Source organism: Ditibartonella apis (genome assembly GCF_001952075.1).
Lineage (GTDB): Bacteria > Pseudomonadota > Alphaproteobacteria > Rhizobiales > Rhizobiaceae > Bartonella > Bartonella apis.
In genome coordinates, this window is the sequence record NZ_LXYU01000001.1 from 691,904 (window position 1) to 749,574 (window position 57,671).

At 46.4% G+C, this 57,671-nt stretch carries 53 protein-coding genes, 3 tRNA genes and 1 pseudogene (1 of these 57 cut by a window edge); 39 read left to right on the top strand and 18 right to left on the bottom strand.

Features of this window, described 5'->3' with window-relative positions:
• Positions 1-235 precede the first annotated feature (235 nt).
• From PEB0122_RS03130 to PEB0122_RS03185, 13 genes and pseudogenes are all read left to right on the top strand, one after another.
• On the top strand, positions 236-1,237 hold the full coding sequence (locus tag PEB0122_RS03130; protein ID WP_075915721.1) for an NAD(P)H-quinone oxidoreductase: 1,002 nt from the start codon (positions 236-238) through the stop codon (positions 1,235-1,237).
• 131 nt (positions 1,238-1,368) lie between these two features.
• A complete protein-coding gene (locus tag PEB0122_RS03135) occupies positions 1,369-2,064 on the top strand; it encodes a DUF1013 domain-containing protein (protein ID WP_075915723.1) in 696 nt (231 codons plus the stop codon).
• 850 nt (positions 2,065-2,914) lie between these two features.
• Positions 2,915-3,628, top strand: a complete 714-nt coding sequence (tolQ, locus tag PEB0122_RS03140; protein WP_075913894.1) for a protein TolQ — start codon at positions 2,915-2,917, stop codon at positions 3,626-3,628.
• 14 nt (positions 3,629-3,642) lie between these two features.
• Positions 3,643-4,104 carry a protein TolR gene (tolR, locus tag PEB0122_RS03145; RefSeq protein WP_075869306.1) on the top strand — a complete coding sequence of 154 codons (462 nt, stop codon included), beginning with the start codon at positions 3,643-3,645 and terminating at the stop codon, positions 4,102-4,104.
• Between the two features lie 21 nt (positions 4,105-4,125).
• The gene (locus PEB0122_RS03150) at positions 4,126-5,178 is read left to right on the top strand and encodes a hypothetical protein (protein WP_075915449.1); all 1,053 of its coding nucleotides are present in this window, start codon (positions 4,126-4,128) and stop codon (positions 5,176-5,178) included.
• A 124-nt stretch (positions 5,179-5,302) separates the two neighbouring features.
• The gene (locus tag PEB0122_RS11940; RefSeq protein ID WP_263969859.1) at positions 5,303-5,437 is read left to right on the top strand and encodes a hypothetical protein; all 135 of its coding nucleotides are present in this window, start codon (positions 5,303-5,305) and stop codon (positions 5,435-5,437) included.
• Between the two features lie 232 nt (positions 5,438-5,669).
• Positions 5,670-6,911: pseudogene (tolB, locus tag PEB0122_RS03155) on the top strand (Tol-Pal system beta propeller repeat protein TolB); the annotation flags it as partial.
• A gap of 366 nt (positions 6,912-7,277) precedes the next feature.
• The gene (gene pal, locus PEB0122_RS03160; RefSeq protein WP_075869304.1) at positions 7,278-7,769 is read left to right on the top strand and encodes a peptidoglycan-associated lipoprotein Pal; all 492 of its coding nucleotides are present in this window, start codon (positions 7,278-7,280) and stop codon (positions 7,767-7,769) included.
• A gap of 122 nt (positions 7,770-7,891) precedes the next feature.
• On the top strand, positions 7,892-8,947 hold the full coding sequence (gene ybgF / locus PEB0122_RS03165; RefSeq protein WP_075915450.1) for a tol-pal system protein YbgF: 1,056 nt from the start codon (positions 7,892-7,894) through the stop codon (positions 8,945-8,947).
• Positions 8,938-10,287: a tRNA lysidine(34) synthetase TilS gene (gene tilS / locus PEB0122_RS03170; protein WP_075915451.1), complete on the top strand. Its 1,350-nt coding sequence runs from the start codon at positions 8,938-8,940 to the stop codon at positions 10,285-10,287. Before ybgF ends, tilS begins: the two co-directional genes overlap by 10 nt.
• A 101-nt stretch (positions 10,288-10,388) precedes the next feature.
• Positions 10,389-12,539, top strand: coding sequence for an ATP-dependent zinc metalloprotease FtsH (ftsH, locus tag PEB0122_RS03175; RefSeq protein ID WP_075869301.1), 2,151 nt, complete (start codon positions 10,389-10,391; stop codon positions 12,537-12,539).
• A 231-nt stretch (positions 12,540-12,770) separates the two neighbouring features.
• Positions 12,771-14,123, top strand: a complete 1,353-nt coding sequence (gene glmM / locus PEB0122_RS03180; protein WP_075915452.1) for a phosphoglucosamine mutase — start codon at positions 12,771-12,773, stop codon at positions 14,121-14,123.
• 219 nt (positions 14,124-14,342) lie between these two features.
• A complete protein-coding gene (locus PEB0122_RS03185; protein ID WP_075913899.1) occupies positions 14,343-15,071 on the top strand; it encodes an outer membrane protein in 729 nt (242 codons plus the stop codon).
• A 74-nt stretch (positions 15,072-15,145) separates the two neighbouring features.
• On the opposite strand, the gene PEB0122_RS03190 is transcribed toward PEB0122_RS03185, so the two are convergent.
• Together PEB0122_RS03190 and PEB0122_RS03195 are read right to left on the bottom strand one after the other, a co-directional pair.
• On the bottom strand, positions 15,146-15,583 hold the full coding sequence (locus PEB0122_RS03190) for a phage holin family protein (protein ID WP_075869298.1): 438 nt from the start codon (positions 15,581-15,583) through the stop codon (positions 15,146-15,148).
• 3 nt (positions 15,584-15,586) lie between these two features.
• Positions 15,587-15,898, bottom strand: a complete 312-nt coding sequence (locus PEB0122_RS03195; RefSeq protein WP_075869297.1) for an ElaB/YgaM/YqjD family protein — start codon at positions 15,896-15,898, stop codon at positions 15,587-15,589.
• A gap of 183 nt (positions 15,899-16,081) precedes the next feature.
• Between PEB0122_RS03195 and PEB0122_RS03200 the strand changes: the two genes are divergently transcribed.
• From PEB0122_RS03200 to PEB0122_RS11700, 7 genes are all read left to right on the top strand, one after another.
• The gene (locus PEB0122_RS03200; RefSeq protein ID WP_075915453.1) at positions 16,082-17,362 is read left to right on the top strand and encodes a glycerate kinase type-2 family protein; all 1,281 of its coding nucleotides are present in this window, start codon (positions 16,082-16,084) and stop codon (positions 17,360-17,362) included.
• A gap of 145 nt (positions 17,363-17,507) precedes the next feature.
• On the top strand, positions 17,508-18,527 hold the full coding sequence (exbB, locus tag PEB0122_RS03205) for a tonB-system energizer ExbB (protein ID WP_404801501.1): 1,020 nt from the start codon (positions 17,508-17,510) through the stop codon (positions 18,525-18,527).
• Positions 18,528-18,533: 6 nt separating this feature from the next.
• Complete coding sequence (gene exbD, locus PEB0122_RS03210) at positions 18,534-18,965, top strand: TonB system transport protein ExbD (protein ID WP_075915455.1); 432 nt, start codon at positions 18,534-18,536, stop codon at positions 18,963-18,965.
• A 285-nt stretch (positions 18,966-19,250) separates the two neighbouring features.
• The gene (gene fdhE, locus PEB0122_RS03215) at positions 19,251-20,165 is read left to right on the top strand and encodes a formate dehydrogenase accessory protein FdhE (protein WP_075913902.1); all 915 of its coding nucleotides are present in this window, start codon (positions 19,251-19,253) and stop codon (positions 20,163-20,165) included.
• A complete protein-coding gene (gene selA, locus PEB0122_RS03220; RefSeq protein ID WP_075915456.1) occupies positions 20,165-21,547 on the top strand; it encodes an L-seryl-tRNA(Sec) selenium transferase in 1,383 nt (460 codons plus the stop codon). Before fdhE ends, selA begins: the two co-directional genes overlap by 1 nt.
• A complete protein-coding gene (selB, locus tag PEB0122_RS03225) occupies positions 21,544-23,472 on the top strand; it encodes a selenocysteine-specific translation elongation factor (RefSeq protein WP_083650176.1) in 1,929 nt (642 codons plus the stop codon). The genes selA and selB overlap by 4 nt, the downstream gene beginning before the upstream one ends.
• Before the next feature lie 37 nt (positions 23,473-23,509).
• A tRNA-Sec gene (locus tag PEB0122_RS11700) sits at positions 23,510-23,605 on the top strand.
• Between the two features lie 384 nt (positions 23,606-23,989).
• Here PEB0122_RS11700 and PEB0122_RS03230 read toward each other — a convergent pair.
• On the bottom strand, positions 23,990-24,649 hold the full coding sequence (locus PEB0122_RS03230; RefSeq protein WP_083650177.1) for a DUF4167 domain-containing protein: 660 nt from the start codon (positions 24,647-24,649) through the stop codon (positions 23,990-23,992).
• A 371-nt stretch (positions 24,650-25,020) separates the two neighbouring features.
• Positions 25,021-26,064, bottom strand: coding sequence for a selenide, water dikinase SelD (selD, locus tag PEB0122_RS03240; protein ID WP_075915458.1), 1,044 nt, complete (start codon positions 26,062-26,064; stop codon positions 25,021-25,023).
• Between the two features lie 346 nt (positions 26,065-26,410).
• Between selD and fdnG the strand changes: the two genes are divergently transcribed.
• The 3 genes from fdnG to PEB0122_RS03260 are packed head-to-tail and all read left to right on the top strand — an operon-like array spanning position 26,411 to position 31,120.
• Positions 26,411-29,509, top strand: coding sequence for a formate dehydrogenase-N subunit alpha (gene fdnG, locus PEB0122_RS03250; RefSeq protein ID WP_083639780.1), 3,099 nt, complete (start codon positions 26,411-26,413; stop codon positions 29,507-29,509).
• Positions 29,506-30,450 (top strand): formate dehydrogenase subunit beta, encoded by a 945-nt coding sequence (fdxH, locus tag PEB0122_RS03255; protein ID WP_075869289.1) that lies wholly within the window; start codon positions 29,506-29,508, stop codon positions 30,448-30,450. The genes fdnG and fdxH overlap by 4 nt, the downstream gene beginning before the upstream one ends.
• Positions 30,440-31,120: a formate dehydrogenase subunit gamma gene (locus PEB0122_RS03260; protein ID WP_075915460.1), complete on the top strand. Its 681-nt coding sequence runs from the start codon at positions 30,440-30,442 to the stop codon at positions 31,118-31,120. Before fdxH ends, PEB0122_RS03260 begins: the two co-directional genes overlap by 11 nt.
• Before the next feature lie 211 nt (positions 31,121-31,331).
• On the opposite strand, the gene dut is transcribed toward PEB0122_RS03260, so the two are convergent.
• The 6 genes from dut to PEB0122_RS03290 all read right to left on the bottom strand — a co-directional run bounded on the left by dut (position 31,332) and on the right by PEB0122_RS03290 (position 36,088).
• On the bottom strand, positions 31,332-31,802 hold the full coding sequence (dut, locus tag PEB0122_RS03265; protein WP_075915461.1) for a dUTP diphosphatase: 471 nt from the start codon (positions 31,800-31,802) through the stop codon (positions 31,332-31,334).
• Positions 31,803-31,888: 86 nt separating this feature from the next.
• Positions 31,889-32,875 carry an iron exporter MbfA gene (gene mbfA, locus PEB0122_RS03270; protein ID WP_075869286.1) on the bottom strand — a complete coding sequence of 329 codons (987 nt, stop codon included), beginning with the start codon at positions 32,873-32,875 and terminating at the stop codon, positions 31,889-31,891.
• 633 nt (positions 32,876-33,508) lie between these two features.
• Positions 33,509-34,000, bottom strand: coding sequence for a GNAT family N-acetyltransferase (locus PEB0122_RS03275; protein WP_075915462.1), 492 nt, complete (start codon positions 33,998-34,000; stop codon positions 33,509-33,511).
• Positions 34,001-34,081: 81 nt separating this feature from the next.
• Positions 34,082-34,960 carry a tRNA glutamyl-Q(34) synthetase GluQRS gene (gene gluQRS / locus PEB0122_RS03280; protein WP_404801496.1) on the bottom strand — a complete coding sequence of 293 codons (879 nt, stop codon included), beginning with the start codon at positions 34,958-34,960 and terminating at the stop codon, positions 34,082-34,084.
• Positions 34,947-35,426, bottom strand: coding sequence for a disulfide bond formation protein B (locus tag PEB0122_RS03285; RefSeq protein ID WP_083650178.1), 480 nt, complete (start codon positions 35,424-35,426; stop codon positions 34,947-34,949). Before PEB0122_RS03285 ends, gluQRS begins: the two co-directional genes overlap by 14 nt.
• Before the next feature lie 74 nt (positions 35,427-35,500).
• Positions 35,501-36,088 (bottom strand): YqaA family protein, encoded by a 588-nt coding sequence (locus PEB0122_RS03290; protein WP_075915464.1) that lies wholly within the window; start codon positions 36,086-36,088, stop codon positions 35,501-35,503.
• Positions 36,089-36,256: 168 nt separating this feature from the next.
• On the opposite strand from PEB0122_RS03290, the gene PEB0122_RS03295 reads away from it, so the two are divergent.
• Positions 36,257-36,342, top strand: a tRNA-Leu gene (locus PEB0122_RS03295).
• Between the two features lie 448 nt (positions 36,343-36,790).
• A complete protein-coding gene (arsC, locus tag PEB0122_RS03300; protein ID WP_075869282.1) occupies positions 36,791-37,162 on the top strand; it encodes an arsenate reductase (glutaredoxin) in 372 nt (123 codons plus the stop codon).
• A gap of 300 nt (positions 37,163-37,462) precedes the next feature.
• Here the strand turns inward: arsC and PEB0122_RS03305 are convergent, their stop codons facing one another.
• Entirely contained in the window at positions 37,463-38,179 is a 717-nt protein-coding gene (locus PEB0122_RS03305) for an NAD-dependent deacylase (protein WP_075915465.1), read from the bottom strand.
• An 85-nt stretch (positions 38,180-38,264) separates the two neighbouring features.
• On the opposite strand from PEB0122_RS03305, the gene PEB0122_RS03310 reads away from it, so the two are divergent.
• Entirely contained in the window at positions 38,265-40,262 is a 1,998-nt protein-coding gene (locus PEB0122_RS03310; protein ID WP_075915466.1) for a hypothetical protein, read from the top strand.
• Between the two features lie 47 nt (positions 40,263-40,309).
• Here PEB0122_RS03310 and PEB0122_RS03315 read toward each other — a convergent pair whose 3' ends face one another.
• Both PEB0122_RS03315 and PEB0122_RS03320 read right to left on the bottom strand, forming a co-directional pair.
• On the bottom strand, positions 40,310-41,626 hold the full coding sequence (locus tag PEB0122_RS03315) for a L,D-transpeptidase (protein WP_075915467.1): 1,317 nt from the start codon (positions 41,624-41,626) through the stop codon (positions 40,310-40,312).
• Between the two features lie 458 nt (positions 41,627-42,084).
• A tRNA-Thr gene (locus PEB0122_RS03320) sits at positions 42,085-42,159 on the bottom strand.
• A gap of 168 nt (positions 42,160-42,327) precedes the next feature.
• Between PEB0122_RS03320 and PEB0122_RS11790 the strand changes: the two genes are divergently transcribed.
• From PEB0122_RS11790 to clpB, 11 genes are all read left to right on the top strand, one after another.
• On the top strand, positions 42,328-42,489 hold the full coding sequence (locus PEB0122_RS11790; RefSeq protein ID WP_178391761.1) for a hypothetical protein: 162 nt from the start codon (positions 42,328-42,330) through the stop codon (positions 42,487-42,489).
• A gap of 180 nt (positions 42,490-42,669) precedes the next feature.
• Complete coding sequence (gene murA / locus PEB0122_RS03325; protein ID WP_075915468.1) at positions 42,670-43,959, top strand: UDP-N-acetylglucosamine 1-carboxyvinyltransferase; 1,290 nt, start codon at positions 42,670-42,672, stop codon at positions 43,957-43,959.
• A gap of 56 nt (positions 43,960-44,015) precedes the next feature.
• Positions 44,016-44,459 carry a DUF2948 family protein gene (locus PEB0122_RS03330; RefSeq protein WP_075913918.1) on the top strand — a complete coding sequence of 148 codons (444 nt, stop codon included), beginning with the start codon at positions 44,016-44,018 and terminating at the stop codon, positions 44,457-44,459.
• A 20-nt stretch (positions 44,460-44,479) separates the two neighbouring features.
• Positions 44,480-45,772, top strand: a complete 1,293-nt coding sequence (gene hisD / locus PEB0122_RS03335; RefSeq protein ID WP_075913919.1) for a histidinol dehydrogenase — start codon at positions 44,480-44,482, stop codon at positions 45,770-45,772.
• Between the two features lie 19 nt (positions 45,773-45,791).
• Positions 45,792-46,262, top strand: a complete 471-nt coding sequence (locus PEB0122_RS03340) for a UPF0262 family protein (RefSeq protein WP_075869275.1) — start codon at positions 45,792-45,794, stop codon at positions 46,260-46,262.
• A gap of 2 nt (positions 46,263-46,264) precedes the next feature.
• Positions 46,265-46,711 carry an arsenate-mycothiol transferase ArsC gene (locus tag PEB0122_RS03345; RefSeq protein ID WP_075915469.1) on the top strand — a complete coding sequence of 149 codons (447 nt, stop codon included), beginning with the start codon at positions 46,265-46,267 and terminating at the stop codon, positions 46,709-46,711.
• Between the two features lie 157 nt (positions 46,712-46,868).
• Entirely contained in the window at positions 46,869-47,087 is a 219-nt protein-coding gene (gene infA / locus PEB0122_RS03350) for a translation initiation factor IF-1 (RefSeq protein ID WP_075869273.1), read from the top strand.
• 4 nt (positions 47,088-47,091) lie between these two features.
• Positions 47,092-47,748, top strand: a complete 657-nt coding sequence (locus PEB0122_RS03355; RefSeq protein WP_075869882.1) for a Maf family nucleotide pyrophosphatase — start codon at positions 47,092-47,094, stop codon at positions 47,746-47,748.
• A 2-nt stretch (positions 47,749-47,750) separates the two neighbouring features.
• Entirely contained in the window at positions 47,751-47,963 is a 213-nt protein-coding gene (yacG, locus tag PEB0122_RS03360; RefSeq protein ID WP_075869272.1) for a DNA gyrase inhibitor YacG, read from the top strand.
• Positions 47,960-48,763 carry a glutamate racemase gene (locus PEB0122_RS03365; protein ID WP_075915470.1) on the top strand — a complete coding sequence of 268 codons (804 nt, stop codon included), beginning with the start codon at positions 47,960-47,962 and terminating at the stop codon, positions 48,761-48,763. Before yacG ends, PEB0122_RS03365 begins: the two co-directional genes overlap by 4 nt.
• 198 nt (positions 48,764-48,961) lie before the next feature.
• Positions 48,962-51,646 carry an ATP-dependent chaperone ClpB gene (gene clpB / locus PEB0122_RS03370; RefSeq protein ID WP_083639739.1) on the top strand — a complete coding sequence of 895 codons (2,685 nt, stop codon included), beginning with the start codon at positions 48,962-48,964 and terminating at the stop codon, positions 51,644-51,646.
• Between the two features lie 70 nt (positions 51,647-51,716).
• Here clpB and PEB0122_RS03375 read toward each other — a convergent pair whose 3' ends face one another.
• From PEB0122_RS03375 to PEB0122_RS03390, 4 genes are all read right to left on the bottom strand, one after another.
• Positions 51,717-52,259, bottom strand: coding sequence for a hypothetical protein (locus PEB0122_RS03375; RefSeq protein ID WP_075869881.1), 543 nt, complete (start codon positions 52,257-52,259; stop codon positions 51,717-51,719).
• 157 nt (positions 52,260-52,416) lie between these two features.
• The gene (locus PEB0122_RS03380) at positions 52,417-52,776 is read right to left on the bottom strand and encodes a hypothetical protein (protein WP_075869270.1); all 360 of its coding nucleotides are present in this window, start codon (positions 52,774-52,776) and stop codon (positions 52,417-52,419) included.
• Positions 52,777-52,964: 188 nt separating this feature from the next.
• A complete protein-coding gene (locus tag PEB0122_RS03385; RefSeq protein WP_198935982.1) occupies positions 52,965-53,978 on the bottom strand; it encodes a PAS domain-containing sensor histidine kinase in 1,014 nt (337 codons plus the stop codon).
• Between the two features lie 48 nt (positions 53,979-54,026).
• Entirely contained in the window at positions 54,027-54,818 is a 792-nt protein-coding gene (locus PEB0122_RS03390; RefSeq protein WP_075869880.1) for a response regulator, read from the bottom strand.
• 186 nt (positions 54,819-55,004) lie between these two features.
• Here PEB0122_RS03390 and PEB0122_RS03395 point away from each other — a divergent pair, with 186 nt between their 5' ends.
• Complete coding sequence (locus PEB0122_RS03395) at positions 55,005-55,193, top strand: NepR family anti-sigma factor (RefSeq protein WP_075869268.1); 189 nt, start codon at positions 55,005-55,007, stop codon at positions 55,191-55,193.
• An 18-nt stretch (positions 55,194-55,211) separates the two neighbouring features.
• Entirely contained in the window at positions 55,212-55,772 is a 561-nt protein-coding gene (locus PEB0122_RS03400) for an RNA polymerase sigma factor (RefSeq protein ID WP_075869267.1), read from the top strand.
• Positions 55,773-56,002: 230 nt separating this feature from the next.
• Here the strand turns inward: PEB0122_RS03400 and PEB0122_RS03405 are convergent, their stop codons facing one another.
• Positions 56,003-57,671: the 3' portion of a M23 family metallopeptidase gene (locus tag PEB0122_RS03405; RefSeq protein WP_075915472.1), read on the bottom strand. It continues 320 nt past the right edge of the window; only the last 1,669 of its 1,989 coding nucleotides appear in the window; the start codon falls outside the window, past its right edge — the gene reads right to left on this strand; its stop codon occupies positions 56,003-56,005.

Consider the following 57,671-nt stretch of genomic DNA (forward strand, 5'->3'; position numbering starts at 1 on the left):
GCGTCAATAAAGGTAAAAAGCATGTTTCAACGTGCTATTTTACATTACAAAATGTGCACAGTTGAAAGTCCAACGCCGTATCGCGTCAAAGATAGGGAAGCTTTTTAAAAAAATTGGATATTCCGGTATAAATCTCACTCATCGGAAATAGATGTGATGAAGGGCATTGCCGAAAGCTAAAGCAAACGCCCGAAAATTGGCAAAAAGCGCAATCAATTCAAAGAAAGGGAACACGATGACTTTCTCTAAAAAGACAATGAGGGCTATTGAAATTGCCGGTAAGGGCGGGCCTGAAGTTCTCAAACTGGTTGAAGTCAATGTCCCCGATATCAAAGATAATGAAATTCTTGTGCGTGTTCATGCCGCCGGTGTGAACCGTCCGGATGTTTTCCAAAGGCAGGGAAGTTATCCGCCGCCGGAAGGAGCCTCGCCACTTCCGGGCTTGGAAATTGCCGGTGAAATTGTCAAACTTGGCTCTCAGGTTAAAAAGTGGAAAATTGGTGACAAAGTAACGGCTTTGCTTGCCGGTGGCGGTTATGCGGAATATGCGGCAGTTGCTTTCGACAATGCTTTGCCTGTTCCGGAAGGCTATGATTTTATCAAAGCAGCGGCATTGCCTGAAACTTTCTTTACAGTTTGGAGCAATGTGTTTGATCGCGCCCATTTAAAATCGGGCGAAGTTTTTCTTGTTCATGGTGGTACTTCCGGCATCGGAACGACTGCTATCCAATTGGCAAAAGCTTTCGGTGCCAAGGTGATTACAACAGCGGGGACCGATGATAAATGCGAAGCCTGTTTGAAACTCGGGGCCGATCTTGCAATCAATTATAAAAACGAGGACTTTGTGAGCAAGGTTCAGGAATTTACCAATAAAAAAGGTGTCAACGTAATCCTTGATATGGTCGGGGGAGACTATGCCAATAAGAATTACAAAATCGCTGCACCTGAGGGACGCATTGTCCAGATTGCCAATCTTTCCGGCTCTATGGCAACCGTCAATCTCAACTACATTTATGTAAAGCGGCTTATTCATACCGGCTCGACCCTGCGGGCACGTGACACAGCCTTCAAAGCTGCCATTGCCGCCCAATTGCAAGAAAAAGTCTGGCCGCTTCTTGAAGCACAAAAAGTTCATCCGGTTATTGATAAGGTTTTTTCGCTTGAAGAGGCAGCAAAAGCCCATGAACGCATCGAATCGAGCACCCATATTGGCAAAATAATTCTCGAAATTGATTGATCGGCTGCCGAGTTTTACCTGATGTCTTGTCGTTTTATAAAATTCGGTTTATAAGGCTTGGCGAATTCCCGGAAAATGTGGTCTATTCCACGTCCCGCCTCACCGGAGCGGGCGAACGAGAGGATAATGTTATGGCAACACAACTATTGATGCCCAAAGCCACAGCTGTTTGGCTGGTTGATAATACGGCGCTTTCTTTTGACCAGATTGCCGCTTTTTGCAAGTTGCATCCATTGGAAGTCAAAGCGATTGCCGATGGAGAATCAGCACAAGGCATCAAAGGGCTCGATCCGATTATTACCGGCCAGTTGACGCGTGATGAAATTGAGCGCGGCGAAAAGAATAACGATTACCGTCTGAAAATTTCCGAACCCAAGGTTCGCCTTCCGGAAAACAAGCGTAAAGGACCGCGCTATACCCCGCTTTCAAAGCGTCAGGATCGTCCGAATGCCATTTTGTGGCTGGTGCGCAATCATCCCGAATTGAAAGATGCGCAGATTTCCCGTCTGATTGGCACAACCAAGTCGACAATTGAACAAATCCGTAATCGTACCCATTGGAATTCCGCAAACTTGACTCCGATGGATCCGGTAACATTGGGGCTTTGCTCGCAAATCGAACTCGACATTGAAGTTGATAAAGCTGCCAAAAACCGTCCGGCTGTTACACCTGAAGACGGTACTTTGTTACCTGCATCGGCAACCGAAAATCTTGAAATCAATGAAAATAAGGATGAAGAGCTGGATGCCGACAAGGTTTTTGCCAAACTTTCATCTCTCAAAAGTAATAGTGACGACCAGACAGGTGATAACCGCGACGACAAATAGGCTCTGAAAAATTGGACAGGTTTATTTGCTGTTTAACTTGCTTGAGCAATGAATGAACGCAAAAGTCGGGCCTTGGCATGTGACACAATAAAATGATGTCGGATAAAAGGATGCCGCGTTTAAGGATGCCACGTTTAGGGATGTCCGAGTTATCAGAAGTTTGATTGTTTTGAATGACCCGCAATTTTTCAAATTGCGGGTTTTGTTTATTCTCGTACTACTGGTTTTATTTTTTTGGAAGAAATGCCTGTTTTCCTGAAAAATTTATGTCGACATGAATCGGATAATAAAAATTATCAATCTTGTTCTAGAAGGGTAATTGAAACGGGAAAGCCGAAAAAATAAGTAAAAGTCAATAAAAAAATCAGTAAAAGTCAACAATTAGCTTCGTCGGAAAGATAACAATTAAAATTCTTTGCGCTTATTAACTGTTGAGAAATACGATTAAGCAAACTAGTTGAGTTATTAATTTTCACCGGACAGTTTCATTTTTTTGCGATATTTTTACAATATTTGAATATCAGCACGAGGAACAGCTATCCGATCCCGCCAATATAACAATGCAAAAAGGTAAATCTGTATATTTATAGCGTTATCGAATTGTCATTGGATCAATAAAAAATTACCAAAAATTAACCATCTTTGTCTATCTATAGCGAGGAAGCGGAGGCACCGGAATCTTCCAGTTTTGGCCTTTGTTTCACCAAATTTAAACGTCATAGAAATGTCGTGAAGCATTATTAATAGAATTTTTTTGAATGCTTCGGGCGTTTAGACAGGAATTGAAGAGTTTTGCTAAAGGCCGCCCGGTAAAAGATGCCGGGCGTTTGGATTCAGGGATTAACACATTATGCCGGGAATAGAATTAGCAAGTCCAGCGTCAGTAGGAATCTGGAGCCTGTTCATGCAGGCCAATTGGGTTGTAAAAGCTGTCATGATCGGCTTGCTATTGGCATCTATCTGGAGCTGGGCAATTATTATTGATAAATTGATTGCTTATAGTCGCATTCGCCATGCGATGAACCGTTTCGAGCAGATTTTCTGGTCCGGACAATCGCTTGAAGATCTTTACAGAAATCTGAATGACCGACGGGTTTTCGGAATGGGAGCCATTTTTATGGCCGCCATGCGAGAATGGAAGAAGTCGCTTGAAAAGGGTGCACGTTCACCTATGGGCTTGCAAAGCCGCATTGATAAAGCGATGGATGTTGCACTCGCCCGCGAGAGTGACAGAATGGAATCGCGTTTGGGGTTTCTCGCAACAGTCGGTTCGGCAGGGCCATTTATCGGCTTGTTCGGAACGGTTGTCGGTATTATGAGTTCTTTCCAGTCCATTGCTGCATCAAAAAATACCTCTCTTGCCGTTGTTGCACCCGGTATTGCGGAAGCTTTGTTGGCAACGGCCATTGGCCTTCTTGCGGCTATTCCGGCAGTTATTGCATTCAATAAATTGTCGGGAGACGCGGGGAAAATCACCGGACGTCTTGAAGGCTTTGCCGATGAATTTTCAGCCATTCTTTCCCGTCAAATCGATGAGAAATTGACTTCTCGCCAGTCTTACTAAAAAGGAATTCTGAGATGGGTATGGCTGTAGGAAGTTCCGGTGGTTCGAGACGGCGTGGTCGCCGTGGCGGCGCACCGCGTCGTGGCTTGATGAGCGAAATCAACGTTACACCATTTGTCGATGTGATGCTGGTTCTGTTGATTATTTTCATGGTTTCGGCACCATTGCTTGTCAATGGTGTGCCGCTTGATTTGCCAAAGACGCAAGCCGGACCCGTCAATACCGAAACAAAACCTTTGACAGTTTCCATTAACGATCAGGGGCGCCTTGCCGTTAACGAAGAATATTACGATACGCCCGATGAAGTTGTCGCAAAATTGAAAGCTGTGACAGAATCAGGCGGCGACGCTTCCAAGCAACGTATTTTTGTTCGCGGGGCAAAAACAGTAGAATACCAGAAGGTTCTTGACCTTCTCGCAATCATTCAGAAAGCGGGCTTTACCAATGTTGCATTGGCAAGTCTGCCACAACAGTAAAATTGGCGATAGACTGATATTATGAAAGCAGGTCTGGCAACATCGGTAGCGGCACATGCCCTGATTCTTACCTGGGGGCTTATCAGCCTTTCCTCGCCGGCCGATTTTAATGCGGAGGTAACCGAAGCTTTGCCGGTTTCTCTGGTGCCGATTGCCGAAACAACTTCGATACAAAAAGGCGAGTTGACTGCATCCAAAGAGAATAAAGCCGCGCCGAAGCCGACCACAAAACCGGTTGAAAAGCCTGACGCCGAGCATGTCGGTGATGGCAAGGTTGATAATGAAGCACCACTAAAGCCCAAGGAAAAGGATCGCGACGTGGATGCAACACCGCCGCCTTCAGGCACACCCGACGCGGATCCGAATCCTGTTCCCCCTACAAAAACACCGGAAACAAAACCGGATAATACGCCAAAACCTGAAGAAAAACCGAAGGTAGAAGAACAAAAGCCGGAAGAAAGTGCAAAACCGGATCAGGCAGAGCCGAAGCCGGAAGAATCAGCTGATGCGACTGAACCTGCAAGTGAGCCGAAGAAGGATCCTTTCCCGAATCTGCCTGAAAAGGCACCTTTGCCGACAGCAAAACCGAAACCGGCAGAACCAAAGCCTGCTGTAAAAGCCAAAGGTGAAAGTGTCGACGATATTCTGGCAATGAATGAAAAGGCCTTGATTGATAAAACGCGCACATCCGGCGGTGGTGCTGCCCGTTCACAAGGTCCTGCGGGGTTTGGCGCCAAGAAAAATATCGGCAATGGTCAGGATGTTGGACAGACACTCGTTAATGCGGCAACAAGTTGTATCACCAAAAACTTGAAATTGGCGGCTCTTGGCGGTGGAGTTGCCGGAGAAAATCCGGTTGCAGAAGCCAAGTTTAATTTGAGCATCGAGGGTAAAGTTGTCGGTGAACCGATTATTACCGGAATGAGTGGTAACCCCAATAAAGTGGACTTGCTGATCAACCAGACACGTGCGGCCATATTTGCCTGTCAGCCGTTCGAGGATTTGCCACGTGACCAATACGACAAATGGGGTCAGGGATTTGATTTGAAAATCGACCCGTTCAATTCGTTCTGATTGTGTCGACGTATTTTGTGACGGGATTAAAGAAGGTAAAGAACTTTAGGAGAGATGACCGACTTTGCTATTCACCAATGGTGTTGATGAAATAATTTCTTCATGATGGCGGAAGACAGTTTCGATGTTCATGTTGTTTTCGGTTGCACATCCGGTTTCCGGCCTAACAAAATTATCTCATGGCAATGATGATAGTGGCAGAGGACAAGACGTTGCTCGAAAATGGTTTGAAGATATCGGGCAGTTGGTAACAATCTGATGCAAAAAGGCTTGGAACCGGTTTTTCAAAAAAGTCTTGTCATGATTGAAAAGCGGTTCATGCAATTGGAATAAACATCCGGAATTTTTACTATTCCGATACGAAAAAGACGTAACGTGGAATGCTTCAAGGCAACGGAAAGAAAATGGTTTCTTCGATGATTAAGAAAAATAAGCGCCTTTATATTTTTGTTTTTTTGTCAATGGTTTTGCCATTTTTAAGCTGGCATACCGCTTTTGCGCAATTGAAGGGAACTGTCTCGTCAGCCGATTTCAATCCAATCCCCATTGCGGTTACCGATTTTATCGCGGGTGACCAGATGGGGGTGCAAATTTCTTCAGTGGTGACCGCAGATCTTGAACGTTCAGGGCTTTTCAAGCCGATTGACAAATCGTCATTTCTGGAACGTATTTCCAATCCGGATGTACAACCGCGGTTTCCCGATTGGCAACAAATCAACGCACAGGGTCTGGTAACCGGCCGTGTGACAAAAGAAGCAGATGGACGACTGCGCGTAGAATTCCGCTTGTGGGATGTCTATGGTGGCAAACAACTTGAAGGCCGCCAGTTCTATGCAACGCCCCAAACCTGGCGCCGCGTTGCCCATATTATCGCCGATGCCATTTACACAAAGATGACCGGTGAAAAGGGGTATTTCGATACACGCATCGTATTCGTTGATGAAACAGGTGCAGCAAATGCACGTGTCAAACGTCTTGCCATTATGGATCAGGATGGAGCAAACCTCACTTATATCTCGAACGGCCGTGAACTCGTTTTAACACCGCGTTTTTCACCAAGCCGTCAGGAAATTACCTATATGGCTTATGCCGGTAACAATGTCCCGAAGGTTTATTTGCAACAGATTGAAACAGGCCAGCGTGAACTTGTCGGTACTTTCCCGAATATGACTATTGCACCACGTTTTTCACCTGATGGTCAAAAAGTGATTATGAGCCTCTTGCAGGATAATGGCAGTGCCAATCTTTACACCATGGATTTGCGCTCCCGTTCGACAACTCGCCTCACGACAACACCGGCCATTGATACATCGGCTTCCTATTCGCCCGATGGTACGCAGATTGTTTTTGAATCCGATCGCGGAGGAAAACCGCAAATCTATGTTATGAATACCGATGGCAGTAACCAGCACCGTATTTCATTCGGCGATGGTAGCTATTCGACACCAGTGTGGTCACCTCGTGGCGATTATATTGCCTTCACCAAACAGTCGCAGGGGCAGTTTTCAATCGGTGTCATGAAGCCTGACGGGCAGGGTGAACGCTTGTTGACATCGGGCTTTCATAATGAAGGACCGACATGGGCACCGAATGGTCGCGTTATCATGTTCTTCCGGCAAAATCAGGGACAGCAGCCAAAGCTCTATACAATAGATATTACGGGACGCAATGAACGTGCTTTACCAACTCCCAATGGAGCCTCCGATCCGGCCTGGTCGCCGCTTCTTGATTAGCAGGAATACCGCTATCTATCTTAAAAGGGCTTCAAGGTTTTATAATTCGGAGGTTTTCGGCTGATTGACCTTGTTAGCCTGAACAAGAAAAGAAATTGGTTTCAACGCCGCTTTGAAAGTTTTAAAGCGGCGTTTTTATTTAACGGTTTTTCCGTTTAACTTGCTATTGGACTTTTTACTCATTTCGCGCTAAGGAAAATCACATCTGCCGTCTTTCCGCCTCAATCAGCGAGCAACCGGTGGATTTGTATTTTTTATAAAAAGTGATGCGTAAGTATTCATTAACCATGCGTGTTGAGAGCTTTTTAAGCAAATCAAGCTAAAAGCCTTGAAAATCAACCGCTAACTTTTAAGGAGTCTCGGCACATGGGCCGTTTCCAAAAACTTGCTCGCAATCCGCTTGCTATAGCATTTGTCTTATCGCTAACTCTCGCTGGCTGCGCCAAACACGGCCTGAATGATCCCAATGCGCTTGGACTGAACAACGCAAAACCGGGATCAGCGCAGGACTTTACAGTCAACGTTGGTGACCGCGTATTCTTTGATCTTGATTCATCCAGCATTCGTGCCGATGCCCAGCAGACATTGACCCGTCAGGCACAATGGTTGCAGCGTTATCCGCAATACACCATTACTGTTGAAGGTCATGCCGACGAACGTGGTACACGCGAATACAATATCGCACTTGGCCAGCGCCGTGCTGTTGCCGCACGTGATTATTTGATTTCACAGGGTGTTGCCGCCAACCGTATGCGGACCATTTCTTATGGTAAGGAACGTCCGGTTGCAGTTTGCGATGCTCCGCAGTGCTGGAACCAGAACCGTCGTGCTGTTACAGTCCTGAACAACGCACGCTGATTTAAAGTTTTATTCACATTTGAAAACGGCCCTTTAAGAGGGCCGTTTTTTTGTGACAAATTTCCGCCGAAGTTGGCTGCTAACGGTTTTAATGACGCGAACATAAATAAAAGGACAGCACAATGGGTTTTCTTTCTTCCCCCCGTTTATTGACATGTTCGGTAAAACGTCTGGTTATTACAGCAGCTTTTGTACCGGCATTGTCATTTGCCGTACTCTCCCCCTGCTATAGTGCATCTGCCGATCAGGGTGGATCGTCTTTTGCAAACGGGCTTTTTCCATTCGGCAAGAAAAAAACTGTCGAAAGCCAGACAGTGCAGATGTCGCCCCAGCCGGATAGCCGTGTAACCGATCTTCAACAACAGGTGCGTGAACTTACCGGAAAGGTTGAAGAACTGAATTTCATGGTTCTGCAAATGCAGGAACAGTTGCGCCAATTGCAGCAAGGTGGCGGGGCAGCAGCGCCTTCACAGCAACCGGCACAGGAACCGAAAAAACAGTCACAGGCGGTGGAACCGCAATCGCCCGCAAGTGAAACCGGTGCCAAACAGGAAATGCCACGGGCGGCAAGCACAACTCAAAGTGCACCGGCACTTCCGGGTGTGGGAGCAGAAAAAACCGCCGAACAAAAGAATATAAATTCTGAAGAAGCGCCGAAAGATTTGGGGTCGATCGAATTTGACAAAAATGGCAATATCCTTAACGGGAGTGTCAACCAGAATGCGGTAGCAACGGGAGGCCAAGGGCAAGCTGCACAGACTGGCTCGGCTTTGCCAACTGCACCACAAACAACAAGCGCAAAAGAACTTTATGACATTGGTTATAAAAATATTCTATCCGGCGATTATCGTGCTGCGGAAGCAGATTTTCGAGCTTTTCAGGAGCGTTATCCGACCGATCCGCAAATTGCCGATGCAAGTTTCTGGCTTGGTGAATCTCTTTTTGGACAGAAGCGCTATCGCGAAGCGGCACAAGCTTATATTGATGTGCAGCGTAATCACAAAGATTCTCCGCGCGGGCCCGAAAATCTTTTAAAACTTGGAATGAGCATGGCTCATCTTGATGAACAGAAAGTGGCTTGCGCAACCTTTGCCGAAGTGACAAAACGTTACAAAACTGTAGATCCGGCAGTTCTGAAACGTGTCAAGGACGAGCAAAGTCGCAACAAGTGTCAATAATAGATTTCAAAAAACTCTTTCAGCCATCAGATTTCGAAAACTGCAAAATTGTCATTGCCGCTGTTTCAGGTGGCGGGGATTCGACGTCTCTTTTATTTCTTCTGCGCGATTATTTGAAAGAACTGGAAAATCCGCCCGAACTCATCGCTGTCACAGTTGATCACCGTCTGCGTCCCGAATCTGCGGCCGAGGCCGAAGAAGTCGGAAAACTGTGTAAGCGTCTTAACGTGAAACATGAGACCGTTTGCTGGGCAGATGCAAAGCCGCAAACCGCCTTGTCTCATGAAGCTCGGATCGCCCGTTATGGCTTACTCTTTTCTGTTGCCGAGAAAGTCGGGGCAAGCGTTATCATGACCGGCCACACTTTGAATGATCAGGCCGAGACATATGAAATGCGATTGCATCGCGGTAGTCATCGCGGTCTTGCCTGTATGCCGCGTGAATCCCTTCTTATGCGCAAAATACGCTTGATCCGGCCACTTTTGGGAGTGAAGAGACAAACATTACGGGAATATTTGCGCTCGATCAACCAGGATTGGATTGACGATCCGACGAATGAAAACCCTCATTATGAACGGGTGCGCATCCGCAAACGTTTGAAGGATGAAGATGTCGACGCTATTGCAAAAAAAGTCGAAGAGGCGGCAACTTTCAGGCGCGCTCAAAGTAAAGCTGCCGCTCGGCTTATTGATAAACTCGGCATAACAATGCAACATGCCTTATGTACGATAAGCGAAGTGTCGGACGAACAGTTGAATGATCCGCAATTTCCTTTTGTTATGGGTGTTCTTGCGTCAATCATCGGCGGCTCGCAAGTTCTTGCAAGTGATTCACAAGTCGATTTTCTGAAAAACCAGTTCTCGAAGAAACGCACATCTCTTTATCATTTCACGTTGCTTGGAACAGTCATCGAGCTCAACGGTAAAAATATCAGATTGTGGCGTGAGGCAAGAAACCAGACAGCAAGTGTTGCCGGTGCCCATTCTTCAATCATCTGGGATGGTCGCTATCGAATTGATAACCGGTCGGATAATGCTATACGGGTGAATGTTCCTTCACTTTGCGATATAAAAGCGGTGGCTCAAGAACAAAATATCAACAATCGGTCGATCCATTTTCTCTCGCTACAGACAGCGCTAGCGATTTTCAGCCGGTCGGGAATTGATATTCCAGCTCTTACCGGAAAACTTGTTCATGCAGAAAATCTCACCTGTAAAAGATTTATGCGTCCTTTCGGTTGGCTCATCTCGTCGGATGATTATCCGCTTTTTAAAATATTAAGCCGTTTTTTCGAAGTCACCTTGTCGACATCGCAAGAAAATGACCAAAAAGCTGGATGAAACATCATGAAAGCTCATCTTCAGCCTTGGCAAGGCAACTTCAAGCACATATGTTACATTAAAATTATCCAATAGAGCGTAATAGATCGAGTGGACCTAATATGAATCCAAATTATCGTTCCTTCCTGATATGGGGGATCATTGCACTCTTGCTGATTACTTTATTTTCGTTTTTTAACGGCAATAGTCAGCAAGCTGGCGCAGGAGAGATAACGTATTCAGACTTTCTGAAGCGGGTTGATAATAAAGAAATCAAAACCGTTACCATGCAGGGACAACGGTTGACCGCTGTTACAACCGATAACAGAACAGTTCTTTCTTTCGCTCCTAATGATCCCGGTCTTGTCGAACGTCTTGAAAGCAAGAACGTCAATGTCAGGGCGCAACCTGAAAGCACCGGAAACAGCACGTTTATGAATTTGCTTTTCTCGCTTTTGCCGGTTGTCATCCTGATCGGCGTATGGATTTTCTTCATGCGCCAGATGCAAGGCGGATCGCGCGGAGCGATGGGGTTCGGCAAGTCCAAGGCAAAACTGCTGACAGAGGCGCATGGCCGCGTAACATTCAAGGATGTTGCGGGCGTCGATGAAGCCAAACAGGATCTGCAGGAAATTGTCGAATTTCTGCGTGAACCGCAAAAATTCCAGCGTCTTGGTGGTCGTATCCCTAGGGGGGTCCTGCTTGTTGGCCCGCCCGGAACAGGTAAAACATTGCTTGCCCGTTCGGTCGCCGGTGAAGCCAATGTGCCGTTTTTCACAATTTCCGGTTCGGATTTTGTTGAAATGTTTGTCGGCGTTGGTGCAAGCCGTGTTCGCGACATGTTCGAACAGGCAAAAAAGAATGCGCCATGTATCATTTTCATTGATGAAATTGATGCCGTCGGCCGTCATCGCGGTGCCGGTTTTGGCGGTGGCAATGATGAACGCGAACAGACGCTGAACCAACTTCTTGTCGAAATGGACGGGTTCGAGCCGAATGAAAGCATTATTCTCATTGCCGCAACCAACCGTCCTGATGTCCTTGATCCGGCATTGTTGCGTCCGGGGCGTTTTGACCGGCAGGTGGTTGTTCCCAACCCCGATGTTGCAGGGCGCGAGGAAATTCTCAAAGTCCATGTTCGCAATGTGCCTTTGGCGCCGAATGTCGATTTGAAGATTGTGGCGCGCGGTACACCGGGATTTTCCGGTGCCGATTTGATGAATCTTGTCAACGAAGCCGCACTTATGGCAGCGCGGCGTGACAAACGTTTGGTCACCATGCAGGAATTCGAGGATGCCAAAGATAAAGTCATGATGGGAGCGGAACGCCATTCCGCCATGACACCGGCAGAAAAAGAGCTGACAGCTTTTCACGAAGCCGGACACGCCATTATCGCAATCAATATGCCGGCAGCCGATCCGGTGCACAAAGCAACGATTGTCCCGCGTGGTCGTGCACTTGGTATGGTTATGCAATTGCCGGAAGGTGACAAATATTCGATGAGTTACCGCTACATGATTTCGCGTCTGGCAATCATGATGGGTGGTCGTGTCGCCGAAGAATTGAAGTTCGGCAAGGATAACATCACTTCCGGAGCTTCTTCCGACATTGAACAGGCAACAAAGCTTGCCCGTGCGATGGTCACACGCTGGGGCTTTTCCGACGAACTCGGCAAGGTTACCTATGGCGAAAGTCAGGAAGATATGTATCTTCAGGGTGGCGGGCGTAACCAGCAGGTTTCGGAAGAAACAGCAAGGGTTATTGATTCCGAGATACGCCGTCTTATCGACGAAGCCTATCAGACAGCAAAACAAACTTTGACGTCAAAAAAGAAACAATGGGTTGCTCTTGCTGAAGGTTTGCTTGAATACGAGACCCTTACAGGTTCGGAAATTCAGGAAGTCATTAATGGCAAACCGCCTTCACGCGATATGGGCAAGGATTCACCGACACCCCATGTATCAAGTGTTCCGAAAGCCGGAAAAACACCTGAAAAACCCAAAGCCGATCATTCAAAGTCGGTTGTTGTAAGGGCAAAAGCTGTTTCCAATGCGGCCGACAAGGTTGATGAAAAGCGAGAGGCTTCCGACAAGTCCGAAACAGCAAAAACTGCGGTTGAGAAAAAGCCGACAAGGACCAGAAAGACGACGAAAACGTCAAAAACGTCAAAGTCTCTAAAGTCCGAAAAAACGGTAAAAAAAGCTGAAAAGCCATCAAACAAATCGGCTGAAACAGAAACCGACACCGACAATCCGGATGACAAAAAGGCCTGAACTTTATTTTAAAAACTTTGAAGCGGCTTGATAACCTCAAGTCGCTTTTATTTTGTTCAAGCGCTGTTATGTTAACCGTGTCTTGATAATTCCGGCCTTTATAACCTTTGTTTGGTGAAGCAATGATTGGTTTTTTTACTAAAAATTGTTAATCGGAACAAAAGAGACTGGTGTATGAGTGGCTGACAGAATTTTATCGAACTTGGAATTTTGTCGAAAAAGGAAAATATAATGGCGTTTAAATATTTCGGTACCGATGGAATAAGGGGGAAAGCCAATACATTTCCGATGACCGCGGATGTGGCTATGAAAGTCGGTATGGCGGTGGGTATTCTTTTTCGCAGCCAAGGGCGACCGGGAAGAGTGGTGATCGGGAAAGATACACGTCTTTCGGGCTATATGCTGGAAAATGCAATGGTTGCAGGCTTTACAGCAAGTGGCATGGAAGTGTTTCTTCTGGGGCCAATTCCCACACCTGCCGTTGCAATGCTTTGCCGTTCGCTGCGTGCCGATGTTGGCGTTATGATTTCGGCTTCACACAATCCTTTTTTCGATAATGGTATAAAATTATTTGGTCCCGACGGTTTCAAGCTTTCCGACGAAATCGAGTTGAAGATCGAGAAACTTATTGAAACCGATATGACCAACGAACTTGCCGGCCAATCGCAAATCGGTCGGGCAAAACGTGTTGAAGGTGACATTTATCGCTATATCGAATTTGCCAAACGTACGTTGCCGCGCGATGTCCGGCTGGACGGTATGCGGATTGTTGTCGATTGTGCCAATGGTGCGGCCTATAAAGCAGCGCCGCTTGCTTTGTGGGAACTCGGTGCGGAAGTTGTGACACTAAGCGATAAGCCGACAGGTACAAATATCAATGAAGATTGCGGTTCGACTCACCCGATTGCTTTGATGCGTAAAGTTCATGAAGTCAGGGCAGATGCGGGTATCGCACTTGATGGTGATGGCGACCGCGTGGTGATGGTTGATGAAACCGGTGCCATTATCGACGGAGACCAGTTGATGGCAGTCGTTGCCGAACGTTGGCTGGAAAATGGTCTGTTAAGAGGGGGCGGCATCGTTGCAACAGTGATGTCCAATCTCGGACTTGAAAGGTTTCTCGCCAAAAAAGGGTTGACCATGGCAAGGACCAAGGTTGGCGACCGTTACGTTGTCGAATATATGCGCCAGCACGGTTTTAATGTTGGTGGTGAACAATCGGGTCATATCGTGCTATCCGATTACGGCACAACCGGAGATGGTTTGGTGACATCGCTACAAATACTGGGATGTGCGAAAGAATCTCAAAAACCGATGAGCGAGCTTTGCCATCGCTTCGAGCCGGTTCCGCAAGTCTTGAAGAATGTTCGTGTTTCTGAAGGTAAGCCCCTTGAAGAAGCTCATGTCAAAGACGTTATTAAAAACGTCGAAAAGCGTTTGGGGAAAAACGGTCGTCTGGTTATCCGTCCGTCGGGAACCGAGCCGCTCATCCGTGTTATGGCCGAAGGTGATGATGAACGTCTGATCGGTAATGCGGTTGACGAGATTGTTGATGCGCTAAAGAAGGTGAGAGACGCCGCCTGACGGGTTTGTGAAGCGCCGAGAAAACCTTCGACATTTGCGAATTTTGAAAAAGCAGCCTTAAAATGGCTGCTTTTTTTTATGCTTTTTTGAGCCTTCATATGCATTTTATTTATGGAAAATAGATGGTTAAAAATTATGGTTAAGAACGTCTTAACCAATCATGTTTAAAAAGCCTCATGAGAAGATAAAGGCACTTGCGTCTTGTTTTGAGGCTTGAAAATGAAATTTTGCTTTGCGCTTATTGGAGCATTGTCGGTACTTGGTTCAACTCAGGTGCGGGCTGCGGATATCGACCTTGACAAGGTTCCCGAAGTTGCCATTACAGCTGAAACCATTCCCTTCTATGTGAAAGCATATGCCGGCGTAAGTATGGCTGATATCAATAAAGTCGATAAATTCGATTCGGGCGAAGCAAGCAGCAATTATCACTGGAAAAATAAAGGTGATATGGATAACGCCTTTCTTGGCGGGGTCGGTTTGGGTTATCGTCTTAACGATATTGTTCGCGTTGACGGCACAGTCGAATATCGCGCCAAAAATACAACAACTGCACGTGACCGCGATTTTGATACGACAAGAAAATATGAAGGTGATGTGGCCTCAACCGTCTTGATGGCAAATGCTTATGTCGACCTTGTAACTTATCATAATGTCACGCCTTATATCGGGGCAGGCCTTGGGGCAAGTGCCAATCGTGTGAGCAACTTCGAAGTGGATACTTCTAGGCAAAACTATCAAGCAGCATCAAATACCGAATGGGATCTTGCTTTTGCAGTTCATGCTGGCGTCGGTATCAAACTTTCCCGTCGTGTTATTTTCGATATCGGATATAGCTATAGCGATTTGGGCGACGCAAAAACTCAAGATATTTCCGGAAGCGGTTCTCTCAAGCTTGATCATCTGACATCCCACGATGTAAAAGTGGGTATAAGATATGCTTTCAATTAGGTGACCGGAGAATTGGATCAAAAAAACCGGCTGTTGTACAACCGGTTTTTTAAAAATCATTTTCTATTATAATTTTATGATTTCCGGTCTTTATCTTTATTCCGGAACATCAACGCTGCCAATCCGATAAGTGGAACTGCAAGCGCAAGCGTTTTTTTGTTTTTCAATATGGCAGGAACGGCAGCGACAAGAGATGCAGCCACAAGGTTGAAACGCTCGTCATTCATCTGCTCGTCATAGACTTTGCGTCTTTTGGCAGCGATGGAACGCCCGACTAAAAATACAACGAGCGCAACGATGAGCCAGAAGGCAAAAATAATAGTAGCCGATAAGATAGGCGAGACAACCCAACTCAGTGCAATAAATGCTATAACGCAAAGGAATGTCACTGCAAAAAACAGCGACAATCCGATCAGAAAATAGCAAATTGCCTGATTACGCGTCGATTTGACTGCTGTTTTCACGCTGCCATTTGCCAAACCGCCAATAAGCGGCGCGATAAGCCGCAACATATTTTAACGCCGCATCAAGAGAGCAAGAATAAAGCCGACACCGGCTGCTGCAGCGAGGCTTGCAATCGGTTTTTCACGTATACAATTGCACAATTGTCCTTGCACGTCGCCAATCTTTTCTTTCGCCTGCGAGATAGCTTCTTCACCATTTTCTTTGGCCGATGCGTAAAGTTTTTCGGCCTTTCCTTTGGCCGCGGTCATTTTTTCGGAACCCAAGTCATTCAATGAGGAATGGATATTGGAAACCTCTTTCTTCAATTGCTCGAATTGTTCTTGAAGACTTTTTTCGGCTGGTGTCGCATTTTCTTTAGGCATATTGTTTTCTCCTGCTTTTAAGAATGGATGATCGTGCGAGAGTTTTCGGACGATGTACTTTAATTACATAGTTATTGCGTTGGTTTTTTCCACTTTTTTTGCAAACTCGGGCAAGAATAAACTGTAAACGAAAATAAAAATCTGGGAAAAAGAGACGGAGAACTATTTTTCGGGAGGCAATAATTGACAAATACCGACGATCGCAAATTATTGCGCGAACTTTTTGATTGTGCAGTCGCTGCTGCCAATCCAGAATATTTGATGGAAAAATTTTTGCCGAAAAAGCCGAAGGGCAGGACAATTGTTGTCGGGGCCGGAAAAGGCGCGGCCCAAATGGCTTTGGCACTTGAAAAAATATGGGCCAAGGCCGGTTATGGCAAGCTCGAAGGTGCAGTTGTTACCTGCTACGGTTGTGGTGTGGAGCTTGGTTCGATTGAAGTTCTGGAAGCTTCCCACCCTTTGCCGGATGAGAACGGGCTAAAGGCTGCAAAAAAGCTGGTCAAACTTGTTCAAGGATTATCATCCGACGACGTTGTGATTGCTCTTATTTGTGGTGGTGGCTCGGCCCTGCTGCCGCTGCCGCTTGAACCTTTGACGCTTGCCGACGAAATCGGGATCAATGAGGCATTGTTGAAAAGTGGTGCTCCTATCGGTGCAATGAATACCATCAGGAAGCATTTGTCACAAATCAAGGGGGGGCGGCTTGCACTTTATGCTGCGCCCGCCCGCGTCACAAGTTTTATTGTGTCGGATATTCCCGGTGACATTGCCTCGCAAGTTGCTTCAGGACCGACAGTTGCCGATTGGTCAACACGAGAGGACGCACTCAAATTTATAAACCAGTACCATATTGCGTTGCCGCAAAAAGCTATCGAAGTTTTGAATAGCAAGTTTTCTGATGCCCCGACCCCTGATAATCCGGCTTTTGAAAGAAATGCAACCTATATTGTTGCATCGGCTGCGACATCGCTTCAAGCTGCCGCAAATTACGCGCGCAAAGCAGGATTGAATGCCGCTATTCTCTCCGATTCGATAGAAGGTGAAGCAAAAGATATCGCCCTGATGCATGCTGCAATTGCCCGTGAGGTTGCTTTGAAAAACCGGCCTTTCGAAAAACCTGTTGTCCTGCTTTCGGGCGGTGAAACGTCTGTTACAATTAAAGATGACCACGGCAAGGGCGGAAGAAACAGTGAATTTCTGCTGTCATTTGCTATGGCAATAGAAGGCAGACACGAAATTACAGCACTTGCTGCCGATACGGATGGTCGTGACGGGAGCGAATTCAATGCTGGAGCTTTTTGTGATGCTAACACAGTTGTGCGTCTCAAACAGAAAGGCGTTGACCCTGCGATTTTTCTTTCAAAACACGATGCGTGGACCGCATTCAATATTCTTGGCGATCTTCTTGAGACAGGCCCGACAGGAACCAATGTTAATGACTTTCGCGCAATTCTTGTCCGGTAGTTTTGACAAAACGGTTCGAGCTTTACATGAAAATTTTGTTCCGCGAGAAAATATGTTTGATATTTGTTTAAACATGACTTGATTTATCATATTAAATTTTGTTAATTAATCGCCATCGAATTGAAGTTCAGGAACGAGAACGATGATGAGATTTTTTAGAAGCCTCGCAATGACTGTAACATTTCTATGTTTGGTCGGCGGCTACGCATCAGCACAAACTGAAGTGACCGGGACGAATAATGGGCAGCTATTGCAAGCTGGTGACCAGGCCTTGCAAACCGGCGGAAATGTGTCGCAACCCGCGGCAAGGACCGTTCAAACCGGTGAAGATGCTTTGAAAGTAGGCGAACAAGCATTGCAATCGGCAGCTTCGCAGAGTTCGAATGCGGCTCAAGCAACGATCGAAACAGCCAAGCAGGCAGCTGACCACTTTGCAGCCTCCATTCCCCACGACCTCTCGCCCATCGGTATGTTCCTGAACGCAGACTGGGTCGTTAAAGTAGTCATGGTCGGTCTAGCACTCGCCTCGGTTGCGACCTGGGTTATTTTTATTGTCAAACTCATTGAAGTATCGGCTGTTAAAAGACGTGCAAGAAGAGCTATGCAGCAGGTCAATCGTGCGGGAAGTCTTTCCGAACTTGCCTTGGCAGTCAAAAATGACAAAGGCGTCGGCTCACGCTTGGTACAGGCTGCACAAGATGAAGTGGAAGCTTCGCTGGCAGCTGTGGATTCGGCAGGAACCGATGGCTTGAAAGAAAGACTGGGTTCGGTTCTCTCGCGCATTATTTCTGCTTCCGGTCGTCATGTCGCATTCGGAACCGGTGTTTTGGCAACAATCGGCGCCATCGGCCCGTTTGTCGGACTTTTCGGAACTGTATGGGGCATCATGAATTCCTTTATCGGTATTTCCCAAGCGCAAACAACCAATCTTGCTGTTGTGGCTCCGGGTATTGCCGAAGCACTTCTTGCAACGGCTATCGGACTTGTCGCAGCCGTACCTGCCGTCATCATCTATAATGTCTTTGCCCGTTTGATCACCGGCTATCGTCAACAACTCATCGATGTTTCTGCAGGGATTGAACGTCTGGTAAGCCGTGATCTCGACTTCCGTAAGGTCAAGCGTGAAACAGCAGCAAGACCGAATCTGTCGATTGCCGCGGAGTAGGACGAGATGGCGACAAAACTTTCAGATCTTGACAATGATGAACTTGATGTCAGCCATGAAATCAATGTGACACCGTTTATTGATGTTATTCTGGTTTTGCTCATCATTTTCATGGTTGCGGCACCTCTGGCAACAAGCGATATTCCGGTGCAACTGCCGACATCCTCAACACCTGCGCAACCAAAGCCGGATAAACCGGTCTATATAACATTGCAGCAGGACAAATCACTTTATGTGGGTGAAGAAAAAGCGTCACTGGAAAAACTTAAAGAAACGCTTGATCGGCTCACTTCAAACAATCATGAAGAAAAAATCTTCATTCGGGGTGACGCAAGTGTGGAATATAGCGGCATTGTGGCCCTTCTTAACGAATTGCGCGCGGCCGGCTATACAAAAATAGGTCTTGTCGGTTTGGAAAAAGCGCCGGCAGCACAGTAACTACGCTATCAAGAAACATCGCATTGAACGCTCGCACTTGAAGCTTGGATTGGCTTCAAGTGCGTTTTATTTTCGAGTTATCGAAATTGTATACCCGCTTTACAGCAGAAGCTTTTTGGTGAAAGGCGGCTGAATTTAATTCCTGGTTCAATTTTTGAAGGCCGTGTATTGCGACTTTTATAATTTTATAAAGAGTTGATCGCGACTTTTATAGCGAGCCCGTTGGACAAGACCCATTTTCCGGTTATAAAATTGAACAGATTAGAAAATGGAGTTCAATCAAATATGCCGCGCAATAAAAAATTCGAAGGAGATATGACCGAAGTTGGCCATATGCGCACGCCTCCTTTCGTCCGGCTTCCCGATATCAATACGTTATTCGAGGAACGGAGCAAACGTTTTGAAGAGCTTGCTCCTACAAGTCCGGTTAAAGATTATATCGATTTCATGACAGAATTTACCGGAGCACAGCAATTTGTCTGTAACGAATTTGCTGCAAGTGATATTCCGACAGCCGATCAGGATCAGGCGCAAAAATTCACAATGCCGCCGATTGACCGGCAGGCAATTATATCGGCCCCTGTTTTTGGAGAGATTGCCAATAGTTTTTTCAAGGTTCTTGGCAAAAGAAAGCTGAAAGGTTCAAGTCTTGTTGCCCTTGAGGATACACGAGCCAACGAAACAAAATGGGAAAACTGGGCGTCCGACATTATTGCGCATAAATTGCCGCAGGAAAACCTCGCCCAGCATATCTATGTGACCGGTGCTTTGCAGATTGCATTGACATTGGCTGCCGCAAAACTCGATCCTAAAAAATTACAGCCTATAGAAGGCAATCTTTGCCCCTGTTGCGGTGGTACCCATTCGGCTTCAATGATTGTCGGTTGGCCATCATCGGAAGGCATCAGGTTCTGTTCATGCCTTTATTGCGGATCCATGTGGCGCTATGTACGCATCAAATGCACGTTTTGTGAAGAAACCAAGGGAATCAGTTTCCGCGAGATTGATGAGGGGCCGGGAACGATTCTTGCCGAGACATGTGATACCTGCAAACGCTATTGCAAACAGATGAATCATCAAAAAGACAGCCATTTCGATGTATTTGCCGATGATATAGGCTCACTGGCACTTGATCTTTTGATGAAAGAGGACGGAACGTTTAAAAGAGGTGCATTCAATCCATTTCTGGCGGGTTATTGATGGTCGCGGATTTTTCCCTTCTACCTCCGGTCAACGCAATTCTTGCCGAACAAGCGGCAAAAGAAGCGGAAGCCAAATTCGGTCATAGTGCAACGGTTGATGCCATCAGGGCAACCCTTGCCGACGAGCGAATTCTCATTAAAGCAGGACGCACGCCGCGAACGAGTGCTGTGCTTGCAATGATGGCGCTTGAACGGCTGGAGGTGGATGCCCAGTCGACCATGCGTGCCGTGTTCAACCTCACCGGCACGATATTGCATACCAATTTCGGACGTGCGCAATTGCCGGAAGTTGCAATCCAGAATGCTGTTAATGCTATGCGCAACGCCGTTTCGCTGGAATATGATCTTGAAAGTGGCGAGAGGGGAGAACGTGACGACCATTTGCGCGAATTGATTTGTGAGCTTACCGGTGCGGAAGATGCAACCCTCGTCAACAATAATGCGGCCGCTGTTCTTCTGGTGTTGAATACGCTTGCTGGTAAACAGGGTGAAAGCATTATTTCGCGTGGCGAACTCATCGAAATTGGCGGTGCTTTCCGTATGCCGGACATTATGGAAAGTGCCGGTTGCAAGTTGATCGAAGTGGGAACAACCAATCGCACACACCTTGCCGATTATGAAAAAGCAATCAATGAGGAAACCGCGCTTTTATTGAAAGTGCACACATCGAACTATCGTATCGAAGGATTTTCTTCGTCAGTTACCACAAAAGAGCTTGCGGCATTGGCTGCAACGAATCATGTACCTTTCATGGAAGATCTTGGTTCGGGAACGCTCGTCAATCTCGTTGCTTTCGGTCTTCCCTATGAGCCGACCGTTCAGGACGTTATTAAAGCCGGTGCGGATATTGTCACTTTTTCCGGCGACAAATTATTGGGCGGTGTTCAGGCCGGTTTTATTATCGGCAAGCAGGAATTGATTGCGCTGGTGAATAAAAACCCCATGAAACGTTCGCTGCGTGTCGACAAGGTACGCCTCGCCGCTCTGGAAGCGGTTTTGCGCGCCTATCGGAACGAAGAAAAACGCAACACAACAATTCCGACCTTGCGTTATCTTTCGCGAAGCCAAAGTGATATTGCCCATCAGGCAGCCGATTTATGCGCCAAAATTAGCGATTTTTTTCAACCTGCTTATCGCGTGGAAATTTGTTCCTGTAACAGTCAGGTCGGCTCGGGCGCTATGCCAATGGAAACTTTGCCAAGCTATGGCATATCAATAAGCCCGGTTGATCCGGCAGTTTCGTTGACAGAATTGGCCTATCGTTTGCGCCAATTGCCAAAGCCCGTTATCGGACGCATGCATGCCAACCGGCTGGTTTTTGATTTGCGTTGTCTTGATGATACAAACGGTTTTGTTAACAATCTCGAAAAACTATCATGATTATTGGTACAGCCGGTCATATTGACCATGGAAAAACAGCTCTCGTCAGAGCACTGACGGGCATTGATACAGATCGTCTGCCACAGGAAAAACAACGTGGTATCACTATTGAATTGGGTTTTGCCTATCAGACATTGAAAAACGGCGAACGGATCGGTTTTGTTGATGTTCCGGGGCACGAAAAACTCATTCATACTATGCTGACAGGTGCCGGTAGCATTGATTATGTCATGCTGGTCGTCGCGGCCGATGACGGCATTATGCCCCAAACGCGTGAACATTTCGAAATATTGAAGCTTATGGGGTTAAAACACGGGGTTGTTGTCATTACCCGCATCGACCTTGTTGATAAAGAGCGTGTTGAAGCATTGAAAGCGGAATTACACGAATTTCTCAAAGGTTCGTTTCTGGAAAATGCACCGATATTTCCTGTGTCGTCATTGACCGGCGAGGGCATACCGGCCCTTCGGGAAGAGATAGAAAACGCCGCTTCGCATTTGAAAAAACGTGTTTCCTGTGGGCGGTTTCGCCATGCGATTGACCGGTGTTTTGTGCTTTCCGGCGCCGGCACCGTGGTGACGGGAACTGTGCTTTCTGGCGAAGCATCCACCAATGATCTTATGGTCATTGCACCTGATCATCTGACAGCACGGTTACGTTCGATCCATGTACAGGATGAGGTTTCTAATAAAGCAAGAACGGGCGACAGGGCAGCACTCAATATTGTGGGCGACGCTATCAACAAGGATACAGTCAAACGGGGAATGATGGTCATTGACCCGTTTCTTGATAAGCGGAGTCAAAGGTTCGATGTTCGTCTAACGATTCTTCCATCCGAACCAAAGCCTTTGAAACAATGGTTTCCTGTTCACTTGCACCATGGTTCTTTAGAAACCAATGCCCGCCTTGTATTTTTGTCGCAAGACACAATGAAGGCCGGTGAAACCGCTTACGTGCAGATTATTTCCGATAAAGCTGTGATTGCGGCAACTGGCGACCGCTTTGTTATTCGGGATACATCGGCAAGCCGCACAATTGGTGGTGGTATTATTCTTGATCCACTAGCACCCGAACGGCACCGCCGCGCGCCGGAGCGGTTCAAATTTCTTGCCGCTATGGAAAAGGAAGATAACCTTCAGGCATTATCGGCAATTCTGGCATTGCCGCCCTATGGCATTGACTGGCTTTATTTTTGCCGCGCGCGTAACCTGTCTGAAGTTGAGGCGGGCAAACTTCTTTCGAGCGGTCATTTTGTCGTTCTTGAACATGGTCAAGAACGGTTTGTTATGGAACAACAGCAGGAACAGCGCCTGCAAAAAGCAATTGTCGATTATCTTGTCGAATTTCATAAAAACGAGCCTGATCTCTTCGGCGTTGGTCTTGAAAAATTGCGTCGTGACGTTGCCCGCGAAATCCGTGCCCCTTATTTTCGTGATCTGTTACAAAACGAAATTGATAAAGGCCGGTTGAAAATTCGCGGCGCCTGGGTTGGTCTTGCCGGTCATGAAGCCAAACTATCCCCTGAAGATGAAGCAATCTGGCAACGTGTCTATAAAGTTTTAAAAGGTGAGGAACGTTTCCGCCCGCCGCGCACGCGCGATTTTGCGCAAGAACTTGGAATTGACGAAAATCATATGCGGCAAATCCTGAAGTCTTGCGCACGGATGGGGCGTGTTTATGAAGTGGCGCAAGATTATTTCTTCCCGCGCGAAGTGCTGGCTGAAATTATTATGATTATGCGGGATATTGCCGAAAAAAAGGAAAAGCACGAATTCGTCGCGGCCGATTTGCGTGACCGGCTGAATAATGGCCGCAAGGTTTCCATTTTTCTGCTGGAATTTTTTGACCGCCACGGTGTGACAATCAGAAAAGGCGATATCAGGCGGTTAAATCCGCATCGGCTTGACCTGTTTGCCGATAGTTAGACTTGCAGTTTTTGCCTAAAAGCAGCATAAGACAATCGGAAGGGCTTTTCATCCGGTGATGGATGCGGCCTTCAAAGCCGTAAGGGGCCGTGAGACGGTCTTTTATGGGTTCGACTCCCATGCTCTTCCGCCAATTATTTTCAATTGAATGACGTTCAGTTGAAGCACATTGCTTATCATTACTGTTTCCGGATTGTTTTTATTGCCGTGACACATCAAGCGTCAGGAAAGGCATAAGCTATTGAGCTTCGGAAAAGAAGAAAAACAACGAACGTTAGAAACGTGTTCGGCCAAGTTCGTCATCTGCAAAGCAGCATCCATCAATAGAGTATTTGAAATCGGCGGAGTGTGCGTCTGCAAAATTCTCGAAACTCGAACAGGAAAACCGGTTTGCCAGTAACAGGAAAGTAGAGAAGGTTAAGGCACGACCAAAAAGGCATGCAATAAGCAAAGAGCACGAAAAAACAAAAAAGACGGGCAAATAGCCCGTCTGATTTGATGAATATAATAGAGTGGCTCAGGCTTCCTCTTCAGCCTTTTCCACTTTCGGCTTTGTAGTGCGTCTGCGACGCGGCTTCTTTTCAACAACCTCTTCGGCTTCAACCGTCTTTTCAACCGATGCTTCAGGGGCTTTCGCCTTTTCTTTTGCTTCCTCTGCGGCTTCGTTTTCGCCAGCATCATCAGAACGATTTACCGGAGCACTGCGACGACGCGGTGCACGACGGGTTTTCTTGAGTTCAACGACTTTCCCGACTTCCCCTGTATCTTCTGAAAGAGCGACTTCGGCAGGGACCCCCTGAATTTCCGGTTGCGGGCCACTTCCCGCAGCTTCATGTTCCTCATTCAATTCCAAAGACACAACCGGGGAGTTCTCATCCTCTTCATCGTCATCAATCAGTTCTTCACGCTGGATCGGCTGAGGCATTTGTGCTTGGGCCGCCAGAATAATGCGAACATAGTGTTCGGCGTGTTGAAGGTAATTTTCTGCCATAACTCTGTCGCCGGCAGCCTGAGCATCCCGTGCCAGAGCGGTATATTTATCTGCTATATGTTGTGCATTACCACGAATTTTTACATCCGGTCCGTTGCTTTCATAATTGCGTGAAAGAGGATTTGGACCGCGACGATTATTATTATTGTTGCGTCCACGGATGCGCCTATTTTGTTGTGGCCTCATAATGATCTCTTTAAGAATATGTTTTATCTAATTTTATTCAGTTGATTTTCAGACAAGAATATTATGGCGTTCGCGCCAATATCCGTTTTGATTATGCTTGTTGACAAGCCATCAAGCTCAAATCAATTTTTTGAAAATCTCAAAAAGCCTATGGAAACGACTCCAACAGCTATGTTCCACGACGATTTATTTGATATTCGGCAAATTAGCGTTCTTCAACCGAATTGCCAAGTATTTTTTTAAAAAATCATCATCTTATTCAAATGAAAAGGGAAATTCGTTTGTGAAATTTGTTCATATCATCGAATTAACGATCATTCGGGCGGGAATTGACAATTGCCAACCCGCCCGTTTGTGAAAAACCACTCGAATCACTCTTCGATAACAACCTTTGGAGTGCCATTGCGCACTTCGCCGATAATGGTGGAAAGCGGATAGCCCTGGCTTTTGGCATAGGCGACGACCGACTGTGCTTTCTCCGGCGAGATTGACACAAGAAGGCCACCGGACGTTTGCGGATCGGTCAACAGAAAGCGTTTATAATCAGGATAATTTTCCGGCAATACAATGTGTTCGCCATAGCTATCCCAATTGCGACGTGAAGCACCGGTAAAGCAACCGTCTTTGGCAAGGGCTTCAGCCTCGGTGAGGAAGGGAATTTTCGAATAATTTATGGCAATCTCGACATTGGAGCCTTGTGCCATTTCAAGGCTATGCCCCAAAATTCCGAAGCCGGTTACATCGGTTAACGCGTGAACATCCGGATTCTTTCCGAGTTCTGTGCCGATTTTATTAAGAAGCGTCATTGACGCAATCATTTCCTGATAGGCTTTGTCAGAAAGTTTTCCGGTTTTGAATGCATGCGAATAAACGCCGACGCCGATACCTTTCATGAGTACCAGTTTGTCGCCCTCATGGGCGCGGGCATTCAGTTTGATCTCGCTTTTTTTGCAAATACCGATAACCGCCAAACCATAGACGGGTTCGGGATTGTCGATCGAATGGCCACCGGCTACAGCTATTCCGGCTTCGGCTGCTTTTTGTCGCCCGCCTTTTAAAATTTCACCGACAATTGCCGGATCGATTTTATCAACCGGCATGCCAAGGATTGCGAGCGACATGATAGGCTTTCCGCCCATAGCATAAACGTCGGAAATAGCATTGGTCGCAGCAATTTGGCCAAATGTGACGGGATCATCCACCATCGGCATGAAAAAGTCTGTGGTAGCAATAACACAAGTGCCGTCGTCAAGCTCATAAATAGCAGCGTCGTCACTTGTTTCGGTTCCTACCAATAGATGTTCAAATGGTCCATACTCCGGCTGGTTTTTCAGCATTTTCTGCAAAACGGAGGGTGCCAGTTTACAACCGCAACCCCCACCGTGAGCAAGACTTGTCAAACGGAAGGGTGTCATCGAAGTTTCCTTTTTAAATATTCAATTTTGTGTGGGTATCAAAGATATCCAACAGTTTGACAATATTAGCATTTGTCAAACATGCGTGCAATGTAGCTCATTTTTATCACGATCATTCGCCTGTGTTCACAAAAACGTCAACGCCATCGGGAAAGCAATTGCATTATCCTCTTTCAGGATCCATATGAAAAAGCTGCGAATGATCTTCCCCGATCAATAGAATCCGCTTTTGTAACAACAGGGCATCAAGCAGACTTGTTTGAAGCTTGATTGGTTGCTATGGAACGATTGTTGATCTAAAATAAACAGCGTGTGGGACGATCAAAAATACAAGAGGAATGCCCGTATGAATATAGAGATTTCGCGTCGCGCCTTTTTAAAGGGTGCTGGTGCGGGTGTCGGCGCAACAGCATTGGGTGCGCTCGGTTTTAGTGAGGCTGAAGCAACAGTTGTTTCGGCTATAAAACCTTTCAGGTTAGCTTCAACAACCCAGACCCGACAGACCTGTACTTATTGTTCGGTTGCTTGTGGCATTATCCTTTATTCGAAAGGATCAATGAAAGACGGCACTGCGAAAGTTATCCACGTTGAAGGGGATGTTGATCACCCGACCAATCATGGTACTCTGTGCCCGAAAGGTGCAGCCCTTCTTGATACAATCCATTCAAAAAACCGTTTGACGAAACCGAAGGTTCGTCGCCCCGGTTCCGATCACTTTGAAGAAATCACATGGGACGAGGCACTTGATAAAATTGCCCGCTACATGAAAGATGACCGCGATGCCAATTTTGTCCAGAAAAACGAAAAAGGCCAGACAGTCAATCGCTGGTTGACAACAGGATTTCTTGCAGCCTCTGCAGCAACAAACGAAACCGCATTTGCGACTTACAAGGTCGTACGTTCATGCGGTATGCTGGCATTCGATAACCAAGCACGCGTTTGACACGGCCCCACGGTGTCCAGTCTGGGCCCAACATTTGGTCGTGGCGCGATGACAAATCCATGGACGGATATCCGGTCAACGGATCTCGTCATTATCATGGGTGGTAATGCTGCCGAAGCACATCCTTGTGGCTTCAAGTGGGTTACTTATGCAAAAGAGCATCGCGGTGCAAAGCTGATCGTCGTTGATCCGCGCTTTACCCGTTCGGCTTCGGTTGCCGATTTTTATGCACCGATCCGTCAGGGAACCGATATTGCCTTTTTGTCTGGTGTCATCAACTACTGCATAACGCATGACAAAGTTCAGTATGAATATGTCAAACATTTCACCAATGCCGGCTTGATCGTCAATGAAGGTTTCGGTTTCAAAGATGGTCTGTTTACCGGATATGATGAAGCCAAACGTGATTATGACCGTTCGACCTGGTCCTATGAAATGGACGAGAACGGTTATGCCAAGAATGACGAGACTTTGACGCATCCGCGTTGTGTCTGGCAGCTTCTTAAAAAACATGTTTCGGTTTACACGCCTGAAATGGTTGAAAGAATTTGCGGCACTCCAAAGGATAAGTTCCTCAAAATCTGCGAGATGATTGCAGAATGTTCAAGCCCGACAAAGGCGATGACATCCATGTACGCTCTCGGTTGGACGCAACACTCCAAGGGTGCGCAGAACATTCGCACAATGTGCATGTTGCAGCTTATTCTTGGTGATATCGGTGTTCGTGGTGGCGGTGTGAATGCACTGCGTGGCCACTCCAATATTCAAGGCCTTACAGATGTCGGACTGATGTCCAACCTCATTCCGGGCTACATGAATATTCCGATGGAAAACGAGACAGATCTCAAGACCTATCTCTCGAAACGCAAGTTCACGCCTACGCGGCCGAATCAGGTCAGCTACTGGCAGAATTATGACAAGTTCTTCATCTCGTTCATGAAGGCAATGTGGGGCAAAGCCGCAACAAAAGAAAACGACTTCGCCTATGATTATCTGCCGAAGCTTGATATCGCCAATTACGATATTCTTAAAGCTGTCGACATGATGGATCATAACCAGATGAACGGCTATTTCTGCCAAGGGTTCAATCCTGTTCTTGCTTTCCCGAACCGTAAAAAGGTCGAGCGTGGCTTGAGCAAGTTGAAATTCCTTGTCGTGATGGATCCGTTGGAAACAGAGACTGCACGGTTCTGGGAAAACCACGGTGATTTCAATGATGTCAATACATCCGAAATCAAAACGGAAGTTTTCCAATTGCCGACAAGCTGCTTTGCAGAAGATGAAGGAGCTGTTGTCAATTCGGGTCGCTGGTTGCAGTGGCACTGGGCAGGGCAAAATCCGCCGGGTGACGCAAAGCACGACACATGGATCATGGCGCAACTTTGGTTAAGGCTGAAGAAGCTTTATGAAAAAGAAGGTGGTGTGTTCCCCGATCCTATCGTCAATCTTCATTGGCCATATAAGGATGCAAGCGAACCTCAGCCGGCAGAACTCGCCAAGGAAATGAACGGTTATGCTGTTGAAGATCTTTATGATCCGAAAGACCCGACCAAGAAAATCCTTGAAAAGGGCAAACAGGTTCCAGGCTTTGCTTCGTTGAAGGCCGACGGAAGTACCGCTTCGGGCTGCTGGATTTATTCAGGTAGCTTTACTGAAGACGGAAACATGATGGCACGGCGTGATAACACCGACTATGATGGTGCCGGACTTTATCCGAAGTGGACATTCGCATGGCCTGCAAACCGTCGTATTCTTTATAATCGTGCATCTGCCGATTTTGACGGTAAGGCTTGGGATCCGGAGCGTAAAGTTATCGAATGGAATGGCGAGAAATGGACGGGATTTGATGTTCCGGATATTCCGCCGGCATCCGATCCGCACGCTGTTGGTCCGTTTATCATGAATGCGGAAGGCACTGGCCGGCTCTTTACACTTGCCGGACTTCGTGATGGACCGTTCCCGGTTCACTACGAACCGTTCGAATCGCCGATCGTCAACCCGATTGCTCCGAATGTTCGCGGTAATCCGGCTGCTCGTATCTTTGATGAAGATCTTGCACAATTGGGAACAAGTGATGAATTCCCTTATGCTGCAACCTCTTATCGCTTGACCGAGCACTTCCACTATTGGACGAAGAACAACCGGATCAACGCTGCTTTGCAGCCGCAATTCTTTGTCGAGATTTCGGAAGAACTGGCTGCTGAAAAAGGCGTTGTAAAAGGTGATTGGGTCAGAGTCTGGAACAAACGCGGGCAGGTTTTTGCCAAAGCGCTGGTTACCAAACGTATCCGTCCGATCATTTGCGATGGAAAGCCTGTCCATGTCATTGGTATTCCACTGCATTGGGGCTTTATCGGTGAGGCGAAGAAAGGTTTCGGGCCTAACTCGCTTACACCATTTGTTGGTGATGCCAATTCCCAGACGCCTGAATTCAAGGCATTTCTGGTGAATATGGAAAAATCGAAGGCACCGGTCGATGAGAATGGAAAGGCGGAACAATGATTAATATCAATCCTCCAACCCAGGACAAAATCGAACCGCAGATTGGTCCGGATGACTACATCCGGATTTCTGCCTCGCCAGCGCCGAAGCCGAAGCGCAAATTGGAAGAAATCGCCAAGCTCATAGATGTTTCACGCTGCATCGGTTGTAAAGCTTGCCAATCGGCCTGTTCGGAATGGAACGAATTGAACCCTGAAATTGGTGACAATGTCGGTGTTTATGATAATCCGCGGGATCTTTCTCCGGATGCGTTCACAATCATGCGGTTTACGGAATGGGTTAATCCCGAGACCGATACACTTGAATGGCTTATCCGCAAGGATGGCTGCATGCATTGTTCGGAGCCGGGATGTCTTGCTGCTTGCCCGTCACCCGGTGCGATTGTGCAATATTCAAACGGTATTGTGGATTTTATCCATGATAAATGCATCGGTTGCGGTTATTGCATAAAAGGCTGTCCGTTCAATATTCCTCGGGTTTCGCAAGTTACCCACAGAGCCTATAAATGCACTTTGTGCTCTGACCGTGTTGCTGTCGGGCAAAAACCTGCTTGTGCAAAAACCTGCCCGACCGAAGCGATTATGTTCGGAACAAAGGCCGAGCTTAAAGAGCACGCCAAGGAACGCATTGCCGATCTGAAAAACCGCGGTTACAAGAATGCCGGCCTTTATGACCCGCAAGGCGTTGGTGGAACGCACGTCATGTATGTTCTTCACCATGCCGATCAGCCGAGCATTTATGCAAACCTGCCGGAAGACCCGCATATTTCACCGATTGTCAAAACGTGGAAGGGCATTTCCAAATATTTCGGACTTGGTGCTATTGCTGCTGCTATCCTCGGAGCAGCTGCACATGGTATCTTTATCGGACGTACAAGAGTAACCAAGCACGATGAAGAACGTGCCGAGAAAACCTTGAAGGATATCGACCATGACGCATAAGCTTTATGAAAAATACGATTATGTCCATAAAGGTGACCCGGTTATTGTCGACCGCTATACAAAAGGCGCACGTATCAACCACTGGATTGGTGCCATTTCGATGATTCTTTTGGCGTTTACCGGTCTGATGATGTATTGGCCACCGCTTTTCCCGCTTGCAAATCTCATTGGAGGCGGGCAGGTGGTGCGTACCATTCATCCTTATATCGGTGTTGTCATGGTTATCAGTTTTGCCGGACTTTTCTTCCGCTTCTGGCGCCTCAATATCTGGGAAAATTCCGATTTGAAATGGATTGTCGATATCAAGGATGTTCTTGAAGGCGATGAAGAAAGACTGCCTATGATCGGAAAATATAATTTTGGTCAAAAATGTATTTTCTGGTCGATGTCTATAGGGCTCATCATATTGATTGTGAGCGGCTTTATGGTTTGGCAGGCTTATTTTGCACCTTTTGTTCCTATTGAGTGGCAGCGTTATGCACTGCTCACCCATTCACTGGTTGCCGCATGCATTATCGCTGTATGGATTTTCCATGTTTATGCAGGCTATTGGGTTGCCGGTTCGATCGGAGCAATGATTAAGGGCAAAATTTCAGGCGGCTTTGCATGGGCTCACCATCGCAAATGGTATATTGCGCTTTTGCGCGCAAACCGTATTAAAGACCGCTAAGCTTTATTTTAAAGCTTCAATAAATTTAACCGCAATGTTTGGAAAAACATTGCGGTTTTATTTTTCTGCGTTGTTTATCCGTTGATGATGCAAACGCAATATCGGTAATGGCAAAAGTGTGATTAAAAGGAGCTCATGAGCTAAAGCGAATCAGCCGATTGCACCTTTCTTCACAATTATTATCTTAAAAATCTTGATGGATTTCGGTTCTCTAGTTGTGTCCGGTCGAACCGAACCCTTTTGTGCCACGAATTGTTTCGGAAAGGGTTGTGGTTTCCACGATGGCAATTTGAGGTGCCGGAGAAATGACAGTTTGCGCGATCCGCATACCGCGGGTAATTTTGAATGGTTCTTGCCCGAGGTTGATGAGTAAAACTTTTATTTCTCCGCGATAATCGCTGTCGATTGTGCCGGGTGTATTCAAGCAGGTAATCCCATTTTTGAAAGCAAGACCGGAACGCGGGCGAATTTGCGCTTCGTAACCTTCCGGCAATTCGAATATCAAACCGGTAGGAACGAGCGCACGTTCACCGGGAGAAAGAACAATTTCTATTCCCTCTTCCAATGCCGCCCTCAAATCCATTCCGGCCGAGCCAGCAGTTTCATAGGCAGGCAATTTCAGCCCTTCAGAATGAGGGAGCCGATGGATAGCAAGTGTTACAGGGCAATCTTTATGCGACATGAAGAGCCTTCAAAACGAAATAATTATTTAAAATCTTTTTAAAGAGGATGGCCGAAAGTTACAAGTTCCCTTGGAGCCGATCTTTTTCAGGCACTACCAATAAGAATACCGGTAGCAAAAACCAATGCCCCACCAACCACCACCTGCAATGCCGCACGCCAGAACGGTGTTTCCATGAACTTGTTCTGGATCCATGCAATCGCCCATAATTCAAAGAACACAACCGCAAATGCAATGGCAATCGCAATATGAAAATCGGGAATAAGAAACGGCAGCGCGTGGCCGAGGCCACCCAGAGACGTCATAACACCATTGGCAATGCCGCGTTTGATGGGCGAGCCGCGGCCGGATAGTTTTCCGTCATCATGGGCAGCTTCTGTAAAGCCCATTGATATACCGGCGCCGAGTGAAGCCGATAAACCGACGAGAAAAGTCTGTCTTGTGTCACCGGTAGCAAAAGCAGCCGCAAAAATTGGTGCAAGAGTTGAAACAGAGCCATCCATCAAGCCGGCAAGACCAGGCTGGATCCATGTGAGAAGTGTTTGCTTACGTTCTTTCGCCCGTTCCTGATCTGCGACAGATTTCGGCGTGTATTTTTTTTCAAGCTCGATTGCCACATCTTCATGGTGCTTTTCTTCAAGAGCAAGATCGCCTAAGAGTTTGCGGATTTCTGCATCCTTGGCATGGTCTGCAGCCTGTTCATAAAAGCGCGCCGACTGGTCTTCCATTTGCGCAACCGAATCACGCACTTTATCGATTCCGAGCGGGCGAACCAACCAATCCGGTTTACGATCATAAAAGCCGCTGACATGTTCACGCCGGATAAGCGGAATCATTTTGCCAAAGCGTTTTTCAAAAATCTTTATAAGCCTATCGCGGTGGCTATGTTCCTCATCGGCCATTTTTTCGAAAATCTTGGCCGTTGCTGGAAACTCGTCACGCAAACCGTCGGCATAGTTGAGATAGATGCGCTCGTCGTCTTCCTCTGAAGAAATGGCAAGGGCAAGAATTTCCTTTTCGCTAAGCGAAGAAAACGGCTTCCGATAGGATGATGCAAAAAGTTTTGAAAACATGGGAGACCTATAATTTAGAATTATTCTAAATTAATAAAGTTGTAGGAAAATTCAATTGCAAAAATATATCATGCACTTGAACGTGAATTGGTTTAGATTTTCAAAATCACCGATCCATATTGTTTGTGATGACAGGCGATTTTGAAAGAGTGGAGCGAAAACGTTGCGCGTTTCTATCTTGGTACTGTGATAATTAATCCGGATAGCCTCCTCATTTTCTGCCAATCATTCGTTTTGATAAGTTTTGTTACCCTTATCTTTTCTAGCCTCTTTTGGCTGGAATTCCCCTTGCATCCGGTTGTTACAAAAATGACAGGAAAAGTCACCTTCTAAATTTCAAAAAAACTATTCCGGATTATTCTATAAGCCCGTCAGGCACGCAGATGCAGCCATATATGCAGGCAAATAATTGCCGCCATATTCCAAGAATATGCGAAAGAATAGGTACAAAAACCATTTTTTGTTAAGTGCAGGAACGAGGTGAATATTATCTGGTAACTGTCTAGAGTGTGGAAAACAAAAGTGGTTTTCAAGGCCAGGAGCGGTGGAATGAATACACGGAACAAAAAATCTGTTCGAACCGGCGACGAACTTTTATATCTACAACACTTACAACTTGACCGAATAACGTTTTTATAAAATTCTCTGCATCAACACGAGATTTAGCCATTGTCCGGCTTTTCTGCCGACCTCGGGCATATGTCCAGTGATTGTAAAACCGAAGGCTTTATGGATGGCAATGGATGCCTTGTTTCCCGCTTCAATGCCGGCAACAAGCACATGGATATGGTTTTGTTCAGCATGGGTAATCAAAGCGCCAAGCAGTTTTTTTCCAATACCTTTGCCACGTTCGGTTTTTTCAATATAAATGGATATTTCAGCAGAATAACGATATCCTTCGAATGGTCTGAACGGGCCATAGCTCGCATAGCCAACTGTTTTGCCATTATCTTCTGCAACGAGAACAGGATATCCTGCGGCATTTCTTGTTTTCAGCCATTCTCGACGGTTATCAAGATCGACAGTTTTCTCATTCCAGATAGCAAGGGTATTCTTTACCGCATCGTTATAAATATCTTTGATGGTTTCAAGATCACGTTCTTCTGCCGGTCTTATGGTAATCATTTTTAAAATCCAACGAATATTATGATTTCAAACCCTAATCGCTTTTTAAAAGCGTGGGAAGAGGGGGAGGCATTGCAACGACTAAAATTCTGGCAACAGAGAAATGATATCTTTAGGCGTAAACCCCTGTTCGCGTAATGAGTGCAAACTTGTATCCTTGTTGGATTTTGATAATTTGTGCCCGTCATCACCAAGAACGAGCGGGTGATGATAATAAAGCGGCGGTTTATAGCCGAGAATCATCTGCAACAACCGATGAACCGAAGTTGCTTGAAAAAGATCGGCTCCTCTTACGACATGGGTGATCTTCTGAAGAGCATCATCAACAACCACCGATAAATGATAACTTGTGGGGATGTCTTTGCGCGCGATGATAACGTCGCCCCAAAGTTCCGGACGGGCTATAATCTTCTTTGTTTGATTGCCATGAAATTCGTACCAAAAAAGATGACCGCCTGCAAAATCGATTGCAAGGTCCATATTGAGCCGCCAGGAAAAAGGCATACCAGCGGCAATCATCTCGCGTGCTTTTATTTTTGAAAGCGAACGTTCATCAGTCGGATAAAGTGGAGTGCCATCAGGGGCACGCGGCCAATTCTTTCCCTGTCGTTCGGCCGTAACAATTTTTTCTTTTACTTCTCCCCGCGTTAAAAATGCGGGATAGACAAGGCCAAGTTGTTCAAGTTTATCCAGTGCTTTCTGATAATCTGAAAAATGTTCCGATTGTCGGCGGAAGGGCGTTTGAAAATCAAATCCCAGCCATGAAAGGTCTTCAACAATTGCATCTTCAAATTCTGTTTTGCAACGGGTTATATCAATGTTTTCCATGCGCAAAACGAGTTCGCCATTCAGTCTTCGGGCAATCTGCCGGTTGACAAGTGCAGAATAGGCGTGCCCCAGATGCAGATATCCATTGGGACTAGGGGCGAAACGTAACCTTATCGATTTAACGTTCACCACTTTTCCTGAAAGCACAAAATGCGCCGGCAAATCCCAAAATAGTCAGAAAGAGACTTGCAACACCATTCCATCCGGCAAAGGAAAGCCCGAGAAAATATCCTAATGCTTTATCGCATGAAGGAGGGCGTTTGCTGTTCAAATTGGCAAGCAGATCATTTGCATCAGTAGTAATTGCAGTAGCGGCAGCCGAGCAGTCGGTCGGTCCTGGCCAGAATTTATATTCTGCACCGGCGTGATAGACAGATAACCCGAAATTATAAAGCATCAGAAGCGCGGTGATTAGAAACAGCGCACGGATGAGAAGGCCGGGCTTCCCCTTTAAAGACAGGGCAAATGTTACAATCATCAAAGGAATGCCGGTATAATAGGGGATGCGTTCTTCGAGGCATAATTTGCACGGCATAAAGCCGCCAATATGTTCGAAGCCGAGTGCGGTTCCGATAGCGATCACCATAAAGATTAGCATCAAACACGACAGGATAGTTTGAAGTTTTCCGGATAGATGAATGGGTGAAGCAAAAGTAATCACACAAAATCCCCCTAGACCAGTATTTTATAGAAAATATAGGCAATTATCAGGATAGTGCAAGCAATGGCGATAACCCATTTTAATCTCGGCAAGAGATATTCGAGCACCGCCGCACCATAACGGCTTATCAACCAGGCGAGGGCATAGAACCGTGCACTGCGAGCGATAATTGCGGACAGGATAAAAATCCATATATTCATGCCCACGACACCTGCGAGAATTGTAACGACCTTGATTGGTGGAAGGTGTGATATTCCCGAAGTAATGAGCAACAGCAGAATAATTTCCATGCTGGTATTGCTGCGCAATGCTTCGAAAGTCTCGAATTTTCCGTAAAATTCAAGAACCGGTTTTGCTATAGCTTCATAGGCAAAATGGCCGATCAGCCAACCGGCTATTCCGCCAAGGACTGAAAAGAGCGAAGCGATAAACGCATAACGGTAGGTCTTTTCTTTATTGATAAGCGACATCGGGATAAAAAGGACGTCAGCCGGAATGAGGAAGACAGAACTTTCTACAAAAGCGATAAATGCCAGCCAGTATTCGGCCGAGCGGCGTCCTGCTAGAGATAATGTCCAGTCTCCAAGCTTTTTGAGCATTTTTCATTCCTTGTCAATGACGCTACCTCTAATGGGGGTTAAAGCGTTAATCCAGTAGCTTGAACAAATTTTTTAAGATAATTGTGTGTAAGGCAGTTGACGAGACCTCGGTTCTTAATATAACTCAACAAATCCGTGACACATGGTTTGTGTCCTCACTTCATCGATGCGGGTGTGGTGGAACTGGTAGACGCGCCAGACTCAAAATCTGGTTCCCAAAAGGAGTGTCGGTTCGATTCCGACCACCCGCACCATTTGAACTTTCCTTCTCCTTTATATTTTCTTTTATTCCTTCTTTAGCGGTGTTTTTTGGAAAGTTCCTCGAAACAAATTTCTTATTTATAACTACCGGGTTGTTAATAATTTTATCTGGGCCAAGAAAACAGATGTTTTCGCTTCGAGCTATCCAGTCTATTTGCTACCTGTCTATCTGTTAAAACGGAATCACCGATGATCCGCATTTCTTTGTACTTTCAGGTTAATTACGGAATATCCGGTTTATTTTTTTCCTATTATTTTCGTCCAACCGACCGGTTTTGATGAAAAAGCATGTTGAAAACATAACTTTCGATGCCACAAATGGTGCAAATGAAAACACGAGCCGGTTTCACCTAAAAAATTGAAAAAGAATATCTTCACCAAATCTCCTTAGTCCATGTTAAAGCTATTGGTGAAATATTAAAATCAGCAAAGGGCCAATTCATGCAAAATACCGATGTCATTATTTATCATAACCCGCGTTGTGCAACCTCACGCAATGTAGTCGGTCTTGTGCGTGCCATGGGTTATGAACCCCATATTATTGAATATCTGAAGACGCCGCCGACACCGGAAATGCTCCTTTGGCTCGCCAGCCGCGCCAATGTTTCCATCCGCGATTTTTTAAGGACAAAAGAGCCTGCTTATAAAAAGCAAGGTCTGGACGATGAAACATTGCCGGATAATGTGATTGCCAAAAAAATGCACGATCATCCCGAACTCATCAACCGGCCGATTGTTGTTTGCGCCAAAGGTGTTCAACTGTGCCGTCCGGCAGAAACAGTAACAAACCTTCTGATTTTGCCTGAAGACTGAATTTTTCGAAAAAAAGATTTTTTTAAAAGATAAAGAAAGCTCATGAGGGCTTTCTTTATCGCTGCCAACCTTATTGCTGCAAATATGATTTTTAGTACATTCGCAATAAAAATTATCGAATATCAATTTTGGAAAATCAAGCATGAAAAATTCATGTAATATTTTGAATATTCTATAATTTAATAATGTAATTGTAATTTTATAGCGAAGAAGCGATCTCGCACATCTGAATGCAATCGCAAAATCATAAATATTTTTTTATTGAAACGATAACGTTTTCTTTAAAATTTAAAAGACCTGTCATTTTCCATATTTTTTGAGCAGCATATTTGCAAAATCCGGCACTGTTTTTGTTGCCGGTCCGGAAATGATTTCATCAAATAATGAATAGGAATTCGGGTTGGCCGCAAGGTTGAGTTCGAAACATTCGGCACCCGCCTGTTGTGCAAGCACTACAAATCCGGCGGCCGGATAAACGACACCTGACGTGCCGATTGCAGCAAAAATATAGGCTTCAGCCAATGCCTTTTCGATTTGTTCCATATGAAAGGGAATTTCACCGAACCAGACAATATCGGGTCTTAGCTTTGCCTTGGCATGACAATGGGGACAGATACTTTCTTCTGTCACATCCCCTTTCCATTCTGCTCTTTCATGACAGGAAAGGCATAAAACGTGGTTGAGGGTGCCATGCATGTGCAGAACATTTCGTGATCCTGCTTTTTCATGCAGATTGTCTACATTCTGTGTAACAAGCAGGAAAGAATCGGGAAAATGCTTTTCGAGTGTTGCAAGTGCCAGATGCGCTTTGTTGGGGCGCGCTTTCGCCGCATCGCGGCGGCGTTCGTTATAGAAATCATTGACGAGACGTGGTGATCGTGCAAAAGCTTCAGGTGTCGCGACATCTTCGACCTTATATTTGTTCCACGTGCCATCGCTGCCACGAAAGGTTTCCAAGCCGGATTCTGCGGATATACCGGCACCGGTTAAAATGACAATATTGGGTGATTTATTCATTTGTTACTCGTTCGTGACAGGGGTATTTCTGTTTAATAAACAATGCATATGCTACAAGGGTTTTTAAATAAAAGGAATCGTTCACTTGGCCTTGGATAGTGATAGCAAAAAAACACTCCGCCAGAAGGTTGAGGATGCAGATTTGGCATTGTCACTCAAACAACGTGCCAAAAACGATACGTCATGGGCTGAAGCCCAGATTGAGCTTTCCGAAGCGCTATTGGCACTGGCCGATGCAGAAGAAAATGAAGACGATGCATTAACCCATTATAGCGAAGCTGCATCCGGTTTTGAAAAAGCTTTACAGGTTTTTACCCGCAAAAGCAATTTCACCCGTTGGGGAGGCATTGTTGTTTCCTATGTGAGGTGTTTACGTAACTATTCTTTGCGTGAAGGTGGCGAAATTGCTGTTTTGCGGTTGAAACGCGGACTCTCTTTACTCGACCAGGTCTATAAAGCTTTGCCGAAGAAGAAAGGGGCCTTTGATCGGGCACTCATTTTAACGGAAAAAGGCCATGTCTATCGTGCTTTGTCCGATATTGATTTGGCAAGACCTCGTGCAGAAAGACTGAAATTGGCAATGGCAGCATTTGATGAAGCCATTGCTATTTTACGGGAAAAAGAAAATTTCCATTATTGGTCGCTCGCCGTTTCTGCAAGTGCGCTGGTTGCAGCAGAATTGGCACGGATTGAGCCCGCTGAAAAGGTTCGTGGCTATCTGGAACTTGCAATCGAACGATTCGAGACAGCACTGGTATTTTTTAGCGGGGACGATGCGCCGCAAGACCTTTCCTATGTTTATTTCGAAATGGGGCGGGCATTGATGCAGCTTGCAACAATAAATAGCCCCGCAAACGTAGACCTTTTGGAAAAAACACTGATAGCCTTTGACAAAGCGAGTGACGCATTGAACGAAGATAGTGGAACTCAGGCTCTCTTTCGGCTTCAAAGTGAAACGGCATTGGCGCTTTCACTTCTTGCCCAGCAAAAAGATCGAGAGAATGCAATTGTGCTTTTGGAAAAATCGGCTTCACTCTATCGGTCGAATATAGCTTTGATCAAAGACCAGAACGAAGCTTTAGGGCTTGCCATTGCTTACGGCAATTTGGGAAAAGATCTAACGCAATTAGCGAATCTGGCTGCTTCACCTTCAGTGGAACTTGAAAAAAGATATGAAGCAATTTCCGCTTTGCGAAATGCAATCGGCAAAGAAATAAAACTTGCCCGTCCACTTGACTGGCTTTCCTTCTTTATCGAGTTGGGAGCAGCCCTTCAGGCGGCGGCGAATGTCGAAGTGCCGGAAAAACGTGGGCAATTGCTGCGGGAAGCGGTCAAGTTTTATAATGAAGTTCTCGAGACGATCAAAGGTCAAAAGAATGACAAACTCGTCAACCGGATTTTGCAGTGGCGCGCGCTGGCACGCGCCCGACTTGGTGAAGATGAAAAAAGTCGTCAGGGTTTGATCTGGTTAAAACAGGCGGAACTCGATTTCCGTCTGGCAATTTCCAAGCTTGACCTTGAAAAGGATAAAAGTGATCTTTTCCGGCTTTATAGCAATCTGTCTCACGTTCTCTATTCTATGGCCAGACGGAAAGATTCCGAAATACCGGTTGATTTGTTGAAATCTGCCAATATTGCTGTTGAAACGGCTTTTCAACTTGTCTCTGACGGAGCTTCCAATAACGATGACGAGAAATTGGAGGCCCGTTCCCATCAGGCGCTCATTTTGTGGCGGTTGGGATCTTTTGGCGGCGTGCTTGATGCTTTTGAGAAATCACAAGCAATTTACGAGGAATTGCTTGTCTCGCCTCTAATGGAAAGCAAACATGGCAAGCTTGCAAATATAAAAATCAATTACGCTTTGATGTTGAAAGATCGGGCACAAAAATTACCGGCAACACAAGCCCGTCCACTGCTTGAAAAAGCTTCAAAGCTAATTGGTGAACTGAAAGAACAAGCACACGATAATAATGATAAGAAAGCACTCGTCCGGTATGATGAAGTGTTGACAGATATCAAGTCGAGCAGCGATGCACTTGCCAAAAAGCGGTTTTTCAACTTTTGGCCATTCAGCCGCAAATAACAACTTTTTATTTTGCGTATGGATAGCCTTGATTGATGCTTCAAGCATCAATCGGTAAAGTGCACAACAACACCGGGTTTAACCAGTTTTGCCAGCTCTTCTGCATCCCAATTCGTCAAACGGATGCAACCGTGACTGGAGGTCTTTCCGATTCGTGAGGGATCGGGTGTGCCATGAATGCCATAAGTCGGCTTCGATAGCGCTATCCAGACTGTTCCAACCGGTCCGTTTGGCCCCGGTGGAATGGTCAGAATTTCATTGTTGCTTCCCTGCTTGAAATTGACTTTCGGATTATAAGTGTAATTCGGGTTGAAGGCGATGCGTTCAACCTGTACCGTTCCTGATGGGGATGGATTATCGGTCGAACCGATTGTTGCCGGATATGCCACAACAAGCCGACCTTCAGCATTATAGCCGCGTACCTGTTTGCGCGCCTTGTCAGCGACAATCCGGTCTACACTTTGCCGTTTCGGCAATTCCAGATTCGGTACCTTGATGGTTTCTCCGGCATGGGAAAAATGCGCCTGCGGATTGAGCTCTTGTAAAAAACTCTCATCAACATGGAAGCGTTCGGCCAACATTTCTCTTACGGATGTGTAAGCCATGGCAGGCATTTGTGCCTTCATCGCGTAATCGGCAGGAATCGAAGAAACATATTGCCGGTTTATATCGGCTTCGGTAATCGTATATTGGGTAAAAGCCGGACCGCCGGTTGCTTGCAGGGCCGAATCAAGGCGTTGTTTGTCATTCGGGTCGATAAAACGACCACTGATTTCGCTGGCCGCTGCTGCCGCCTTGTCGAAATTGCTTCCCGCCAGGCCATCAATTGCTCCCGGAGAGGACCCGAGGCGGTCCATCAGAATTTGTACGGCCGCAACTGTTTCACGTCCCTTCGGCACGTTGATTGCCGGCGTATGTTCGGACGGCATTTCGCCAGCCTGATAGCGAGGAGGATTTTTTCTGTAGGAACGCGGATTAACTTGTCCGTTGTCATGATAGGGCTTCGCGTCGGGTGCTTCCGGAACATCCCGATCATCATAAGGGGCACCGCCTTCCATTGGTCCCTGATTATTGGTCCCATAAGGCGGTGGTGTAACACCTTGCGGATAATTCTGCGGTTCTTCTACCCTTACGACCCGTCCATTTTCATCAACATAAATACGTCTTCCATATTGGTCCTGATAAATGCGCAATTGTTGATGGTGACGGGGTAAATCGGCAGGGTCATAAAGTTGCGCCAGTTCTATTGTTTCGTTTCTTTGTGCGCCACTTGGAAAAGCGGATGCCGTCGACGTCAGGAAGACAACGATCGTCAGGTAGGAAACTGAAGACATGTGGGAAGAAATGGAAGACATATGCAACATAAAAACCGCACGAACCTATACTGGCAAAACCCGGTTGATCAGACGAATTGGCATTTCTAGACCAATTTGACGGCAGGAAAAAGGCAAGTTTTATGCTCTTTCCGTTAAATTATTTTAATTGATTGCGTTTTTATCAATAGGCCGTTCAAAAGGTAAAATGTATTTCTGGAAGAAAAGCGTGAATTTTGTTTAAAACAAAATGCATCGGTCCCTGACCGGTAACATTTTTTATGTTTCACGCTTTGTTTTGAACCATGAACGGTTTTTAAAAGCCATTTGAAAACTGAAGTGATCTTAGCCGGTAAATCGTCGTTCTATGTAAAGGATTTGGCTTTTGTCAGGCATGGTTCTTTCCGGTTCATGCCGATATCGCTCTAATGACGACAATTGAATAACAATACTGGTGAACAAAAATACCGGTGAAGAGGAATTCAGGCCTGAAGGAGTGCAGGAAATTCTGGTGCTGCGAGAGAGGATTGAACTCTCGACCTCTCCCTTACCAAGGGAGTGCTCTACCACTGAGCTACCGCAGCTAAGAAAAATAGTTTTCGGGCGGCGTTCTGCCACATTGTAAAGAAATAGGCAAGCGGACATTCACTTTTCTTATAAGAAAAATCAAGGCAATATTCTTTGGCTGGCAATTTTTTAAACATGGTGTTATGACCGGAACCGTTTTTTTGAATATTCAACAGGTTTGAAGGATGGCAGATTCAATCGCGCAGCAACGTCGGCAAATGCGGCTGGCACAACAATTGCGCGCCAATCTTTTGCGACGCAAGCAACAGGCGCGGGAACGCGACGGGGCAAGTGAAGTTGAACACCACGAAAAGGCGGACGACTCCCGACATTCATCGGCAAAATAAGTTTGAAACACCTTGTTGATCGACCACTTTCTGTCCGGTTTGATCCTATTTTAAATATTATAGAAACCGTTTTCGGATAAATGTGTATCGAGTCCAGTTTACGCCATGTTTTGTTACTAAAGGCTAATTGGATAAACCGACAATAATCATTAATTGAAACCTCAGGAAAGGTCTTTCGGTATGGATCGTATCAAAATTATCGGCGGGAACCGTTTGAATGGTGTGATACCCATTTCAGGTGCAAAAAATGCAGCATTACCGTTGATGATTGCCTCTTTGCTTACCGATGATACATTGACGCTGGATAACGTTCCCCACCTTGCCGATGTCGAACAACTTATCAGGATTCTCGGCAATCACGGTGTCGACTATTCGGTGAATGGTCGTCGGCAACATCAGGATGGCGCCTATTCCCGCACGGTTCATTTTACCGCACGCCAGATTGTTACAACGCGCGCGCCCTATGAGCTTGTATCAAAAATGCGTGCAAGCTTCTGGGTAATTGCACCATTGCTCGCACGTATGGGGGAAGCTTGTGTCTCGCTCCCCGGTGGCTGCGCAATCGGAACGCGTCCCGTCGACTTTATCCTGCTGGGACTTGAAGCACTGGGTGCAGAAATCAATATCGAGAATGGTTATGTCCATGCCAAGGCACCGAAAGGATTGAGCGGAACGGAATTTACTTTTCCAAAAGTGACAGTTGGTGGCACCCATACCATGCTGATGGCAGCAAGTTTGGCAAAAGGCGAAACCGTTCTTCACAATGCTGCTTGCGAGCCGGAGGTGGTCAACCTTGCAGAATGTCTCAACGCAATGGGAGCAAAAATAAAGGGTGCCGGTACACCGACTATTTATATCAAAGGTGTAGATGGGCTTTCGGGCGCCCGCATCAAGGTAATTTCCGATCGTATTGAGGCCGGCACCTATGCAATGGCTGTTGCCATGACCGGCGGTGATGTGATGCTCAAGGATGCACGTCCTGATTACTTGCGTTCGGTGCTTGATACGCTTGCCAAGACCGGCCTTGAAATCAAAGAAAGCGACGAGGGCATCCGTGTTGCAAGAAATGGTCTTGATATTGTTCCGACCGATATTGAAACACACCCTTTCCCCGGTTTTCCGACAGATTTACAGGCGCAATTTATGGGGTTGATGACACGTGCAAAAGGTGTTTCCCACATTACCGAGACAATTTTTGAAAACCGGTTCATGCATGTTCAGGAACTGGCAAGGCTTGGCGCCCATATTTCGCTATCAGGGCAGACCGCAACGGTTGAAGGCGTTGAACGGCTGTTAGGCGCACAGGTTATGGCAACCGATTTGCGCGCTTCGGTTTCTCTCGTTATTGCGGGGCTTGCCGCCGAGGGGGTTACAACAGTCAACCGTGTCTACCATCTTGATCGCGGTTTTGAACGGCTTGAAGAGAAGCTTTCAAATTGTGGTGCGCAGATTGAACGCATCAGTGGATAATGCCAATATCTTTCCTGTATGAAGAAGGATAATATAAAACAGAATGGGGTTGTAGGATGCCGCTTTTGAAATTGATAGCCATGGATGATGAAGATCTCGAGATCTTGTCAGCGCATTTGCAGGATGCGGTGGTCAAGGTTGCCGATCTTGATTGGCGTTGTGGTGAAAAGCGTTTTATTGCGGCACTTAACCGTTTTGCCTGGGAAGAACAGATGAAGGGCGGGCTGTTTTCGCGTGCGAAAACCGGCGAGCGCCATCGCACGGCTCTGCGTTTCGATCGTGTTTTAAGTGTCAAAACCCGCGGGTTCGATCGCGAGAAAAAAGACAATGTTTTGTCACTTCTAACAATGCAATTCCAACCGACAACAGCCCCCGCCGGTATTGTAACGCTGATTTTTTCCGGTGAAGCGGCAATCCGCCTTGAAGTGGAATGTATTGAAGCGCAATTGACCGACCTTGGTCCCGTTTGGCAAGCCAAGGCCAATCCCCATCACAGATAGTTTTTTCGACAGGAAAAAGAATGGCTCAAATTCTTCGTCAATCATCGGCAAATTTCGAAAACGAATTTCGAAAATTCCTTGATTCAAAACGTGAAGTTTCCCAAAGTGTTGATGACACTGTGCGCGACATTATCAAAACGGTTCGCGAACAGGGTGATCAGGCTTTGATCGACTTATCGGCTAAATTCGATCGCGTAGACCTTAAAGAAAAAGGTTTGAAAATCAGCGAGAATGAAATTGATGAAGCGATGAAGCGCGTTTCACCAAAGACACTTGACGCTTTGAAGCTTGCCCATGATCGCATCGTTGTTTACCACCAGAAACAATTGCCAAAAGATGAACGTTTTGTTGATCCTCTCGGTGTCGAACTCGGTTGGCGGTGGACCGCAGTCCAATCGGTCGGGCTTTATGTGCCAGGCGGCACAGCAAGCTATCCAAGTTCGGTGCTGATGAACGCTGTTCCCGCTAAAGTTGCGGGTGTCGAGCGCATTGTTATGGTGGTGCCGACACCGGATGGCCATCTTAATCCGCTGGTTCTTGCCGCTGCAAAACTTGGTGGTGTGAGCGAGATTTATCGTGTTGGCGGAGCACAAGCTGTCGCAGCCCTTGCCTATGGTACAAAAACCATAAAGCCGGTGGCAAAAATTGTCGGGCCTGGTAACGCTTTTGTTGCTGCCGCAAAAAGGCAGGTCTTCGGAAAAGTCGGCATAGATATGATTGCCGGGCCTTCCGAAGTGCTGGTGATTGCCGATAAACTTAACGATGCCGACTGGATTGCCGCTGATCTTCTGGCACAAGCCGAACATGATACGGCTGCCCAGTCAATTCTCATGACCGATGATGAAGCTTTTGCAAACGAGGTCATGAAAGCGGTTCAAACGCAGTTGAAGACATTGAAACGCGGCAAAACCGCTTCTTCAAGCTGGCAGGATTTTGGTGCGGTTATTCTTGTCAACGATCTTGAAAACGCCTTTCCGCTTGCCAATCGCATCGCACCGGAACACCTTGAACTGGCGGTTGAAAATCCTGATCGTTATTTACCTCTCGTTCGTAATGCCGGAGCCATTTTTGTGGGGCGCTATACACCGGAAGTAATTGGCGATTATGTTGGCGGTTCCAACCACGTTTTGCCAACCGCCCGTTCGGCAAGATTTTCATCGGGTCTTTCCGTCCTTGACTATATGAAACGAAGCTCCATTCTGAAACTTGGTGCAAATGAATTGCGCAAACTCGGGCCGTCGGCAATAGAACTTGCCAATGCCGAAGGGCTGGAAGCACATGGACGGTCCGTTGCAATAAGGTTGAATCTATAGCTTATCGGGGAGGGGGAGTGTGGAGAAGGCGCGGCTCATTGATGTCGAACTTGATGAAACCATCGGGCGCTCGACGCCGGAGATCGAACATGAGCGTGCGGTCGCTATTTTCGATCTTATTGAAGAAAATAGTTTCATGCCTGTGGGTGACACAGGAAGCGGCCCCTATAAACTGAAATTATCATTGGTTGACAGAAGGCTGGTTTTTGACATTTTTCGTGAAAATGGCGACCAGGTTGCCACCCACATTCTGTCGCTTGGACCATTCCGCCGCATTGTCAAGGATTACTACCTTATTTGTGACAGCTATTACGAGGCTATACGCTCTGCTTCTTTGTCAAAAATCGAAGCCATCGATATGGGGCGTCGGGGCTTGCATAACGAAGGTTCAACAACCCTGCAGGAACGTTTACGCGGTAAAATAGATATGGATTTGAAAACCGCACGGCGCCTTTTCACCCTCCTTTGCGTTTTATATTGGAAAGGGTGACAATGTCTGACAACCAGTTTTCGGCGAGCAAGCATCCCTCATCTGTTCTTTATGTCTGCGGGCAGAATTCTATACGCTCGCCAATTGCGGAAGCATTGACGCGTAAAATGTTTCCCGACATCTATGTTGCTTCTGCAGGCGTTGTAAAAGGCAATCGTGATCCTTTTGCAGCCGCGGTTATTGCTGAAGACGGGCTTTCCATGGAAGACCATAACCCGCGCGGATTGGAGGAATTGTCGGACGGATTTTTTGATCTTGTCATCACTCTTACCCCGCAAGCCCATCATGCGGTTCTTGAACGTATGCGGGGTTTTTCGGTCGATGTCGAATATTGGCCGACACCTGATCCGGCACTTGCAACGGGTTCGCGCGAGCAAATTCTTGATGCTTATCGTGATATCAGGAAAAATTTGAAGAAAAGGATATCCGAACGATTTGGCAGTAAATAACGCCCATACACTGAAAAACCGGCATAAACTATGATGGCCTTTTGATTCAGATGTTCACAAATGGCCGAGAATAGGGTAGGTTTGCCGCCGTTGGATGGGCAGTTCAAGCTGCCTGTCGGATTTTGATCAAAATAAACAGTCTAGAAACAGGTAATTTATGGCCAAAGAAGAAGTCTTGGAATTTTCCGGCGTGATTACAGAGCTTTTACCCAATGCGATGTTTCGCGTAAAACTCGATAATGATCACGAAATCATCGCCCACACGGCAGGACGCATGCGCAAAAACCGTATCAGGGTACTCGCAGGCGATAAGGTTATGGTGGAAATGACACCTTATGACCTGACAAAGGGTAGGATTACTTACCGTTACAAATAAAATGATGACAGATTCTGTTATGCCGGAAGAAGATACGTTGGCAAAAACCAAGCTTGTTCTTGCTTCGGCTTCTCCGAGGCGTTTGGCATTGCTCCGTCAAATCGGTGTTTTCCCCGATCATTTGCATCCCGCCGATATTGATGAAACGCCACACCTTCTTGAACATCCACGTTTTCTGGCACGGCGTCTGGCGAGAGAAAAAGCTGAAAGAGGTGCCAAGCTCGTTCGCAGTCTGCCCGGATTGGAAGAGGCTCTCGTTCTTGCTGCCGATACGGTGGTTGCTGTCGGGCGCAGAATTCTTCCCAAACCCGCCGATGAAGATGAAGCACGCGAATGTTTGCGCCTTTTGTCGGGACGTACCCATAAGGTTTATACAGGTGTTTGTCTTATCAATGCGAAGGGCAAAAGCCGTCATAAGCTTGTAGAAAGCAGAGTGCGTTTTGAGCGTCTTGGACGCGAAGTTATAGAAGCCTATCTTCTGTCGGGCGAATGGCAGGGTAAGGCCGGAGGTTACGCCATTCAGGGGCGGGCCGGTTGTTTTGCCTTGCAAATATCCGGTTCCTATAGCGGCATTGTCGGGTTACCGCTTGCCGAAACAGTAGAATTGTTGACAACGCAGAATTATCCCGTATTTGAACGTTGGCAGAAAGATGAGGTCTGAAAATGGCTACATCGGATAAAGATGAATCCCGGGCAACCGCAAAAGTGTATCCGCTACGCCCGCCAAGGCCGTGTCCGGAATGTGGTAAACCTTCAATCCGTGAAGCCTATCCGTTCTGTTCGGATCGTTGTCGCGCGATTGACCTTAACCGGTGGCTCAAAGGCGCTTATGTTTTACCGGGTAAGCCCTTTAACAATGCGGATGAACAGGAATGAAAACGGTAAAACCGGTTGCTATTTTTGATGCAGGTATCGGCTCCTATGCCATTGTGGATCTGTTACATAAAAGGCAGCCGAAGCGCGATATCCTCTATTTTGCCGATCGGGCGCATTTCCCATATGGAAAAAAGACAGCTGACGAGCTTGTCGGAATTGTCAAACAGACGTTCGAACGATTGATGCGCTATGACCCGTCGGCTATTATTATGGCTTCGAATGCGCCTTCTATCATGGTGTTTGATCGCGTCAAAGAGAGTTCACCCGTGCCACTTTATGGTGTGTTTCCGCCGCTTGAAGAAGCAGAAAGCGTAAGCCGCAGCGGCTTTGTGGCAATTATGGGAGTGGCTTCGATGGTGGCAAGCGAAATGGGCAGAGCGTTTGTCAAAAACCACAGCAAAAAGCCGGAAAATGTTGCTCTCGTGAATGCTTCGGCGATGGTTGAATTGGTCGAGAGTGGAACTTTTCTTTTTGATCCTCAAAAGACACAGGCAGAAGTCACCCGTTTCATGGAAGACTTGCTTGCACGATATCCTTCGGTTGATACATGCACGCTTTCAAGTACCCATCTACCATGGCTTAAAAGCTTCTTTGAAAAAGCAGCACCGCAATGTCGTTTTCTTGATCCAGCGGAAAGCATCATTGCAAAACTTGATAAAAGTGATGAAGGAAGCGGCTTTATTCAGGGGCTTGTAACCGAAAGTGCCGAATATCGGCTGCGCGATTTCGAAAATATGTTGCATAAGCTTGATGTCAACATTCCTTTGGAAGTTGTTAGAGACAACCGGAATTTTTCTTAAAAACAATTTTCCCCGATTAAAGAGTGTTACCGTGATTCTTGCGGGCTTGCGCATTTTGTCGTTTTTCAGACTGTTTTTGATCTTGTCGAATTTGAATGCAACTCCCATATCAGGTGACGAGTACGGCTTGCCTAGAAGGGAGCTTGTCACTTCAACCCCGTAATGCCGTTTTATGGATTATGGGAAAAGGAGACGAGAATGAATTTAGAAAAATATACCGAGCGGGTGCAGGGGTTCCTACAATCTGCACAAAACTTTGCCTTATCATCAGACAATCAGCAGTTTGTACCGGAACATCTGTTAAAGGTATTGCTGGACGACAATGAAGGCCTATGTGCATCATTGATCGAGAAGGCGGGTGGCAATGTAAAAGCAGCAAAAGATGCTTTGGCAACAGCGCTAGCAGCATTGCCTAAAGTCAGTGGCGGCAATGGACAGCTTTATATGTCCGAACCGATGGCAAAGGTTTTTAACCGGGCTGAAGAATTGGCTGAAAAAGCCGGTGACAGCTTTGTGACAGTCGAGCGCCTTTTGCAAGCGCTCCTGATGGAACCGAACGCAAAAACAGCAGACATTCTTTCCAAAAGCGGGATCACGCCAACGGCGTTAAATAAGGCGATCAATGAAATGAGAAAAGGACGCACAGCTGATTCGGCTAATGCCGAAGCACAGTATGACGCATTGAAAAAATATGCACGCGATCTGACAAAAGATGCGCGCGAAGGGAAACTTGATCCGGTTATCGGGCGTGATGAAGAAATCCGCCGGACAATTCAGGTGTTGTCACGGCGCACCAAAAACAATCCGGTGCTGATTGGTGAACCGGGCGTTGGTAAAACGGCAATTGTCGAAGGACTTGCTTTGCGTATTGTGAATGGTGATGTTCCTGAAACTTTGCGTGACAAATCGCTTTTGGCCCTTGATATGGGAGCATTGATTGCCGGTGCAAAATATCGTGGCGAGTTCGAAGAGCGTTTGAAAGCTGTTTTGACAGAAGTTCAGGCAGCAAACGGCGAGATCATCCTGTTTATTGATGAAATGCACACTTTGGTTGGTGCCGGTAAATCCGATGGCGCTATGGACGCATCCAACCTGTTGAAACCCGCCCTTGCCCGTGGCGAACTTCATTGTGTTGGCGCAACGACACTTGAAGAATATCGCAAATATGTTGAAAAAGATGCGGCTCTTGCCCGTCGTTTCCAACCGGTTTTTGTTGATGAGCCCAGTGTCGAAGACACCATTTCGATTCTTCGTGGTATTAAGGAAAAATACGAGCAACACCATAAAGTCCGTATTTCGGATTCAGCCCTTGTTGCGGCTGCAACTTTGTCCAACCGGTATATTACAGACCGGTTTTTGCCGGATAAAGCGATTGACCTTATTGATGAAGCGGCTTCAAGGCTGCGTATGCAGGTTGATTCCAAGCCGGAAGAACTTGACGAAATTGATCGTCGTGTCATGCAGTTGAAAATCGAGCGGGAAGCTTTGAAAGCCGAAACCGATCCTGCATCGAAAGACCGTTTGGAAAAACTCGAAGATGAATTGGTCGAGCTTGAAGAACAATCGCATGAAATCACGGCAAAATGGCAATCGGAAAAACAGAAATTGGGTCATGCTGCCGAGTTGAAAAAACAGTTGGAAGCAGCACGCAACAATTTGGCAATTGCCCAACGTAACGGTGAATATCAGAAAGCCGGCGAGCTTTCCTACAGCATTATTCCACAATTAGCGAAGCAGTTGGAAGAAGCTGAAAGTCAGGAAAATCACGGTTCAATTCTGGAAGAAACTGTCACACCCGACCACATTGCACAAGTGGTATCGCGCTGGACCGGTATTCCGGTTGATAGCATGCTGGAAGGCGAGCGTGAGAAACTTCTGAGAATGGAAGACGAGCTTGCCAAACGCGTCGTTGGACAGGGCGAGGCGATTCAGGCTGTTTCGCGGGCGGTACGTCGTGCACGTGCAGGCTTGCAAGACCCGAACAGGCCGATCGGCTCGTTCATTTTCTTAGGGCCAACAGGTGTTGGTAAAACCGAACTCACCAAGGCTCTCGCAAAGTTCCTGTTTCAGGACGAGACCGCAATGGTTCGTATCGACATGTCGGAATATATGGAAAAGCATTCGGTTGCCCGTTTGATCGGTGCTCCTCCGGGATATGTCGGCTATGAAGAAGGCGGTGCTTTGACCGAAGCGGTCCGTCGTCGGCCCTATCAGGTCATCCTGTTTGATGAAATTGAAAAAGCCCATCCGGATGTTTTCAACGTTCTGTTGCAGGTGCTTGATGACGGGCGTTTGACCGATGGGCAGGGGCGCACTGTTGACTTCCGCAATACGCTTATCATTATGACATCAAATCTGGGTGCCGAATATTTGACAGCGCTTGATGATAATGAAGAAGCTGAAAAAGCCCGTGACGATGTTATGGCTGTTGTGAAAGCTGCTTTCAGGCCGGAATTCCTCAACCGTGTCGATGAAATCATCCTGTTTCACCGGTTGCACCGGAAAGAAATGGGAGCCATTGTCGATATCCAGTTGCAACGTTTGCAATCATTATTGTCGGATCGGAAGATCAAACTTGTTATTGACGATAGTGCTCGTGAATTTCTTGCCGACAAGGGTTACGACCCTGCTTATGGTGCACGGCCTCTTAAACGGGTTATCCAGAGAGAAGTTCAGGATCCACTTGCCGAAAGGTTGCTGATCGGTGATATTCTTGACGGCTCTACAGTCAATATTTCACGTGCTTCCGATCGTCTGATTTTTACGCCAACTCCGGCTCATCCTGTTGATGAATCGAAGGTGGAAGAAAAGGAAGCCGAAAGCACGGATAACAAAGACGACAAAAAGAAATCCGATGCAAAACAAAATAAGCCCAAGAAATAATAGCTTAGGCTCATGAAAAAAGGCCACTTTTCACAAGTGGCCTTTTCTTTAGGTTGAACTTTGATTTTCTTTATTGGGCAGGCGTTGCTACTGGTTCTTCGACCGGCTGTTTGGCAACCGGCGAGGTGTCGACCGTGATACCGGCGACAAGATGACCTTTACGATAATCGTAGATAACAAGTTCGGTGTTGCCCTCAGGTGTCAATGTTTCAAGCGCAATCATATCGTTCGAAAGGCTTTGCGAGAGGATACGGGTTCCTTGTGGCAAAGCAATCGAACGTTTGATGAATTCAGGAACAGCGGGTGCCGGTGCTTTTGCGTCACTTGCTGCATTATTGTCAGTCTCTGCACCGGGAACCGGATTTGCCTCTGTTTTTGTGACTTCAGCAGGTGTTTTGTCAGATGGCGAGGAAGTTACCTTGTAGATGACTGCTGCCAAAATAATTAAAATCAGAATGATTGTTATGGCGATTGAAACAATCATCAAACGCATAAGCTTGCGTCTAACTTTTTCGACCGCAGGATCCAATTGCGTTTGTGGCTGCGCAGGCTGTTGGTTATACGGATCCTGATAATCCATATCCTCAAAACCGGACTGATAATCATCGCGCATAGAAAATTCTCCATTAATAATGCCCCGCATTTACGAGTTTCGCGGCCATCTTTCAATGGAAAATAAATTTTTTAAGCTTTGGTGAACAGTTCGCTAATTTAACAAAAAACACTTCTTCACTTAAACTTTATGTCAGAGTAATTCTATTTACTCATCATTACGCTGCCGGCTTGGTGGCGACTTTATCATTCGAGGCAATCGGTTTGTCTATTTTTCGAAGAGGTACGGTCAACTCTTCATCGTCACTGTCATCATTGGTCATTTCGACGATGAAATCGCCGTTCTCATCGACTCTCCAGTAAATGCTCAAGTCACCATTGACGAAATCCGGATCAGCTTTGATACATTGTCCGAAAACCATTTCATTGGTTTTGCCGATGTGATTGACAGACGGCAATAAATCCGCTTCGCATGCTTCATGCGTCGGGTATACTTTGACCATGTCGTCCGCAGCATTGCAGGCCGAAAAACCATCTGTGCAGGAAACAAGCAACATTACGGCGATGACGGAATTCATGATCGACCCCTTCAGGAAAAAACTTTAACAAGTGGATGATTTTATCTTATTTGTGCAAGTATAACGGCTGTCGAAGCAATTTGTTCCGAAACAAAACACTTTTGATGGAAAGCGGTTTTATTATGTCTGAATTAAGTTGAATTTTACGGCAATAATCACCGTGAAATTTAAAAACAGCCGAGCCGTAATCAGTTGTAAAAATCGAAATATGTGTCCGGCAAAGCAAGGTGATAGACAACGCCATCGCCAGTAAATTCGAGACTTGCAGTTCCGCCTACGGAAATCGGAACAATCTTTTCCAAAACAGCGCTGCCAAAACAAGCCTTGCGGTCATCATCCGGCGTATGGCCTGGCGCAAACACTTCATACCAGGAAATATAAAGCTGCGAGGGACGCCCTTCGTCTCTTTTGATTTCACTTGTCACACGGACCAGTCCTTCAGGCTTTGAAAGTGCACCGTAGGAAAGAGAATTGACGATAAGTTCGTGAAACGCCAAACCGATATGCAAGGCTGCACCGGGAAACAGATAAGGATCTTCTCCCTCGACAGTAAACCTTTCTCGTTCCTTTCCAAGGTAGCTTGATGCCTGACTGATAAAAAGCTCGCGAAAATGGGCGCCACGCCAATTGGAATCTGTAACGAGATCCTGAGAATGCGAAAGGGATTGGATACGCCCCTGGAATTTTCTTAAAAAAGTTTGCAGCGAATCGGTATAGCGCGCAGTCTGGCCCGCAACACTTTGGATAATAGCCAGAAGGTTTTTCGAACGATGGCTTAATTCCCGCAATAATGCTTTGAGAACTTGTTCGCGCCGTTGAAGTTCGGTGATATTCACGCCGGTTGTCAAAAGGCCAATAATTTCGCCTTCATCGTCACGGTGGCAATCAATAATAAATCTATACCATGAAATCCGGTGCGACTTATTTTCGAAACGGGCTTCAATGGTTTCCATTTTACCTGTCTTGAGCACCTTTGATTTGATGGATTTCAGCTGATTGGTGAGCGGTTCTGGTAGAAAATCGCTGTCAGAACACCCGATGCGCCATTTTTCTGCAAACAGTTGAGGCAGATTTTCTGCCCAGCGATAAACGAGATCGGGCGTCTCAAAAAGAACAAAAACATCAGCGCCGTGAATAGCCTGCACCAAGGCATTCACATGCGTTTTCTCAACCGCAAGAGCTGATTTGGATGCCGATGTCATAAGGATTTTGAGACCTTCTCTTCTTTTCTGTTTTCAAGATAAAACGTGTTATTTCTTTGACGCATTTTCCTGAAAGAAGAGCGCCTGTGAAATGAGTGCCTTGACCATATCGGGATTGAACGGCTTGGTGACAAGAAAAGTCGGCTCCGGCCGCTCGCCTGTAAGTAACCGTTCCGGAAATGCGGTAATAAAGATGACCGGAACTTCATGAGTCTTGATAATGTCGTTAACAGCATCAATACCGGAACTGTTATCGGCAAGTTGGATATCGGCAAGGATCATTCCGGGATTTTCCTTCTCTGCCATGGCAACAGCTTCGCTGCGCGTACGTGCAATGCCGACCACTTGATGGCCGAGTGATTCGACAAGCTGCTCGATATCCATGGCTATCAAAGGCTCGTCTTCGATAATAAGTATACGTGTTGCCACCTGTTCGGAAATGTCGCGCGAAGCGTCGTTCAGCAAGGCTCTGAATTCATCAGAGTCGACATCCATAATTTCGGTGGCTTCTTTATCATTAAAGCCCTCGACGGCAATAAGAAGAAATGCCTGACGTGCTTTCGGAGTAAGATAGGAAAGTTTAGCCTTGGCTTTTTGTTCAATACCGAATTGAGGCAAGGGATCGGCAACATTCGGTGTCGTTTGGTCGAACAATTGACAGAAAAGCCGATAAACGCTGATACGATCCGAAGAGGATTCCGGAAAAATAGATGTATCGGCTATCAAAGCTTCAAGCATTGCAGCAACATATGCATCACCTGACGTTTGTGATCCGGTAACGGCACGAGCAAATCTTCTCAAATAAGGTAGATGCGGCGCGATGCGTGTTGATAAAGTCATGTAATAAACTCCTTCTGCCCCTGAAAGGGTGGCCATGACGGCTACCTGTGAATGATTAATTCACGAATAATAAAAAAGTTCCAGCCCCTTGGAACTTTTTACTTGCTTCTATATTCTTTATTCGATGCGTGTTTTTATACACACTGTTATGAATTAACCGATGGCGTCATTTTTAAGGGACTGAAGATGGATGACAGCAAGGAAAAAAACGGATCCGCGTTTACCGGTCCGCAAGATGATCTGCTTGGATCCAATAGTGAAATAGCGATTAAACTGCGGCAATTCTACACGGCAATTCAGGACGAAGAAATCCCCGAAAAGTTTCTCGATCTTCTCGAAAAACTCGATAAAGCCGAACAAGAGAACCAAAATTAATATGGGAAAGTAAAACCCATGAGCCCACATAATCCTGATTTCAAACGTGAACTTCTTTCAATTTTACCATCTTTGCGTGCTTTCGCTGTTTCGTTGAGTGGCCAGCACGACAAGGCGGATGATCTCGTTCAGGACACAATCATGAAAGCTTGGGCAAAACAGAATAGCTTTGAGATTGGCACGAACATGAAAGCCTGGTTGTTCACAATCCTGAGGAACGAATTTTTCAGTCAAATGCGCAAAAAGGGGCGTGAAGTGCAGGATAGTGAAGGGGTATTCACGGAAAATCTTGCCGTTCATCCGTCCCAATACGGTTCCCTTGATTTGCAGGATTTCAGAAAAGCGCTTGATCAATTACCCGATGATCAGAAAGAAGCAATTATCCTCATCGGTGCTTCCGGTTTTTCCTATGAAGATACAGCCGAAATTTGCGGATGCGCTGTGGGGACAATCAAAAGTCGTGTCAGCCGTGCCCGCACCCGTTTACAAGAATTATTGGGCGTCAACGGGCAATCCGACTATGGTCCCGATGCCGATTCAGCTTCCACAACTATGCGTTCATTCACCAATCCCCGCTAAATCGGATAATTACGATAAGTCTAAGATTATTATCTTGTCATTTTCAGCCTTTGAGAATGATGTGTTGTCAAACTTCAATATCAAGTTCGAGAGTTCACGAGGTCTGTTGTTTTTGAAGCTTTGTCGCGGTTATGTGCCAGGAACGTATAGTTATTGGCAGCAATACCGGAATATCTGTCAAAAATGTTAAAACAGACCGGCCGGCTTGAAATAATAACTTGAAATAATGATCAAATATCCGACCGTGGATTGCGGCCCTTGTCGTCCGTGTTGACAGTTGCTGCAAGTTTCTGGTCATCCTGCCCGTTGATAAGTGCTTCCAGTTTGTTCCGATCACGTTTGAAAGCTTCGAGATCTTTTCCATGCAATGATTTTGCATCGGGAAGACGAATGCGCATCGGATCAACTTTGGTATTGTTGACGGAAACTTCGAAGTGACAGTGAGGACCTGTCGCGAGACCGCTCGAGCCGACATAACCGATAATTTGCCCCTGATGAACCTTTGCGCCAGCTTTAATGCCGGGAGCAAAACTGTTCTGGTGAGCATAGGAGGTCACATAGCCATTTGCGTGGCGAATTTCTGTCTGATTGCCGTAACCGCGCACAGGTCCGGCTTTTGTAACGACCCCGTCGCCCGCAGCGACGATCGGCGATCCTCTCGGTGCACTCCAATCAACACCGGTATGCATGCGAACATAGCCAAGAACGGGATGTCTTCTGGGGCCGAATGGCGAACGGAAAATGGCGTTGGGCACAGGCTTGCGCAACAGAAACTGTTTTGAACTGCGACCTTGCGAATCATAATAGTCAATCGTTCCGTCATTTGAACGGAAACGATAATATTTGCGTGTTACACCGCCAAGTGTGGCGCTGACAAAACGAATTTCAGGTTCCGAACTTTCTGCTTCGTCTTTATTCGGCGTTGCATAAAATACTTCGAGCGTATCATTTGGAGATACCTGATCTTCAAGGTCAACATCATTGGCCATGACGCGAATGAGTTGGCGTGCCGTCGTTAACGGCATGTCATAACTTAAAACCGACCGATAAATTGCATCATAGATTGTCGGTAAATTCGACGCATTGATATGGGTGAGCGGTACGCCGCCTTCAAACGCGGTTTTTAAAACCGGAGTCATTTCCGGTTCATCGCTTCTTATAAATTCGTTTTTGTCGTTTAACGAAATGGACAATATATGGTGCATGCCATGATAAATGCTGGCACGTACGAGATGGTCATCATCTTTCGAATCGGTTTCTATTCCGATTCGTAGAACGCTGCCGGCGCGAAGTGTGTCGGAGCCGTTGAAACGGGCGAGTGCCTCGGCCAGCCGGTCGGCATCATCACCTTCATAATTGGCGTCATTCAAAGCGTTGATAATCGTCTGGGCTTTTCTGAACGGAATGATGTCTTCGGCATATTCGGCAGAATTGTCGGCTTGCGTTGCACGTGGGGAAATACTCACATTTTCCTGAATGATTTTTACATCCGGCATTTCGGAAAATTTGATGGAACCGAAATGACCCAATTGCGCAGGATCCAGATAATGGAGGGCGGCGACTCGTGTAATATTGTCGCCAAGGACAAATCCCGCAGCGCGAATATTCTGTTCGGCCTGTTCTGACGTCAGTGTATCAGAATCATCAAAGGTTGCCGTATTGACATCGAAGTCAACGCTATGAAGCGTAATTTCCGTTTCGACCTTGGTGCCATAAATTTGAAGATTGTTTTCCGGCTTGTCCCCTTGTTTGACTGACTGGTCGGTAAAAATCGTCAAGGCATTAAAAGGTGGATATTTCAAATTGCTTGGCCGGTCTTCTGCAAGCGCCATGCGCACAAGTTCAAAAGGTTGAGTGCGGATGACTTCCTTTTCACCCTGCTTTTGCATGATAGATAGA

Bases quoted from the DNA above. Each gene is read 5' to 3' on its own strand.
- pal (WP_075869304.1), top strand. From the start codon at position 7,278: ATGGGCCGTTTCCAAAAACTTGCTCGCAATCCGCTTGCTATAGCATTT.
- exbD (WP_075915455.1), top strand. From the start codon at position 18,534: ATGGCGACAAAACTTTCAGATCTTGACAATGATGAACTTGATGTCAGC.
- PEB0122_RS03185 (WP_075913899.1), top strand. From the start codon at position 14,343: ATGAAATTTTGCTTTGCGCTTATTGGAGCATTGTCGGTACTTGGTTCA.
- PEB0122_RS03290 (WP_075915464.1), bottom strand. From the start codon at position 36,088: ATGCTCAAAAAGCTTGGAGACTGGACATTATCTCTAGCAGGACGCCGC.
- arsC (WP_075869282.1), top strand. From the start codon at position 36,791: ATGCAAAATACCGATGTCATTATTTATCATAACCCGCGTTGTGCAACC.
- PEB0122_RS03380 (WP_075869270.1), bottom strand. From the start codon at position 52,776: ATGAATTCCGTCATCGCCGTAATGTTGCTTGTTTCCTGCACAGATGGT.
- fdhE (WP_075913902.1), top strand. From the start codon at position 19,251: ATGCCGCGCAATAAAAAATTCGAAGGAGATATGACCGAAGTTGGCCAT.
- PEB0122_RS03365 (WP_075915470.1), top strand. From the start codon at position 47,960: ATGAAAACGGTAAAACCGGTTGCTATTTTTGATGCAGGTATCGGCTCC.
- ybgF (WP_075915450.1), top strand. From the start codon at position 7,892: ATGGGTTTTCTTTCTTCCCCCCGTTTATTGACATGTTCGGTAAAACGT.
- selB (WP_083650176.1), top strand. From the start codon at position 21,544: ATGATTATTGGTACAGCCGGTCATATTGACCATGGAAAAACAGCTCTC.
- PEB0122_RS03390 (WP_075869880.1), bottom strand. From the start codon at position 54,818: ATGACTTTATCAACACGCATCGCGCCGCATCTACCTTATTTGAGAAGA.
- PEB0122_RS03150 (WP_075915449.1), top strand. From the start codon at position 4,126: ATGAAAGCAGGTCTGGCAACATCGGTAGCGGCACATGCCCTGATTCTT.
- fdxH (WP_075869289.1), top strand. From the start codon at position 29,506: ATGATTAATATCAATCCTCCAACCCAGGACAAAATCGAACCGCAGATT.
- PEB0122_RS03355 (WP_075869882.1), top strand. From the start codon at position 47,092: ATGACAGATTCTGTTATGCCGGAAGAAGATACGTTGGCAAAAACCAAG.
- PEB0122_RS03330 (WP_075913918.1), top strand. From the start codon at position 44,016: ATGCCGCTTTTGAAATTGATAGCCATGGATGATGAAGATCTCGAGATC.
- PEB0122_RS03135 (WP_075915723.1), top strand. From the start codon at position 1,369: ATGGCAACACAACTATTGATGCCCAAAGCCACAGCTGTTTGGCTGGTT.
- PEB0122_RS03395 (WP_075869268.1), top strand. From the start codon at position 55,005: ATGGATGACAGCAAGGAAAAAAACGGATCCGCGTTTACCGGTCCGCAA.
- PEB0122_RS03130 (WP_075915721.1), top strand. From the start codon at position 236: ATGACTTTCTCTAAAAAGACAATGAGGGCTATTGAAATTGCCGGTAAG.
- murA (WP_075915468.1), top strand. From the start codon at position 42,670: ATGGATCGTATCAAAATTATCGGCGGGAACCGTTTGAATGGTGTGATA.
- tolR (WP_075869306.1), top strand. From the start codon at position 3,643: ATGGGTATGGCTGTAGGAAGTTCCGGTGGTTCGAGACGGCGTGGTCGC.
- PEB0122_RS11790 (WP_178391761.1), top strand. From the start codon at position 42,328: ATGGCAGATTCAATCGCGCAGCAACGTCGGCAAATGCGGCTGGCACAA.
- PEB0122_RS11940 (WP_263969859.1), top strand. From the start codon at position 5,303: ATGTTCATGTTGTTTTCGGTTGCACATCCGGTTTCCGGCCTAACAAAA.
- PEB0122_RS03195 (WP_075869297.1), bottom strand. From the start codon at position 15,898: ATGCCTAAAGAAAATGCGACACCAGCCGAAAAAAGTCTTCAAGAACAA.
- glmM (WP_075915452.1), top strand. From the start codon at position 12,771: ATGGCGTTTAAATATTTCGGTACCGATGGAATAAGGGGGAAAGCCAAT.
- PEB0122_RS03375 (WP_075869881.1), bottom strand. From the start codon at position 52,259: ATGCGCGATGATTATCAGTCCGGTTTTGAGGATATGGATTATCAGGAT.
- hisD (WP_075913919.1), top strand. From the start codon at position 44,480: ATGGCTCAAATTCTTCGTCAATCATCGGCAAATTTCGAAAACGAATTT.
- PEB0122_RS03385 (WP_198935982.1), bottom strand. From the start codon at position 53,978: ATGACATCGGCATCCAAATCAGCTCTTGCGGTTGAGAAAACGCATGTG.
- mbfA (WP_075869286.1), bottom strand. From the start codon at position 32,875: ATGTTTTCAAAACTTTTTGCATCATCCTATCGGAAGCCGTTTTCTTCG.
- clpB (WP_083639739.1), top strand. From the start codon at position 48,962: ATGAATTTAGAAAAATATACCGAGCGGGTGCAGGGGTTCCTACAATCT.
- selA (WP_075915456.1), top strand. From the start codon at position 20,165: ATGGTCGCGGATTTTTCCCTTCTACCTCCGGTCAACGCAATTCTTGCC.
- PEB0122_RS03275 (WP_075915462.1), bottom strand. From the start codon at position 34,000: ATGATTACCATAAGACCGGCAGAAGAACGTGATCTTGAAACCATCAAA.
- dut (WP_075915461.1), bottom strand. From the start codon at position 31,802: ATGTCGCATAAAGATTGCCCTGTAACACTTGCTATCCATCGGCTCCCT.
- PEB0122_RS03400 (WP_075869267.1), top strand. From the start codon at position 55,212: ATGAGCCCACATAATCCTGATTTCAAACGTGAACTTCTTTCAATTTTA.
- ftsH (WP_075869301.1), top strand. From the start codon at position 10,389: ATGAATCCAAATTATCGTTCCTTCCTGATATGGGGGATCATTGCACTC.
- PEB0122_RS03305 (WP_075915465.1), bottom strand. From the start codon at position 38,179: ATGAATAAATCACCCAATATTGTCATTTTAACCGGTGCCGGTATATCC.
- yacG (WP_075869272.1), top strand. From the start codon at position 47,751: ATGGCTACATCGGATAAAGATGAATCCCGGGCAACCGCAAAAGTGTAT.
- selD (WP_075915458.1), bottom strand. From the start codon at position 26,064: ATGACACCCTTCCGTTTGACAAGTCTTGCTCACGGTGGGGGTTGCGGT.
- infA (WP_075869273.1), top strand. From the start codon at position 46,869: ATGGCCAAAGAAGAAGTCTTGGAATTTTCCGGCGTGATTACAGAGCTT.
- tolQ (WP_075913894.1), top strand. From the start codon at position 2,915: ATGCCGGGAATAGAATTAGCAAGTCCAGCGTCAGTAGGAATCTGGAGC.
- exbB (WP_404801501.1), top strand. From the start codon at position 17,508: ATGAGATTTTTTAGAAGCCTCGCAATGACTGTAACATTTCTATGTTTG.
- PEB0122_RS03285 (WP_083650178.1), bottom strand. From the start codon at position 35,426: ATGCTAATCTTTATGGTGATCGCTATCGGAACCGCACTCGGCTTCGAA.
- PEB0122_RS03345 (WP_075915469.1), top strand. From the start codon at position 46,265: ATGTCTGACAACCAGTTTTCGGCGAGCAAGCATCCCTCATCTGTTCTT.
- PEB0122_RS03190 (WP_075869298.1), bottom strand. From the start codon at position 15,583: ATGTTGCGGCTTATCGCGCCGCTTATTGGCGGTTTGGCAAATGGCAGC.
- PEB0122_RS03230 (WP_083650177.1), bottom strand. From the start codon at position 24,649: ATGAGGCCACAACAAAATAGGCGCATCCGTGGACGCAACAATAATAAT.
- PEB0122_RS03260 (WP_075915460.1), top strand. From the start codon at position 30,440: ATGACGCATAAGCTTTATGAAAAATACGATTATGTCCATAAAGGTGAC.
- PEB0122_RS03315 (WP_075915467.1), bottom strand. From the start codon at position 41,626: ATGTTGCATATGTCTTCCATTTCTTCCCACATGTCTTCAGTTTCCTAC.